The sequence below is a fragment of the Roseivivax halodurans JCM 10272 genome (assembly GCF_000521785.1).
In the GTDB taxonomy this organism is placed as follows: domain Bacteria; phylum Pseudomonadota; class Alphaproteobacteria; order Rhodobacterales; family Rhodobacteraceae; genus Roseivivax; species Roseivivax halodurans.
The window spans coordinates 1-53740 of sequence record NZ_JALZ01000011.1 but is presented as its reverse complement, the minus strand read 5'-3'; the positions used below and the strand labels follow the sequence as shown (position 1 = coordinate 53740).

Below are 53740 nucleotides of genomic sequence, written 5' to 3'. Positions count from 1 at the left end.
GCGCACGGCGCCTTCACCTGGGGCGTTCTCGACCGCATCCTCGAGGAGAAGGACATCGAGATCGCCGCGATCTCGGGCACCTCTGCGGGGGCGCTGAACGGAGCGGCGGTCAAGGCGGGCATGATCCGGAACGGCCGCGAGGGCGCGAAGGAGATGCTCGACTGGGTCTGGACCGAGGTCGGCAACCTCAACAGCCTCAGGCTGCCGGAATGGATGAATGCGTGGCTGCCGGATCCCGGGATCCTCAGCCTCGCGGTGGAATATTCCCCCGGATACGCGGCGGCCGACAGCTTTACCCGGCTGATGTCGCCCTATGCCTGGGGGCCGCTATACGACAACCCGATCGAGAGCATCGCGGCGCGGTTCGACTTCGACGAGGTCTGCGCGCAGGGGGGGCCGGACCTCTATGTCTGCGCGACGGCGGTGCGGGACGGCAAGATCCGGATCTTCACCGGCGACAACATCTCGACCGAGGCGATCATGGCGTCGGCCTGCCTGCCAACGGTGTTCCAGGCGGTCTACGCGACCGATCCGCTGACCGGAGAGCGCGAGGCGTTCTGGGACGGGGGATATACCGGCAACCCGGCGCTCTTTCCGCTCTACCGCGACAGCCTGCCGGACGACATCATCATCGTGAACATCAACCCGCTCGAACGGGCGCGGCTGCCGGTCACGCCGCAGGAGATCCAGAACCGGATCAACGAGATCAGCTTCAACTCCTCGCTCCTGCGGGAGCTGAGGGCGATCGAGTTCGTGCAGCGGCTCATCACCCAAGGGGCGATCCCGGGCGGCGCGATGAAGAAGGTGCTGGTGCACATGATCTCGGACGATGCGCTGATGAACCGGCTGTCGGTGGCGACGAAGATCGTGCCGATCGCGACGGTGATCCTGCAGCTGAAAGAAGCCGGACGCACGGCGGCGTCCGACTTCCTGCGCTATCACAAGGGCGACATCAACGAGCGGCAGTCCTGCGATCTCGTGCAGATGTTCAACTGAGCATCCAGAGATAGGCGCCGTAGAGCACGAAGAGCGCCGCGCCCTCGCGCCGGCCGATGCGGCGGCCGGTGGAGGCGAAGACCACGAGCAGCACGGTGGCGGCGAGCATCACCCAGATGTCGAAGCGCGCGATCTGCGGATCGACGGGCAGGGGCGAGATCAGGGCGGTGATGCCGAGGATGCCGGCGATGTTGAAGATGTTCGAGCCGATGACGTTGCCGAGCGCGACGTCGCTGTGACCGCGCCGCGCTGCGAGGACCGAGGTCACAAGCTCGGGCAGCGACGTGCCGACGGCGACGAGCGTGAGGCCGATGACCGCCTCGGAAACGCCGAAATCGCGCGCGACGCCGGTCGCGCCGTCGACGAGGAGGATCGCGCCGAGAAGCGTGAGCGCGAGACCGCTGCCAAAGCGCAGGGCCGAGGGCAGGGCGCCGGCATGGGTTTCGGGCGCGGGCTCGTTGAGCGCGGTGTCGCCCGAGCGGAGCGTCACGGCGAGGAAGGCGGCGAGGAGGACGACGAGGGCGAGGCCCGCGAAGCGGCCGACCTCCGGCAGGAGCGTCAGTCCGACGCCGGCGAGGGTGGCGGCCCCGAGCCAGATCGCGTCGCGGCGCAGGCGCGCCGGGTTGACGGCGATCGGCGCGATGAGGGCGGCGATGCCGACGATCAGCAGGATGTTGGCGATGTTCGAGCCGACAACGTTGCCGAGCGCGATGCCGGGACGGTCGGTCAGCGCGGCGTTGATGGAGGTGAAGAGTTCGGGCGCGGAGGTGCCGAAGCCGACGAGCGTGAGGCCGATGACCATCGGCGGGACGCGGAAGCGTGTGGCGAGCGCCACGGCGCCCGAAACGAGGAGTTCGCCGCCGCCGAGAAGCGCGCCGAGGCCGAGGGCCACGAAGAGCCAGTCCATATTGAGAAGTCCTTGAGTTTCTGTCCCTTGGCACGGCAAGATGCGTGCCTCCCGCCCAGAGATCGGATCTGGCCGCGGCTTTGCAAGCGCCGGTGGCTCCGGAACATCAATTCTTCACGCTCGCGTGATGTCTCTCGCTGCGGCACTGCCCGCGTCTAGGTCGCTGCGGACGGCGGACGGGCCGCCGCATGCAAGAACCGGAGATTCCATGAAAAAGACGCTTGGCCTCATGGCCGTCCTGACCGCGCTCGGGGGCTGCGACACGGCTGCCGTGTCCGGCTCGAACGCCGCCGCACCGGCGAACGTGACCCCAGACGATTGCGCGCTCGACGTGCCGAACCGTCCGGCGACCGCGACCTGCGAAAACAACGAGTGAGCCCGGGCCGTCGGCGCGCCCGTCAGGAGACCAGGCGGGCCGGCGGTTCCTTGGGGTCTTCGTGGGGATAGACGAGGCCCGCGGAGATCACGAGCTTGGCCGCTTCCTCGATGCTCATGTCGAGCTCGATGACGTCCTCGGTGGGGAAGAACAGCAGGAAGCCGGAGGTCGGGTTGGGGGTCGTCGGGACGAAGACCGAGGTCATGCCGCCGCCGACGATCGCCTTGTGCGCCACCTCGCCCTTGGTCTCGGTCGAGATGAAGCCGATCGCCCAGATGCCCTTGCGGGGATATTCGACGAGGCATGCCGTCTCGAAGCTGCGTTCGGATTGCACGAAGACCGTCTCGGCGATCTGCTTCACGCCGTTATAGACCGAGCGGACGATGGGCAGCTGCGCCACAAGGCTCTCGGCCCAGCGGATCAGCGAGCGGCCGATGATGCCCTTGGCGATCCAGCCCACCAGCACCGTGAAGAACAAGAAGAAGATCACCCCGATGCCGCGGAGGTTGATGCCGATGTACTGCTCGGGATCGAGCCGTCCCGGCACCAGCGGCAGCACCACCCCGTCGATCCAGCCGATCACCGTCCAGATGAGCCAGACGGTGAGGCCGACGGGGGCGATCACCACGATGCCGGTCAGAAAGCTCGCCCGGAGGCCGGCGAGAAGTCCGGGACGCCGCGGCTGGGGGTCGAAAGGGGTGGTCATCGTCTTGTGGCCGTCCGATCAGGTCCCGAGGAAATTAGGCGGCGCCCGCGAAATATACAATGGCGGCGCGGGGGAGGCGCCTCACTCCGTCGGAAGCTTGACCAATTCCGCGGCGATCCTGGCGCCGAGAGCGGCGTTGTGGAGAACGAGCGCGACATTGGCATCGAGCGAGCGTCCCTCGGTGAGCTCGTAGATCCGCTGGAGGAGGTAGGGCGTGAGGTCCTTGCCGAAGATGCCGTGCGCCTCGGCGTCCTGCATCGCGCGGGTGATCACCGGCGTCATCTCGGCGCGCGGGATTTCGGCCTCCTCGGGGATCGGGTTGGCGACGAGCTGGCCGCCCGGCAGGCCGAGGCGGCGGCGCATCCGGTGGGCGCGGGCGATGGCGGCGGGATCGTCCATGCGCAGCGGCGCGCGCAGACCCGAGGAGCGTGACCAGAAGGCCGGGAGCATGTCCTGGCCGAAGGCGACGACTGGGACGCCGCCGGTCTCGAGCACTTCGAGCGTCTTCGGCAGATCGAGGATGGCTTTCGGGCCCGCCGCGACGACGGTGACCGGGGAATAGCCAAGCTCCTGCAGGTCGGCGGAGACGTCGAAGCTCTTGTCGGCGCCGCGATGCACGCCGCCGATGCCGCCGGTGGCGAAGACCTCGATCCCCGCCATCGCGGCGGCGATCATGGTGGCGGCGACGGTCGTCGCGCCGGTGCGGCCCTCGGCCATGCAGACGGCGAGATCGGCGCGGGAGAGCTTGGCGACCCGCTCGGCCTTGGCGAGTGCCTCGATCTGGGCGTCCTCGAGGCCGACGTGGAGCGTGCCGTTTATGACCGCGATGGTGGCGGGCTCGGCGCCGTTCTCGCGCACCGTCGCCTCGATCCGGCGGGCGATGTCGAGGTTCTGCGGCCAGGGCATGCCGTGGGTGATGATCGTCGATTCGAGCGCGACGACGGGGCGGCCGTTCTCGATGGCGTCGGCGACGGCGGGCGAAAGCGTGATGAGGCTCATGTGGGGTGGTCTCCGGAGACGTAGGCGGCGGCGGCGGATTGGGCGCGGACGAGCGCGTCCTCGCGGGAGGCGCCCGCGCGTTCGGCGGCGATGTGGGCCGCCATGAAGGTGTCGCCCGCGCCGGTCACGCGGGTGACCATGACCTCGGGCGGGCGGCGGACGAGGTGCCCCTCGGCGCTCGCATCGCAGGTCTCGTTGCCGCCATGGGTGACGACGGCGCGGGCGGCGCCGCGGCCGAGAAGTGCTGTGGCGGCGGCCTCGGCGCTCTCGAAACGCGCAAGGCAGAGGATGCCGGCCTCTTCGAGATTGACGTAGAGCGTGCCGCGGCCCGCGCGCAGGAACGGCAGCAGGCGCTCGGCCTTGCCGGGCGAGGCGGGGGCGACGCGGAGGTCGGCGGCGCGGAAGAGCGGCCCGGTGGCGATCTCGTCGAGGAGCTGCTCGGTGAGGTTGCCGTCGAGGGCGACGGCGCCGTCGAAGGGGCTGTCCTCGGTGGCGAGCCGGCCGTCGCCGAGCGGGCGCAGGATCTTGGCCCCGGCCTCTTCCAGCGAATGGGCGTCGGCGATGGCGGCGATGAGGCCGTTCGCACCCTCGACGGCCATGTAGCGGTCGGTCTTGAGATCGTCGGAGCGGTAGAGATAGCTGGTGTCGAGCCCGAGCCCGTCGCATTCGGCGACGAGGTGGTCCCCTTCCGGATCGCGGCCGACCGCCGAGAGGAGCGCCGGCCTGAGACCGAAGCGGGCGAGGGTCATGGCGATGTTGAGCGCGACGCCGCCGGGGATCGTGACGATGCGGCCCGGGACGTCGGAGCCCTTGGCCATGTGGCTCGCCGAGCGGCCGATGACGTCCCAGAGGACGGAGCCGATGCAGAGAATGTCGGGGCGGATGTCGGCAGGGGCGGTCATGGCGTCCTTGTGGCCGAGCCGCGGGGAGGGCGCAAGCGGGTGACGGGGGCAGGAGCGAGGGCGCTGCCCTCGCGCTCCCGGGATATTTGGATCAAGAAGAAGGGCGGGCGCAGGGCTTTCGGCGGAAATCGGGTGCGGGGCTCTTGTGCGCGGGCGCGTTCCGGGGTAGACGCGCGCCACTTCGCAATCCCGCAGGTGGGGACGGGCGGATCGGGGGAGACATCCCCGGACGTCCACCGGTTGGTCCGACAAGGGCCATGACCCCGCCGAGGCGTAAACCGGAAAGGATACGACCGCATGGCTCTTCCCGAGTTCAACATGCGTCAGCTGCTCGAAGCTGGCGTTCACTTCGGCCACCAGACGCAGCGCTGGAACCCCCGCATGGGCGAGTTCATCTACGGCGCGCGCAACGGCATCCACATCGTCGACCTGACGCAGACCGTGCCGATGCTCGACGCGGCGCTGAACGCGATCCGCGAGACCGTCGCCAAGGGCGGCCGCGTGCTCTTCGTGGGCACCAAGCGCCAGGCGCAGCAGCCGGTGGCCGAGGCCGCCGAGAAATGCGCTCAATACTACATGAACCACCGCTGGCTGGGCGGCACGCTCACCAACTGGCAGACCGTCTCGAAGTCGATCCAGCGTCTCAAGTCGATCGACGAGCAGATGGAAACCGGCGCCGAGGGCCTGACCAAGAAGGAGCGGCTCGGCATGGAGCGCGAGCAGGCGAAACTGCAGGCCTCGCTCGGCGGCATCCGCGAGATGGGCGGCCTGCCCGACCTTCTCTTCGTCATCGACGTCAAGAAGGAGCAGCTGGCGATCGCGGAGGCCAAGAAGCTCGGCATTCCGGTCGCGGCGGTCGTGGACACCAACTGCTCGCCCGACGGCGTCGACTACATCATCCCCGGCAACGATGACGCGGCGCGCGCCATCGGCCTCTACACCGACCTCGCGAGCCGCGCGGCGCTCGACGGCATGACGGCGCAGCTCGAGGGCGCGGGCGTCGATCTCGGCGCGCTCGAGGATGCCGGCGAGGACGTCGAGGCAACCGAAGCCGCTCCGGCAGAGGCACCGGCCGAGCAGGCCTGATTTGAGGGCGGTCCCGCTGTCGCGTCAGCGTTACGGGACCGTGACAAGAGGGCAGGCATGACGGGCCCGCCCCGACACCCGACGAAGATGAGGAGAGCCGTGATGGCGATCACCGCTGCACAGGTGAAGGAACTGCGCGAGACGACCGGCGCAGGCATGATGGACGCCAAGAAGGCGCTAACCGAGACCGACGGCGACATGGACGCCGCGATCGACTGGCTGCGCACCAAGGGCCTCGCCAAGGCCGCCAAGAAGGCCGGCCGCACCGCGGCCGAGGGCCTTGTCGCGGTCAAGGTCAAGGGCGGCACCGGCGTCGCGGTCGAGGTGAATGCCGAGACCGACTTCGTCGCCAAGAACGCCGAGTTCCAGTCGATGGTCGGCGATATCGCCGAGAAGGCCACCGAGGTGGACGACGTCGAGGCGCTGAAGGCGGCCGACATGGGCGGCAAGACGGTGAACGACCGTCTGACCGACGCCATCGCCAAGATCGGCGAGAACATGTCGCTGCGCCGGATGGCGAAGCTCGAGGGCGAGACCGTCGCGACCTACGTGCACAACGCGGCCGCGAACGGCATGGGCCAGATTGGCGTGCTTGTGGCGCTCAAGGGCGGCGACGAGGCGTTCGGTCGCCAGGTCGCGATGCACATCGCGGCGACGCAGCCGGCGGCGCTGTCCGAGGCCGAGCTCGACCCCGCGACCGTCGAGAAGGAGCGCCAGCTCCAGATGGATATCGCGCGGGAATCGGGCAAGCCGGAGCAGGTCATCGAGAAGATGATCGAGGGCCGGATGAAGAAGTACCTCGCCGAGATCACGCTGCTCGGCCAGTCCTTCGTCGTCGATCCGGACAAGACCGTCGCTCAGGCCGCGGCCGATGCCGGTGCCGAGATCGTCGGCTACGTGCGTCTCGCCGTGGGCGAGGGCATCGAGAAGGAAAAGGAAGACTTCGCGGCAGAGGTCGCCAAGGCGGCCCAGGGCTGAGACATCGGCCCGACCGTGACGGAAGTGAAGCCGCCCGATATGGGCGGCTTCTTTCGTTATGGAAATCAACATACTGAAGACCCGGCCGCCGACCACGACATTGGGGTTGACGAACGGCCGGCGACCGAGCCCGCGACGGGCCCGACAGGAAATGCTGCCGGGCGAGCCGCAACTATCGAAGACCGCAGAGCCCCGAAATTACGGGGATGCGGCCCCCAGCGTCCCCGGCCTTGCGGCCGTCACTCACGGAACATGATCAGGGTGACAATTTGACGCCACAATTTAAAGTCGGGTTTTCCTGACCCACTGTAAAGAAATGTTGAATGGACTTAGGTTTACGCAATTTTCACGCGCAAGAGACGCTCAGAGGTCAACCTTGAACATCTGGTTCTGGAACGCCGCCTTGAGGACCGCCTGGGCCGTGGTGTCGACGTTCAGGGCCTCGCGGGCGAGGCGCAGATGCTTCTCGATGGTCGCCTGGGTGAGGCCCATGATCTGCGCGATGTCGGCCATGGTCTTGCCGTCCCCCACCCATTCCAGGGCTTCGCGCTGGCGCCGTGTCAGCGACTGGTTGGCCGGCACGTAGGGCAGGGTGAGGATCTTGAGATGCACGAGATTGTTCATCAGGACGATGTCGTCGCCATGCTCCTCCCAGAGCCGGTCGACCTCGTCCTGGCTGGTTCCCCCGGCCGCGGTCAGGGCGATGGCGCCCTTGGCGCGGCTCGACACGGAGCGGAAGCTGATCGAATAGCCGGCCTCGACCCCGTGGGAGAGGTTGAAGTCGATCACCCGCTGTTCCGCGGCCGTGAGGATGCCCGATTGCCGCATGTCGCTCAGGACCCGCCACGAGCAGACGCCTTCATGCTCGAGCGCCCAGCGGACCATCGGGGCGTGGTGGTAGAGGCGCTTGCCGACGAAGGTGTCGGTATAGGTCGCGTCGTGATTGGTCAGCATCAGGAAATCGGCCGGATCGCCGAGCGATGTGGGCGTGCGGAACCGGGTGAAGCCGTAGAGCAGCCGGTCGAAGCCGTATTCGGCCATGCGCGCGCAATGCATCGCCCACAACGTCTCGATCGTGTCGGCGTTTGTGAGGTCGATCAGGTAGGCGCGGTCCCGGGCCTCGAGCGGCCGGGGGAGATCGCGCGGGGCAATGGTTTCGGTTGCACACTCTGTCATCGAACTCTCCATTCCCGGTCTTGAATAGCGGCGGGCACACGTCGCTGTCCACCAAGGAGTGAGGTCCGGGGCAAGCTCGTCTTTGGGATGACGGCCCGATCACGAGACCGGCGCACCGGTTCCCGCGATCTCATTTATCAAGTGCGGGACCCGAGTGATGTCCTTTCGGTTGGGACGACGATGGCTGCGTGTCAACTGGGCGCGGCGGTACGGTCAACACGGGCATTTTCCCAGTTTCTGTCCGTGGCCAACGAAACGGCAGGCGAGGATCTGTCCCGTCCGCAGCCGGGCCACCGGGCACTTCGAGGTCTCCGGCAGCCCCTCCTTGGCGATCGTGTGAGCCGGGCCCCTGGGCGCCCGGCTCACATCTGCCTCAACTCGCGTTACAGATTCCGGTCTTGTGGCCCCCATGCCCTACGTCCCGCGAAGCTTGCGGCGCCTGCGACATTTTTCGTCGCTTTCCCTTTCGGCGCCGTAGCCTAGGCTGGCAGGGGACGACAGGGAGACGGACATGAATGCATCGAAACTGAGCCGCCGGACGCTTCTCGGAGCCGGAGCGGCGGGCACGGGCCTTCTGGCCCTCGGACTTCCGGCAGGCCGGGCGCTTGCCCAGACGCCGGTGGCGCTGCAGCTCTCGTGGCTGCATTCCGTGCAGTTCGCCGGCAGCTATCTCGCACAGGAGAACGGCTGGTGGCAGGAGAGCGGGCTCGACGTCTCGCTCCTGCAGGGGGGGCCGAACGCGCCGGTCGAGCCGCCGGTGATCTCGGGGACCGCGCTCGTCGGCATATCCGCGGCCGATTACACCGCGGCGGCCGTGGCGGAGGGCGCGCCGTTCAAGATCCTGATGGTGGCGATGCAGAAGAACCCCTTCGTGATCGCCTCGCTCCCGGGCAATCCGGTGGAAGAGCCTTCGGACCTCATCGGCAAGAAGATCGGCATGGCGCTCGCCAACACGCCGGTGCTCGAGGCGCTCTGCAAGCTCAACGACGTCAACATGGGCGCGATCGAGATCGTGCCGACGCAATATTCGCCCCAGCCGCTGGTGTCGGGCGAGGTCGATTGCCTGCTTTGCTGGGAGACCGACCTGCCGGTCGCGATGACCATCCAGGGGGTCGAGAACCGGACCATGCTGATGGCCGATCACGGCTACGCGGTGCATTCGCAGACCTATATCTCCACCGAGGACAGCCTCGCCAATCGCCGCCAGGAGATCGTCGATCTCATCGCCGGCGAGATCCGCGGATGGGAGGCCTACCGCGCCGATACGGACGCCGCGGCGCAATTGACCGTCGAGCGCTTCCCGGATGCGGGGCTCGACCTCGAGACGCAGAGGCTGCAGGCCGAGCGGCAGGTGCCGCTCATGTTCTCTGATCTCACCGACACAAACGGTTTCGGCTGGTGGACCGACGAGACGGTGGCAGCCAATATCGAGACGCTGGCGCTGCTCGGGCGCGACGTGACGCCGGATCTCTGGGACCGCTCGATCCTCGAGGAGGTTCATGGCGCCTGACGCATCACCACCCGAGATCGTGTGCCGCGGCCTCTCGAAATGCTTCGGCGCGACCGAGGTCGTGGCGCCGTGCGAGCTGACCTTCGCCGCGGGGCAGACCACGGCGCTGGTCGGACCCTCGGGCTGCGGGAAGTCGACGCTCCTGCGGCTGGTGGCAGGGCTCGAGGCGCCGAGCGCCGGGTCGGTGACGATCGGCGGGGCGCCGCCGGGCGACACGCTGCGCCGCGGTCAGCTCTCCATGGCGTTCCAGGACCCGTCGCTGCTGCCGTGGCGGACGGTGCGCGGGAACGTGACGCTCGCGCTGAAACTGGCGCGGCAGCGCAAGGACGAGGCGCGTATCGCCCGGCTGATCGATCTCGTGGGGCTCGACGGCTTTGCGGGCACGCGGCCGGGGGCGCTGTCGGGGGGCATGCGGCAGCGGGCGGCGATCGCCCGGGCGATGGTCACGGAGCCTGCGGTGCTGCTGCTCGACGAGCCCTTCGGCGCGGTGGATGAGCTCACGCGCCAGCAGCTGGCCGAGGACCTGCCGCCGCTCTGGGAGGCGCGGGAGACGACCACGCTGCTGGTGACCCATTCGGTGAGCGAGGCGGTGATGCTCTCGGACCGGGTGCTGGTCTTCTCGCCGCGGCCCGCGGCGGTCGTGGCGGATATCCCGGTGGCGTTGGAGCGGCCGCGCCGGGCCTCGCTCAGCTCGTCTAAACCGTTCCTCGACCTGACCGGAGAAGTGTCCGAGGCGCTGGCGCGCGGCATGGCGGCGGCAGCGCCGCGTCTTGCGGCGCAATGATTGTGGCGGCCGCGATGCGGCGCTCCGACCCGGTACTCCGCGCGGCGCTCGGGCTTTTGCTGATCGTCGCGCTCTGGGAGCTCTCCGCCCGGGCGCTGAGCGGCGCTTATATCCTCGCCGGACCGGTCGAGGTTGCGCGTTACCTTGCCCAGAATTCCGGGCTCATGGTCCGGGCCCTGAGGGAGACCCTCTGGAGCGCCGCGCAGGGGTTCTTCTGGGGCAACCTTGCGGCGGTGACGCTTGCGGTCACCGCCATCGTCATGCCGCGGAGCGAGCGCGTGGTGTCGGCCCTGGCGCTCCTGGTCTTCTGCCTGCCGCTCGTGGCGACGGGGCCGATCCTGCGGGTGCTCTACGGGCCGGGCGACGGGCCGCAGATCACTCTGGCGGCGCTGGCGGTCTATTACACGACCTACGTGCCCCTGCTGGTGGGCCTACGCGCGGCGCCGGCCACTTGGTTCGAGCTGGTTCAGAGCTATGGTCGGGGCAGGGCGGCCGAGCTCTGGCACGTCCGGGCGATGACGGCGCTGCCGTATCTTTTCGCGGGCCTGCAGATCGCCGCCCCGGCCGCGTTCCTCGGCGCGATGGTCGGCGAATTCACCGGCGCCGAACGCGGTATGGGCGTGTTGACCATCCGTGCGATGCGGGCGCTCGACGTGCCGGGGGCCTGGGCGCTCGCGAGCCTCGCCGCCGCCATCTCGGTCGCGGCCTATGCCGCGATCGGGGCGCTGGCGCGGGCGGTGTCGGTCGCGCCGCCGCCGGTGATCCTGTCTCCGCCCGGCGCTCCGGTGGGGCGGCGGCTCGGGGCGCTGGCGCCGCTCGGGCTGACAATCCTGGCCCTCGTCCTCTGGTGGGGCCTCCTCGAAGGCTTCGGCCTCAACGCCTTCTTCGCCAAACGCCCAGGCGACGTCTTCGAGGCGCTGATGCTGGCGCCCGATGCCGCGCAGACGCGCGCGACGCTGCTGGCGGCGCTGCGGGAGACGGCCATCGCCGTGGTGCCGGGATACCTCGCGGGTCTTGCGCTCGGGGCGGCGCTTGCGACGCTGATCGTCCTCGTGCCGGTCGCCTCGACGGTGGCGATGCCGCTGGCGGTGGCGCTGCGGTCGGTGCCCATCGTCACCAGCGCGCCGCTCGGCGTTCTGCTTCTCGGGCGCGGCGAGGCGGGAACGATCACGCTCGTGGCGCTCATGGTGTTCTTTCCGACCTTCGTCGCCTGCCTGCACGGGTTGCGGCAGGCCCCGGGCCAGATCCTCGACGTCTTCGACAGCTACGCCGCGGGTCCTGTCGCGCGGCTTGTCCATGTGCGGCTGCCGGCGATGCTGCCGGCGTTCTTCGCCGCGGCGCGCATGGCGGTCCCGGCCTCGGTGCTGGCGGTGACGGTGGTCGAGTGGCTGGCGACCGGGCAGGGCATCGGCAGCCTCATGGCGCTGTCGGCGTCGCTCTCCGATTACGACATGCTGTGGGCCTCGGTCGCGGTGGTGGCGCTTCTGTCGGCGGCAGGGTACGGGCTCGTGTCACGGGCCGAGGCACTCGTCCTCTCCCGCTATGCCGCAGAACAGGTCAGACGATGAGTCACCGCGCCGCCGCCTTCGCGATCCCCGGAGATATCACAACGCTCACGGGGGGTTACATCTACGAGCGAAAGTTGCTCGAGGGGCTGAGGGCGATCGGTCACGACGTGGCGCATCTGGAACTCGGAAGCTCCTTTCCCGATCCGACGCCGGAGCATATGGCGGATGCAATCGCGCAGCTTGAGGAGGTTGCGCCGGACCGGCCGGTGATCGTCGACGGGCTGGTCTTCGGGAGCATCGATACGGGCGGTCTCGCCCGGTGCCGGGCGCCGATCGTGGCGATGATCCACCATCCTCTGGCGCTCGAAAGCGGCCTTGGCGCGGAGGAGGCTGATCGCCTTTTCCGTTGCGAGCGCGACAACTTGGCGCTCACCTCTCATGTTCTGGTGCCGAGCCCGCACACGCGGGAGATCCTGGTTCAGAGCTACGGCGCGGATCCGTCGCGCATCACCATCGCGCGGCCGGGCGTAGCGCGTCCGCAGGGGCCGCCGGAGAGGGTCACGCCGCCGCTGATCCTGTCGGTCGGCATCCAGCATCCGCGCAAGGGTCACGACGTGCTGCTGCGCGCACTGGGTAAACTGCGCGATCTCGACTGGCAGGCGATCGTCGTGGGCAAGGTGCACGACGACGCATATGCCGTTGAACTTGAGGCGCTTCTTGGAGAGCTGAAGCTCGGGGACCGGGTGCGTTTCGCGGGGCGCGTGCCGCAGGAGGAGATCGGCGCGCTCTATCGGCAGGCGGCGCTCTTTGCACTTGCGACGCGCTACGAGGGCTACGGCATCGTCTTCGACGAGGCGCTGGTGCACGGTCTTCCCATCGTGAGCTGCGCGACCGGGGCGGTTCCGGACACCGTACCGCAGGGATCCGGGATTCTGGTACCAGTGGACGATCCGGACGCGTTCGCCGGGGCGTTGCGCAAGATGCTGGAGGATGAAGGCCTGCGGGCAGGATGTGCCGAAGAGGCCGCGGCTGCCGGGGCGCAGCGGCCGGACTGGACCGAGACCGCCCGGATCGCAAGCGAGGTTCTGGGTGTGCTTTGACGCCACGGAGTATCTTCGAGCGACTTTCGGTCACGCACAGACCGGTGGGGATCGGAGCTGCGTTCTATAGCAGCAGTCCGATAATCAGTATTATGGAAAATATAAGGTTAAGCCGGTGGTGCTGTGCATCACCGGCCTGGCACTGGAATGTCACGCTTTCCGGTCGTCGGAAACCTTGCCCGGACGGCTTGCGCGCGCGGCCTCGTAGAAGAGCTCGTCGGCGCCGAGGAACCTCGCGGTGTAGTCGGCCGGCAATGTGATGCCGCTCGGACCCGATGGCAGATCCTGTCCGAACCGGCTGCGGAACGCGCCGAGCGCTCGGGACTTGGCGGCCACGGCGTCTCCGACGGGCAGCCGGTGCAGCGTGCCGCCTGGCGATGCGCCTTCGAGCGCCGCTTCGGTCCATTCCGCCCAGACCTGATAATGGCAGAGGCTGAGATCGAACATCTCGGCGGCCATGGCGGCGACCTCGGCGGTGGCGCGGTGTTCGGCATTCTCGCTGGTGTCGGCAGTCGAGAAGATGCGCCGCGCACCCATGGCCTGCGCGATGGTGCCGACATGGCGCGCGAGCATTCGGAACGTGTCGGGTTGCTCGGCCCAGCCGGCCGGACGACGCAGCGCCGTGATGTCGCCGGGTTGTCCCCCGAGATACGCGACGGCCAGTTCGATCTCGCCGCGCCGTGCACAGGGTCCGCCAAAAGCGCCCGCATGCGGGCCTTCGCCCATGCAGATGATGTGCGCGCCCTTGTTGGCGAAGGCATGCGTCAGGAGCGCCCCGCAGCCGAAGGCGTTGTCGTCGGGATGCGGCGTCAGGACGACGATCGGCTCTTCGAGAAGCTGCGCGATGCAGAGCGGCGTCTCTGGTTTGGAAATGACCTTATCGGCCATGGGTTTTCCTCCTCCGGTCAATGACTTGCGGCGTACCGTTCAAGCGGTCTCGCCGTCGTGCTGAAGCGTGCGGCCCGTCTGCGCACGGCGGTAGTCGAGCGTCGGCGTGCAGGTCTTCAGGCAGGACACGAAGCTTTGCGCCCAGTCTGTGACGTTGGTCGCGTGGACGACGCCGAGGCTGTGCGCATGTCTCCGGCGCCGCTCCTCCAGCGGCATTGTTATTGCGGTTTCAATGGCTTCTGAGGTTTCGTCAATGTCGTAGGGATTGACGAGCAGCGCCTCGGTCATGTCCTCGGCGGCGCCCGCGAAGCGCGACAGGATGAGGACGCCCGGATCTTCGGGATCCTGCGCCGCGACGTATTCCTTGGCGACGAGGTTCATGCCGTCGGCGAGCGAGGTGACCAGGCAGGCACGGGCCCGGCGATGCAGGCGCGCCAGCGTATCGCGCTCGACGCCGCGGTGGATGTAGCGGATCGGCGTCCAGTCGAGCTCGGCGTGCTCGCCGTTGAGCCGCCCGGCGATCTCCTCGAGCTCGGTCCGGATCGCGCGGTAGGCCGCGACGCGTTCTCGGGTCGGCGGCGCGATCTGAAGGAGGCTCGCCCGGCGTCCGGTCCCTGCCCGGCTGTCGAGAAACTTGCCGAAGGCACGGAAGCGGTTCGGCAGCCCCTTGGAATAGTCGAGCCGGTCGACGCCGATGACGAGATCCTCGTGCATGTCGATGCCGAGCTCCGCGTCTGGTCCCTCGACGGCGGCCGCTTCGGCGAAGCTTTCCGCGTCGATGCCGATCGGGAACGAGCGCACGGATACCGAGCGGTCGCGGAATTTCACGCTGCCGTCGGTCATGAACTCCGCACGCGGATCGGCGCGGAACATCTCGAGGCAGGATGCGGTGTCGCGGCGCGTCTGCAGGCCCACGAGATCGTAGGCCGAGAGCCATTCCGCGAAATCGTCCGGCGACGGCAGCGTCGAGAGCGCGCCGAGCGGCGGGAACGGGATGTGCAGGAAGAACCCGATGCGGGCGGTGATGCCGAGCTTGCGCAATTCCGAGGCGAGCGGCAGGAAATGGTAATCGTGCACCCAGACTATGTCGCCTTCGCCGATCTGGTCCGCGAGGAGCCGGGCGACACGGGCGTTGACCGCAAGATAGGTCTCCTCGAAGCCGCGCTCGATATCGACCAGGTCCACCCGGCCGTGGCAGAGCGGCCAGAGCACGGAATTGGCGAAGCCGAGGTAATAGCTGTCGTATTCCTCGGGTGTCAGGTGGAAGGCGAGCCGGGTGTAGTCACCGGACGCGATCTCGGTCAGACCGTCCTGATCCGGCGTGCCCTCGTCGGGATGGGCGCCGACCCAAAGACCGCCGCTGCGCGTCAGCGCATCGTGCACCGCCACCACGAGCCCGCCCGACGGCGTGGCGCCGGTCGGGATGCGGTTCGAGACGACGACGAGTTTTCCGGTCATCGGTTTGGCCTTTCGTGTCAGCTGGCAATGGCAAGCGGTTCGGAAGGCGATCCACGGGCTTGCCATCTGCGGAAAAAACACTCCATTGAATTGGTGAGTTCCGGCCACATGTTCGCGGTTGCTGTACGGCAATCCGGGAACCGTCGTGCTTGCCAATGCGTTTCAAATCGGTGTGTAGCACACCGTGCTCGGGCCCTGCCCGACCGGCCCCATACTTTGGCAGCGAGACACATGAATACCCAGACTTCCGAACTTCTTTCCCTTGTTCTCGGGAGGCGCGACCAACTCGATGCAGAAGAACAGGCCGCCCTGTCGGCTCTGTCAGTGCGCACCCTGAGATTCGGTCATAACGAGACGATCATCCCGGCGGGCCCGACCCCGGACCAGAGCTGTCTCGTGGTGGCGGGCATGGCGCTCCGGGTTCAGCCGACCCATACCGAGCAGGGCGTGGTGTCCGCCGTGCACATTCCCGGCGATTTCGTCGATCTGCATGCGCTCGTGCTGGAATGTCTCGATCATTCCGTCGTGGCGCAGGGCGACTGCAAGGTTCAGCTCGTCGACATGACGCAACTGCGCCAGATCACAGAGGATTTCCCGCATCTGACGCGGCTTCTGTGGATGCTCACGCTCATCGACGCGAAGATCCACCGGGCCTGGCTCGCCGCCGGGGCGACGCTGCGCGCGACCGAGCGCATCGCGCATTTTCTCTGCGAGCTCTACACGCGATACGACACGATCGGTTTCGTGCAGGACGGCGGCTTCCACATGCCGCTCGAGCAAAAGGACCTCGAGCGGCTGTTCGGCCTGTCGCGGGCCCATGCCAACCGGGCGGTGCAGGAACTGCGGGCGCGCGGGCTGATCGACTGGACCCGCGGACGGGTGAACGTGCACGACCTGCAGGGCCTGAAGGAGCACGGGAAATTCGATCCGGGCTACCTCGAGATCGCAAGGGCCCGGCGCTGAGAGGTCAGGTTGTTCCGGCTCCGGGCCGGGACAGCTCCGACAGCCAGTCCGCCAGCGCGTCGACCGAGGCGAGACGGTAGCGGGCCCGGGTCTCGGCGCCGCCGATCTTGATGCCGAAGCCGCCGATCGCCTCCGCCGCCTCGAACCCGTCCTCGTCGGTCACATCGTCGCCGATCATCACGGGGCGCCGGCCGGCGAAGGGTTCGGCCTCGAGGAAGCTGCGGATCGCAGCCCCCTTCCCCGCCGCGGCCAGAACCACCTCGCTCACCATGTTGCCGTGCAGGGCCTTCAGGGTCCCGTCGCCATCGGCCTCCCGGTCGACGGCCTCGCGGACGATCTCCTCGAGATGCGGCATGCCGCGGTAATGAACGGTTATGGCGCCGGGCTTGCGCTCGAGCGTCAGGTTGTGGCGCGTCGCGACGCTGGTGAGACGTTCGTCCACCGGCGCCAGCACGGGCGCGACCTCGGCGCGCCGGACCGGCGGATCGCCGGGATGCCAGACCTCGTGACCGTGCGAGCCCGAGAGGATCAGGTCCATCCCGCGCAGATGCGGCACGAGATCGGCAAGCGCGCGGCCCGTGACGATGGCGAGCGCTCCCCCCGACCGCTCATGCAGCGCCTCGAGCGCGGCGCGAGTGCCGCCCGGCATGTGGACGCTCTCCGGATGGTCGACGATCGGCGCGAGCGTTCCGTCGAAGTCGAGGAAAAAGGCGTGGGTCGTGGGATCGGGAAATGGCGGTCTGTCTGTCATTGTCCAAGTTCATTGAGATGCGGCCGGACGCTCAGGCCGCGGTCGGCAGGATGGTGGTGTTTTCGTCGGTGCCGAGATATTTCCGCGCCTCTGCCTCGAGAGCGGCCTCCATGCGTTTCGCCAGATGCCGGCGTTCGCGCCAGCCGCGGATCTGGCGCGTCCGGGTCGATTGCGGGATGTAGACCCGCTGGCCCTGATCGTGGCGCACCCAGAAGCTCTGCTGTCCCGCCACGAGATAGGCATCGTGGGAGCTTTCTGCAGCGACGGTGACGGTGAGCGACGTGACGTTCTCGGCCACGAGCGGCGTGTCCTCGTCTTCGAGAGCGCGTTCGATCAGATCGCGGAACGAGCCCGCGTCGCGGTATTGCGCGGTTTCGAGCGGCCCCTGGCGGCTGACCTTGAGCCGATTCGGCGCCTCCTTCGCGCTTGCCGCCCCCTCCGGACCGCCATGGGCGTCCGAGCCGTCGCGGTCGGTGACGATCGCCGAATGGCTGGTATCGCCGCCATGGAGATCGGCGATGATCGCGGCGACATAGATGGGCTCGGCGCCCATGTTCCCGACGAGCAGATGCGCGCGGTCGCGGTTGCCGGCGACGCGGTTGACGAAGATGTTCGACCTCCGCTGCCTGCGGAAACTGGTCACGAACACCTGCAGATAGGCAAGCCAGACGATCGCGGAGATCGCCTGCACGCCAAGCGTCAGGAAGGCCTGATATTCTGTGATCCAGCTGAGCATAATCTTGGTCCCGTTTTTGCAGGACAGGAACACGGGCACCAGACATGCGGTCCGCCGATTGTGTATTATCACTTTGCGGTGCAGCGGAGCGGCGAGATGCCCATGTCCGTGCGCCGCAATGCCTCTGCGCATCGAGCGCGATGTGTTAGGGTCGCGCCGGACGGCTCCGGGTGTGATCCGGGCATTTCGGTGGAGGGACCGGATGGCGACGACGACGGCGCGGATGCGCGAGGGTTACGGGCGCGTGGCGCGCCTTTTTCACTGGGTCGTGGCGGTGATCGTGCTGATGATGGTCCCCGCGGGGCTCATCATGGTGCAGGAGGGACTGCCCCGTCCCTTGCAGAACACGCTTTTCCTCTTTCACAAGAATGTCGGCGTGATCCTGTTCATGCTCGTGGTCCTGCGGCTGATCTGGCGGTGGAGCCATCCGGCGCCGCCCTTGCCGGCGGACCTGCCGGGCTGGCAGGTGCGGGCTGCGGCGCTCAGCCACGGCGCGCTCTACGCCATCCTGCTTGCGATGCCGGTCCTCGGCTATGTCCGGGTGCGCGCCGGCGACTTTCCGATCGAATGGCTCGACGCGATGGGCGCGCCGATGCTCGTCCCGGTGTCGAAGCCGCTCGCCGAGGCCGCGTCGCGGCTGCACGAAATCGGCGGCTTCGTCGCCATCGGCCTCATCGCGCTGCATCTTGGAGCGGCGATCCATCACGCGGTCGTCCGGCGCGACGGCGTCCTGGGGCGGATCTGGCCGCCGGTCTGAGGATGAGAGCGGCAGCCCCGCATGGGTCTGCGCCATGGTCGTCGGCGGCGCGAACCCGCTCCATCCGCGGCCGGCCGCGCCCCTTGTCGATCCCGGCCGACCGGCGCGTTCTGCTTCTTCTTGACGAAAATATCCCGGGGAGCGCGAGGGGCTGGCCCCTCGCTGGCCCAAGCCTGGGTCAGTAGAACGCCTGCAGCCCGGTTTGCGCCCGGCCGAGGATCAGCGCGTGCACGTCGTGGGTGCCCTCGTAGGTGTTCACCGTCTCGAGGTTCACCATGTGCCGGATCACATTGAATTCGCCCGAGATCCCGTTGCCGCCATGCATGTCGCGGGACATCCGCGCGATGTCGAGCGCCTTGCCGCAATTGTTGCGCTTGAGGATCGAGATCATCTCGGGCGCGCCCTTGGCCTCGTCCATCAGGCGGCCGACGCGCAGGCAGCCCTGCAGGCCGAGCGCGATCTCGGTCTGCATGTCGGCGAGCTTCTTCTGGAAGAGCTGGGTCTGGGCGATGGGCCGCCCGAACTGCTTGCGATCGAGGCCGTAGGACCGGGCCGCCTGCCAGCAGAACTCGGCTGCGCCCATCACGCCCCAGGCGATGCCGTAGCGGGCGCGGTTGAGGCAGCCGAAGGGGCCCTTGAGGCCCTGGACATGCGGCAGGAGCGCGTCCTCGCCGACCTCGACACCCTCCATGACGATCTCGCCGGTGACGGAGGCGCGCAGGGAGAGCTTGTTGCCGATCTTGGGCGCGGAAAGGCCCTTCATGCCCTTTTCCAGCACGAAGCCGCGGATCTTGCCGTCATGGGCGTCGGATTTTGCCCAGACCACGAAGACATCGGCGATGGGCGAGTTCGAGATCCACATCTTGGAGCCGCTGATCCGGTAACCGCCGTCGATCTTCTCGGCGCGGGTCTTCATCGCCGCGGGGTCGGAGCCCGCATCGGGCTCGGTCAGGCCGAAGCAGCCGATCCATTCACCCGAGGAGAGCTTCGGCAGGTATTTCTGGCGCTGTTCTTCCGAGCCGTAGGCGTAGATCGGATACATCACGAGGCTCGACTGAACCGACATCATCGAGCGGTAGCCGGAATCGACGCGCTCGATCTCGCGGGCGACGAGGCCGTAGGACACGTACGAGCTGCCGAGCCCGCCATATTCCTCCGGCACGGTCACGCCGAGCAGGCCCATCTCTCCCATCTCGCGGAAGATCTCGGGCTCGACGGTCTCTTCCTCGAAGGCGCCGCCGACGCGGGTCTGCAGGTTCTCCTGCGCATAGGTGCGCGCGCTTTCGGCGATCATGCGCTCGTCTTCCTCGAGCTGATCCACGAGACGGAACGGATCCTCCCAGTCGAAGGGGCCGAGATTGGGCGCGTCCTTATCCTTGAGGGCGGGTTTCGGATTGCTCATGTCGTTCATGGTCTCTCTCCCATGCAGCTTTGAGCGCCACCATACCTTGCGCTGCCGTCATGGAAAAACGACAATAGCGCATAGACGCATGAGGAAAACGCAAGTGACGTCCGTCTCCCGCCGCATGATTCCGCCGCTCGGCGCGCTGCGCGCGCTCGAGGCGCTCGACCGTCTCGGGTCCGCGACGGCGGTGGCCTCCGAGCTCGACCTCAGCCAGAGCGCAGTCAGCCGGCAGATCCGGACGCTCGAGGACACGCTCGGCGTGCCGCTGGTACGGCGGGAGCGGCGTTCGCTCGAGCTGCTGCCTGCGGCGCGCGATTATGCGGCGACCGTGCGGGCGAGCCTTGAGCGGATCGCGCAGGCCTCGCTGGCGCTGCGCCTGCCGGGGCGCGCGGGCAGCCTCGATCTTGCCATGCTGCCGTCCTTCGGGATGCGCTGGCTGGTGCCGCGGCTCCCTGATTTCACGCGGCGGCACACGGACGTGACGGTGAACCTCGCGACCCGGATCCGGCCCTGCGACTTCGGCACGGATCCCTTCGATGCGTCGATCGAGTTCGGTGGTCCCGAGCCCCGTGCCGGGGTGGCGCGCCTGCGGCTCAGGCCGGAGCGGATGGAGCCGGTCTGCGCGCCGGATCTCGTGCCGAACGGAGCGCTGGCCCCTGCCCGGCTCGCCGGTCTGCCCCTCCTGCAGATGGAGACGCGTCCGCAGGCCTGGCGCGACTGGTTCGCGGCGCACGGGGTCACCCGCATGGCACGGGGCGGCACGACGTTCGACCAGTTCACGGCGATGCGGGAGGGGGCGCAGGCGGGGCTCGGGGTCGCTTTGCTGCCCGATTACCTCGTCGAGACCGAGCTGGCGACCGGCACGCTCCTGCGCGCCTCCGTGGCCCCGGCGATCACGCTCGGCGCCTATTACCTCGTCTGGCCGGACGACCGGCCGATGTCGCCGGCGCTGACGCAGTTCCGCGACTGGCTGACGACCCAGGCCGAGGAGGAGGACGATCCCCTGCCCCGCTGAGCCTAATCCGGGATCGAGAAGACCTGGCCGGGATAGATCAGGTCCGGGTCGCGAATCTGGTCGGAATTGGCTTCGAAAAGGCGGACATAGAGCGGCCCCGAGCCGTATCGCTCCCGCGCGATGGCCCAGAGCGTGTTGCCGGGCTGGACCGTGACCGCCTGGACTGGTGCGCCCTGGGTCTCGGGCGTCGCGGCTTCCAGCGCCTCGCGGCTTTCGCGCAGGAACGGGCTTTCGGCGCGTGCGGTCACGGCCCCGGAGGCGTCGAGGCTGTCGACGCGCAGGGTGTAGGTTCCCGGCCGAACATCCGCGAGCGCGACCTGCCACTGGCCGTTCGGCGCCACCTTGCCGTCGATCATGGCCCGGTTGTCGAGATAGACCCGCACCTCGCGCGCCTGCGGATCGGCGCGGCCGGACAGGGCCACCTCGCCCTCGGAGCGGTAGCTGATCGTGTCGATCAGGACGAAGTCGCGTTCCGGCGGCACCGGTGCGCCGGGCCGGGTGGCCGGGGGGAGCGCCTCCACGCCGTCCGGGCCGGAGAGGAGCATGGCGATGGCGGACCCGCCTTCCCTCTCGGACGGCACTCGGGCGGATTGCGGAGGGGCGGCGGACACATCGGTGACGTCGGTCTCGGGAGTGACGGCCGGTGCCGGAGCGGCGGGCGCGGCTTGCGTCCGGGGACCGGAAGCGGCCCGCTGGGGAAGGAGGACGACCTCCTCGGTCCCGGACCGCGTGCCTGCCGCGTCGGTTGCGGACAGCGTCAGGATTGTCGCGGTGTCGAGCCGCGGCATCTCGGGGAAGACCGCGAATTGTCCCGACCCGTCGGCGGTGGCGCGGCCGATTTCGGTGTCGCCGAGCCGGAGCGTCACCTCCGCGCCCGGCGCCGCGCGGCCCGCGACGATGGAAAGAGCATCCGGATCGACACGCACGAGATCGAAGCTGGGCGTCCCGGGCGGCGCCTCGGGGCCGGGATCCGTCGCGGCGCCGGGTGTGGTCGAGCCGGGATCCTGCGCGAGGTCGGCGCCATGCGGGTCCGCGGCGGGCAGCGCATCTTCGTCTCCGGTGCTCCCGGTCATCGCCGCCACTTCGCCACGGGGATCGTCCGTCGCAGTCGACGTCGCCGGCGCGGAGAGGCGCGCCTCGGCGACGGGGTCGGTCGGCGGGGTGCCCTGCCGGCCGGCGACGTAGAAGCGGATCGCCACCGGGACACAGGCGGCGAGCGCCCCGAGTGTCGGTCCGGCTGCTGCAATCCTCGGCATCGTCGTCGCTCCCCCCAATCGTGCAGTGACGCCCTTGCGGTTTTCGGCACGATTGAATGTGTATAGCAGTGCCGCCAGCGACCGTCAAAACCCCAAGATCAGGGACAGAATCGAGATGAGCGAGTTTTCAGTCTGCGTCTATTGCGGCGCGCGGCCCGGCAACGATCCCGCCTACATGCAATCCGCCGAGGAGACCGGTCGCGCCATCGGCGAGGCGGGCTGGCGGCTCGTCTACGGGGCGGGCGACGTGGGGCTGATGGGAGCGGTCGCGCGCTCGGCGCAGGAGGCCGGCGCCGACACCTTCGGCGTGATCCCCCAGCATCTCGTCGCATGGGAGGTCGGCAAGCGGGACCTCACGCGCTTCTTCGTCACCGAGACGATGCATGAGCGCAAGAAGGTCATGGTGATGAACGCCGATGCGATCTGCGTTCTGCCCGGGGGTGCCGGAACGCTCGACGAATTCTTCGAGGTGCTGACATGGCGGCAGCTCGGGCTCCATGACAAGCCGATCTTCCTGCTCAATGTCGGCGGCTTCTGGGAGCCGCTGCGGACGCTCCTGTCGCACGTCGTCGAGACCGGGTTCGCCGGCGGGACAATGCTCGAGGCGGTTCAGATCTGCGGATCGGTGACCGAGCTGACCGAGGCCCTGCGGCGCTTCCGCTCGGCGCCGAACCGCGCGGCGCTGTAGAGGCCGAGCGCGGTCCAAATCAGCGCGAAGGCCGCCGCCTGGGCCAGCCCGAAGGGTTCACGGAAGACCAGGGTCGCGCAGAGGAATTGCAGCGTCGGGTTGAGGTACTGGATCAGCCCGACGGTGCTGAGCGCCACGCGCTGCGAGGCGTAGCTGAAGAGGATGAGCGGCGCGGCGGTGATCGGCCCCGACAGCATCAGCAGGAAGGTGGCGCGGGCGTCGTGGCCCCAGATCCCTGTCCCCTGCCCCACATGCAGCCAGATCAGCCAGCCGAGCGCGAGCGGCGCCAGCAGAGTGACCTCGGTCGTGACCGAAACGACGGCGCCTGTGGCGATGCGCTTCTTGGCGAGGCCGTAGAAGCCGAAGGTGCCGGCAAGGAGGAGCGAGACGTAAGGCAGCTGGCCCTCGCGCCACGCGAGGAGCGCGACCGCGGTCGCGGCGAGCGCGACGGCCGCCGCTTCGAGCCGCTTCAGCCGTTCGCCGAAGGCGACGACGCCGAGGAGGACGGCGACGAGCGGGAAGATGTAGTAGCCGAGGCTGGCCTCGGTCGCCCGCTCGATCTGGATCGAGTAGATGAAGAGGAACCAGTTGCAGGAGATCATCACGGCCGAGAAGGCCAGCGTGAGCGCCGTGCGCCTGTCTCCGAGCGCGCGGGCGACACCGGAGAGGCGACGCTGGACGATCAGCACCCCGGCGAAGAACACCAGCGACCAGAGCGTGCGGTGGGCCAGCACCTCGTCCGGGGGCACGTCGGCGAGGAGTTTGTAGTAAAGCGGCGACGATCCCCAGATGGTGCAGGCGCCCACCATCGACAGGATCCCTGCCCGTTCGCTGGTCATGAAAGTCCGGTCCTCTGTTCGCCCCATTGCTAGCGGGCGGCGCAGGCGAGGACCAGAGGCCAGGCGTCAGACCGCGCGCATGACCTCGCCGGCGAGGCAGCGGTCGAGGGTGCGCGGCGGCAGGCGGCCGATCGTCTCGAAAAGCGCGAGAAAATTGACGAAGGCGACGATCTCCACGATCCGGCCGCCTTCGATCCGCATGGTGATCTGGAACCTGTCTCTTGCGGCGATGCCGCTCCGACCCTCGCGAAGCGACAGATCGCAGAGATAGCTGATCCAGGGGGGATCCCGGAGCACGACCACGGGCTCCGCCTTGAGCAGGTCCACCTGGCACCAGACCATGTTGTGAAACCTCAGCAATTCGACCCTGCCGCGGATGTCGAGGCCTTCGACGCCGGTGACGCGCACGTTCCGGGAGACGACGCTCTCGATCGTTCCGCGTCCGTCGATGTCGAAAAAGCCGGACAGGAAGGTCTGCGCGATGAGGCTTATGTCGGTCATGGGAAATGCGTCGTCCTGACACCTGCCGCAGCGCCGGCACGTTAGAAATGTGACAGAAAAACGAATTCGATCAAAAGAAAAATACCGGCCAATTTGGCCGGTATCTTAATTGAGGCGTCGCTTATTCGACGTTTTCGCTGAGCACCTTTTCCATCTCGTGCGGCGGATGGTTGGTCAGGTCCTTGGCCACCTCGGCCACGACGCGGGACTTAACCTCCTTGTGCATCTTGTTGCGCAGCTCGCCCAGAACCTTGGGGGCTGCGGCGATCACGAGGCGGTCGAACTTGTGCTTGTGCGCCTGCTTGAAGAGGATGTCCGCCAGATCGTCGGCGAAGCGCTCCTTGGCCAGCTCGTGCCAGTCGGTGTCGTCCATCGCCGACGTCTGCTGGCGGCCGCTGTCCTGAGCGCGGCCCGGCTTGTTGGCGGATTGCTCGGAATCCTTCGGGTTGTCCCGCTCTTCCTCGCGCACGACCTCGAGGCTGGGGAACTCAGCATCGCCCTTGTTGCGCAGGAACAGGGCCTTCTCGCCGTCGGCGACGAGTACGAAAGTGCCTTCCGTGAGGACGCTCATTACATGTTCTCCTTGTCGCCGCTGCCGTCCTTGTCGCCGCCGAGCGGACGGGTCTTGCCGTCGCTGTCGTCGTCGTAATTCTTCATCTCGTCGCGCGTGCCGACCTTGCGGTTCAGCTCGCCACCGGCGCGGCCCTCGTGGTCGGGGCTCTCGGGAAGATCCTCCGGCTTCTGGCCGAGAACGTCTTCCGTCTCGCGGTGTCCGTCTTCGGATCTCTTGCGTTCGGGCATCTTGGCCTCCTGTGTCATCATCTTGTGATCGAAATGCGTGCGGGGGCCATGTGTTCCGCAGAAATCATATGCGACTTCACGGAAGTGTCGCCGTATCGCGCGCGGGGAAAGCGGTCTTCGGAGGTCCTGAACCCGGGCCGGTATGCCTTGCGCAAAGGCGTCACGGCTTTGAAATGGCCCCGACAATTGCTGGCATCGTTCGGAAGCCCGCTTGTGTTCGGACCATGCTGCGGCCATCAACGCCGCGACACGATGGACCGCGCCCTCGGGAGAACATGATGAAGGATTGGCAGGCATCCGCGACGGAGCTCTACGACGGGACGTTCCGGCACATGTTCGTGGACGGCGCATGGTGTGCGGCGCAATCCGGGCGCGAGATGAAGGCGACGAATCCGGCTGACGGAACGCTCCTCGCCACTGTCCCGCGGGGCGATGCCGCCGATATCGACGCCGCCGTGCAGGCGGCGCGGCGCGCGTTCGAGGGGCCCTGGTCGACCTTCACGCCTTACGAGCGGCAGAACCTGCTGCTCCGGATCGCCGAGCGGTTCGAGGCCGAATGGGACAGGCTCTGTCTTTCGGACACGCTCGACATGGGGATGCCGATTGCGCGCACGCTCGCCAACCAGCGGCGGGTGCTGGGGATGCTGCGGTTCTACGCGGGCCAGGCCGTCAGCGTACACGGCCAGACCATTCCGAATTCCTTCCCGGGCGAGATCTATTCCTCGACCGTACGCGAGCCTGTGGGCGTCGTGGGTGCGATCATCCCGTGGAACGCGCCGATCGCCGGGTCCGTCTGGAAGATTGCACCGGCGCTCGCCACCGGCTGCACGATCGTCCTGAAACCCTCCGAGGAGGCCTCGCTGACCGTGCTCATGATCGCCCGGATCATGCAGGAGGCGGGGCTCCCGGACGGCGTGCTCAACATCGTCACGGGAACGGGCGCCGAGGCCGGCGCCGCGTTGGCCGAACATCCGGGCGTCGACAAGATCGTCTTCACGGGCTCGACCGCGACCGGTCAGGCCATCGCCCGGGCGGCGACCGGCAACCTCAAGCGCGTGTCGCTCGAGCTTGGCGGCAAGTCCCCGGTCATCGTCTGTCGCGACGCGGATATCGACAAGGCGGTGCCGGTGGCCGCGATGGCGGTCTTCGCCAATTCGGGTCAGATCTGCATCGCGGGCTCGCGGCTCTTCGTTGCGCGCGAGATCCACGACGAGTTCGTGCGGCGTGTGGCCGACTACGCGTCGAAGCTGAAGATCGGGCACGGCATCGCGCCCGACACGGAGGTCGGCCCGATCATCTCGGGCCGTCAGGCGGAACGGATCGAGGGTTACCTGTCGGCCGGTCCCGTTGAGGGCGCAGAAGTCGTGACAGGCGGAGGACGCGCGACGGGGACCGGCCTCGGCGGCGGGCATTTCTTCCAGCCCACCGTCTTCGGCGGCGTGACGGACGAGATGAGCATCGCGCGCGAGGAGATCTTCGGCCCGGTGATCTCGGCCATGCCGTTCGACACGCTCGACGAGGTGGTGGCCCGTGCCAATGCCACGCCTTACGGGCTCGCGGCGGGCGTGTTCTCGACCCATCTCGGCACCGCGCACAAGCTGGCCAACCGGCTGAAGGCGGGCTCGGTCTGGGTGAACATGTATCACGCAATCGACCCGGCGGTGCCCTTCGGCGGCATGAAGATGTCGGGCTACGGGCGCGAGGGCGGATCCGAGCATGTCGAGGAATATCTCGACACCAAGGCGATCTGGATCAACGCGGACTGACACTGCCCGCGGCACTGCAGGGGGACACCATCATGAATGTCGGACTGATCGGCGTGGGCCTCATGGGCCACGGGATCGCGCGCAACGTTCTGGCGCGGGGCGGCCATGCGCTGACCTTTCTCGACCATCCGGGCAACCAGCCCACCGAGGAGATCGTCGCACTCGGCGGCATCGCGGTCGGGGAACCGGCAGAGATTGCTGAGAGCTGTGACGTGATCCTGCTCTGCGTGACCGGTGCGCCGCAGGTCGCGGCGGTGATGGAGGGCCTGCTGCCCGCACTCCGCCCCGGGACGGTGATAGTGGACTGCTCGACCTCGCTGCCGGAGACGACGCTGACCATGGGCGCGCGCACGGCCGAGGCCGGCGGCGCCTATCTCGACGCGCCGATGACGCGCACGGCCGCGCATGCGCATGCCGGCACGCTCAACCTTCTGGTGGGCGGCGAGGCCGAGACCCTAGAGAGAGTGCGCCCGGTGCTGGAGAGCTTCACCGAGAGCGTTGCCCATGTCGGGCCGCTCGGTCACGGGCACCGGCTGAAGCTTCTGCACAATTACGTCTCTGTGGGCTTCATGACGCTCCTCGCCGAGGCGGCGGCGCAATCGGCCGATGCGGGTGTCGATCCGGCCGTGCTGGTGGAAGTGCTGGCGAATGGCGGCGGCGCGAGCGCGGCGCTCGACCGGCTCTCGCCCTACATCCTGAACGGGGATCGCAGCGCCCTGCCCTTCGCGATCGCGAACGCGGGCAAGGACATCGACTATTACCGCGAGATGGCCGGGGCCGCGGGCGCGCAGCGCACCGTCGCGGACGGCGTCTCGGCCGCGATCCGGTCGGTCTCCGACGGAGAGACCGGGCAGGCCTACGTGCCCGAGATGGTCCGGCTTTTCCGCAGGACGGCCGAAGCCTGAGCGCCCGTTCGAGAGCGCTCGCCGGGCGGGGTTGTCACCGCAAAACGCCGCGTATAGCAACATCGGGAAATTCAGGGAGGAAGACATGACGTATCGTTTCAGCGGGCTCGTCGCAGCCGGTGCGATTGTTGCGGCGGGCACTCCGGCGCTGGCACAGACCGAGGTCAAGATCGGCTACGCGCTGGCGCCCGACAGCCATTACGGCGTCGCGGCCCAGACCTTCGAGGAGGTCGTGACCGAAGAGACCGGTGACGCCTTCGAGTTCAAGCACTTCCCCTCCTCGGGCCTCGGCGGCGAGCGCGAAGTGATCGAGGGCCTGCAGATCGGCACGATCGAGGCGACGATCGTGTCCTCGGGCACGCTGGCCAATTTCGTGCCGGATACCGGCGTCTTCGACATCCCGTTCCTCTTCCGCGATCTCGAGCATGCGCGCGCGGTGCTCGACGGCGAGATCGGTCAGGAGATCCTTGCCAAGTTCGACGATGTCGGCCTGCACGGCCTCGCCTGGGGCGAGCAGGGCTTCCGCCACATCACCAACAACCGCAACGCGATCGAGACGCCGGCCGATGTCGAGGGCCTCAAGATCCGCACCATGGAGAACCCGGTCCACCAGGCCGCGTTCAACGCGATGGGCGCGGCGCCGACGCCGATGGCCTGGCCCGAGGTGATCTCCTCGCTGCAGCAGGGCGTGATCGACGGGCAGGAGAACCCGCTCTCGGTCATCGTGTCGGTGAAGCTCGACGAGGTGCAGGAATACCTGACGCTCTCGGGTCACGTCTATTCACCGGCGATGCTGCTGGTCTCGAAGCCCTTCTGGGAGGGGCTCACGGACGAGCAGAAAGAGGCGTTCGAGAAAGCCGCCGCCGAGGCCGCGACAGCGATGCGCGGGTTCGTCGACGATGTCGAGACCACCGGCGTCGAGACGCTCAAGGAGCGCGGCATGAAGGTGAACGAGCTTTCCGCCGAGCAGAAGGCGCAGTTCCAGGAAGAGATCTCGTCGGCCTACGAGGGCTATTACGAGACCTACGGCCAGGAGCTGGTCGACTCGATCGTCAACTTCGAATGACCAAGTGCCGGCGCCCCACGCGGGCGCCGGCGCAGGCAAGGAGCTTCGCGTGAGGCGGCTCGAGCATATTTTCGTCCGTGCCAACGGCTGGGCGCTGATCCTGATCCTGGGCGCGATGCCCCTGATCGTGGGGGCGAACATCGCCCTGCGGTACCTTACGGGACATTCGCTGTCCTGGGCCGACGAGGCCGCGCGCTACCTGATGATCTGGATGACGTTCGTCGGCGCTGGGCTCGCGCTCCGGATGGGTGCGCATGTCGCGATCACCAACCTCCAGGACGCGCTGCCGGGCCCGGGGCAGAAGATGCTGCGCGGCGCGATCGTCCTCGGCCTTCTGATCTTCTTCGGCTTTATGGTCTCGGTCGGCATCGAATACGCCGAGCGGATGCAGTACCAGATGACGCCGGCGCTGCGCCTGCCGTTCGTCTACGTCTATGCGGCGATGCCCGTGGGCTTTGCGCTGCTGATACTGCACCTCATGCTGGTCGCACCGCAATTCATCACGGCGGGCACGTTCAAGGGGGCGGCGGCGCCCGAGAGCGATCCGGCCGTCCGCGAGGGCGCCAATGGCTGAGATCCTCTTCCCCGCGCTTTTCGTGCTGCTCGCGCTCGGCTTGCCCGTGGCCTTCGCAATGGCGATCTCGGTCTTCGTGGCGCTGAGCTTCGGGTCGAGCTATCCCAATATCGTCGTGGTCAAGGAGATGTTCTCGGGCCTCGACAGCTTCCCGCTTCTGGCGGTGCCGTTCTTCATCCTCGCAGCCGAAATCATGACGGCGGGCGCCGTCACGCTGGCGCTCCTGAGACTGGCGCAATCGCTTGTCGGGCATCTGCGCGGCGGGCTCGGCCACGCCAACGTGGTCAGCTCGGCCATGTTCGCGGGCATCTCGGGCAGCGCGCTCGCAGATGCGGCGGGGCCCGGCGCGATGATGATCCGGATGATGGAGCGGGGCGGCTATGACCGTGCCTATGCCGGCGCGCTGACCATCGCGAGCGCGGTCGTGGGGCCGATCATCCCGCCCTCGATCACCATGATCATCTATGCCATGCAGGATCAGGAAGTATCGGTCGGATCGCTCTTCATGGCGGGCGTGCTGCCCGGCATCCTGATCACGGTGATGGTGCTGCTGGCGAATGCCCATGTCAGCCGCCGGCGCGGCTACGCCTCGGGCGAGGCGATGCCGCCCCTGTCCGAGATCGGCCGCATCGCGCTTCACGCCTTTCCCGCACTCCTGCTGATCGTCCTGATCGTCGGCGGCATCCGTTTCGGGATCTTCACCCCCACCGAAGCGTCGGTCATCGCGGTGTTCTACGCGCTCTTCGTGGCGATCTTCGTCTACCGCTCGTTCCGACTGCGGGATCTGCCGGACACCATCCTGCGCGCGGCGATCGTATCGGGTGCGGTGCTGCTGATCCTCGGGGCGGCGCGAGCCTTTGCCTGGGTGCTGATCATCGAGGGGATCCCCCAGATGCTGGCCGAGACCATCATCGCTTGGGATCTCTCGCCCATCGTCTTCCTGCTGGCGGTGAACGCGCTACTGCTGATCTTCGGCCTTTTCATGGATCCCCTGCCCGGGGTAATGATCCTCGTGCCGATCCTCGCGCCGATCAGCTTCGCGCTCGGGATCGATCCCGACCATTTCGCGATCATCGTCATCGTGAACCTCACGCTCGGGCTGACGACGCCGCCGGTGGGCAGCCTGATCTTCGTCGTCTCGTCCGCGGTGTCGCTGAAACCCACGACCCTCGTCCGCGAGATGCCGCCGTTCTTCCTGGCGCTTGCAGTGGCGCTTCTGGCGATCACCTTCGTGCCCGGACTTTCGACGTGGCTGCCGCGGGTCAGCGGGTTCTGAGACCGGCGTCACGGCCGCTTTTCTGTCGGGCGCCCGGAACGAGAAAAGCCCCGCGCCTGGGGCGCGGGGCTCGGTCCCGAACGATCGGGCAGTCGGATCAGCTTTCGGAAAGACGCTTGGCGACGTTTTCCCAGTCAACGAGGTTGTTGAGGAAGTTCTGCAGGTAGGCGGGACGCTTGTTGCGGAAGTCGATGTAGTAGGAGTGTTCCCACACGTCGACGCCGAGAAGCGCGGTCTGGTCGAAGCAGAGCGGGTTCACGCCGTTCTCGGTCTTGGTGACCTTGAGGCTGCCGTCCTTGTCCTTGACGAGCCAGGCCCAGCCCGAGCCGAACTGGCCGGCGCCGGCGGCGGCGAACTCGTCCTTGAAGGTGTCGACCGAACCGAAGGCCTCGGTGAGCGCGCTCTCGAGCTCGCCCGGCATGCCCTTCTGCTCGGGGGTCATCATCTCCCAGAACTGGTTGTGGTTCCAGTATTGCGAGGCGTTGTTGAAGATGCCGGACTGGGCGACCGCGTTCGGATCGTAGGTGCCCTTGATGATCTCCTCGGCGGACTTCCCTTCCCATTCGGTACCCGAGATCGCCTTGTTGCCGTTGTCGACATAGGCCTTGTGGTGGATGTCGTGGTGAAACTCGAGGGTCTCGGCGGACATGCCCTTGGAAGAGAGCGCGTCGTGGGAATAGGGAAGATCGGGAAGTTCAAAAGCCATGTCAGACCTCTACCTTTCATGTGATATATTCAAACGGCTGTGCGATAGGTGATCCGGTGAGCGCCGGGCGTCAAGGCTGGCATTCACGTCTCCCTCTCGCTGTCTTGAGGTCAACGTGCGTCGCGCTGGCATGTTCCTCCCCCCTGGAAGCGGGCGTCGTAGCCGGCGGCGGTGGCCGAGATCTGCATCCGTCCGCTCTGTTTGAGGTAGGTCGCGCGGTAGATGAAGGTCGGAACGTAGGTGCCGGCGCGATCCTCCACCGCGAGATCCCAGACGAAGGTGATGCGCTTGTCGTTGTCCGCGGCGATCCGCGCCAGGAGCGGCGCGCCGTTGAAATGCAGGATGACCGGGTCCGAGACCGTCGCGGTCCGGGTTCCGTCGTCCCAGCCGATGAACACGATCTCGGGGATCCAGTTGCCCGGTCCGTATTGATCGAGCGTGCAGAGAAGCGTCTCGGCCGCGTGCGACCCGGCCGCCGCAAACGCGAGCGGCAGGGCAAGAAGTAGAGATTTCATGCAGGCTCCCCGGGGGCCTCAAGGGTGGACCCCGACTATCATGTCCCGGGAGGCCCGCTGCAAGGCGCGTGTCGCCGCAGGCCCGGATCAGTCCCGGAAGTGGCCGACCCAAGAGGCGGGATGCGCCGCGTGGCAGAGGAGCCCGCGGACGTAATCCGCGACGGACCGGAAGCACATCACGCGCAGCGATCCGTCATCGGCCCACCAGATCGCTCCCGAGACCTGTGCCAGGCGCGTGCGGCGGATCATGCCGCGCGGGAAGGCCTGCGTGCGCATGTCGGCGGGCGTGAGCTTGGCGAGAACCTCGCGGAGGCTCGCTTCTGCGCCCGTCAGGGTGAAGAGCGTGCGCGCGTCGGACATGTCGAGGATTAGCGCATGGGCCCTCGCCGTGGCTTCGGCGAGGCGTGCGGCGAGGTCCGCGGCCTCCTCGTGACCGCAGAAGAGCATGAGCTCGTCGGGGGACATCCATGCGAGGCTGCGACGGCCGTCCGTGGTCACGCGCAGGGTCTCGGGGACCGGCAGGCCGACCGTGTCCGACATGGCACCGCCGATCTCGGAGCGAGCGCCGCGGATGGTGATCATGCCGGCGAGGCCGGTATCCTCGACCGTGACCAGCCCCTCGAAGCGGGTCGTCTCTTTCGTCGTCGCTGCGTCAAACATTCTGCTTCTCCCCCTCGGCGTCGAAGAAGACGGTCGAGGTGATGCGGGTGCGGATGGTGCCGCCGTCCACCTTGTTGAACTCGATCTCCTCGCCCATGCGGGTTGGCCCGTTATGGACGAGACCGACGGCGATGCCGCGTTCCAGCGTCGGCGAGTAGTAGGTCGAGGTGACCCGCCCTTGCGTGTTGCGCTGGCCGTTGGCGTTCTTTCCGTCAGCGATGGCGTATGAGCCCTCGGGCAGGACGGAGCCGTCGAGGGTCTCGAGACCGACGAGCTGCCAGCGGTCGGGATTGTCCATGTGGCTGCGGGCCTGGGCGCGCTTGCCGATGTAATCCTCCTTCTTCTTCGAGATCGCCCAGTGCAGGCCGAGATCCTGCGGGATCACCGTTCCGTCGGTCTCGTCCCCGATCATGATGAAGCCCTTCTCGGCGCGCATGACGTGCAGCGCTTCGGTGCCGTAAGGCGTGACGCCGAACTCCTCGCCGGCCTCGAACAGCTTGTCCCAGAGCGCGCGGCCCTTGTTCGCGGGCACGGCGACCTCGAAGCTGAGCTCGCCGGAGAAGGAGATGCGGAAGACGCGCGCCGGGATGCCGGCAAGCTCGCCTTCGGTCCAGCGCATGAACGGCAGGGCGTCCTTCGAGAGGTCCATGCCGCCGAGCTTTTCAAGCACCTTGCGGCTGTTCGGCCCGACGACGCCGATCTGCGCGTATTGCTCGGTGGCGTTCACGACCCAGACCTTCCAGTCCCACCATTCGGTCTGGAGGAAATCCTCCATGTGGGCATGGATGCGCTCCGCGCCGCCGGTGGTGGTGTGGCAGAGGAACGTGTCCTCATCCAGCCGCGCCACGACGCCGTCGTCCATCAGGAAGCCGTTCTCGGAGCACATCAGACCATAGCGGCAGGCGCCGACCTTCAGCGACGACATCATGTTGGTGTAGAGCATGTCCATGAAGCGCGCGGCATCCGGGCCCTTCACGATGATCTTGCCGAGGGTGGAGGCATCGAGCAGACCGAGCGAGGTCCGGGTCTGGTTGATCTCGCGGATCACGGCGTCCTTCTTGGTCTCGCCGCCCCTCAGGTAGCAATAGGGCCGACGCCAGTGACCGACCGGCTCCCATGCCGCGCCGTTCGCCTCGTGCCACTCGTGCAGCGGGGTCTTGCGGATCGGCTGGAAGAGATCGCCGCGCGCCTCGCCCGCGATCGCCGACAGGGAGATCGGGGTGTAGGGCGGACGGAAGGTGGTGGTGCCGACGGCGGGGATGGCCTCGCCCAAGGCCTGAGCGAGCGTCGCGAGACCGTTGATGTTGCTGAGCTTTCCCTGGTCGGTGGCCATGCCGAGCGTGGTGTAGCGCTTGGTGTGCTCGACGCTTTCGTAGCCCTCCTGCGCGGCGAGCATGACGTCCGACACCTTCACGTCGTTCTGGAAGTCGAGCCAGGCCTTGCGGCGGAGCGCTGGGTTCGCATTGGCGGGCATCATCCAGACCGGCGCGATGGGCGCCTCGTCGCGCGCTGCGCCCTGCGGTGCGGAGGACGTCCCCTGCCCGGCCGCTTCTGCGCCGGCGTTTGCGGCATCGGTGAGAATCTCGCCCTGCCCGAGATGGCCGTTGGCCGAGCCCGCGGCGATGACGAAGGCCTGTCCGTCCGCGCCGGTCGGCGCGCGGGAGGGATCGGGGCGGAAGAAGATCTCCTTCTCGTCCCAGGTCAGCTTGCCGCCCGCGTGGGACCAGAGATGCACGACCGGCGACCAGCCACCCGACATGGCGACGCAGTCGCAGGGAATGACGTCGAGAACGCCGCCCTCGCCCTGCTGGTTGCAGATGGCGACGGCCTTCACCTTCTTGCCGCCCTTGACCTTGGCGATGCCGCGGTTGGTCAGGATGCGGATGCCGCGTGCGCGGGCCTCGGCCATCAGCGCGCCGCCGCCTTCGGGGCGCGCGTCGACGATCGCAGGAACGTCGAGGCCGGCGTCGCGCAGGGTCAGAGCGGTCCGGTAGGCGTCGTCGTTGTTGGTCACGATCACGGTGCGCTTGCCGGGCGCGACGCCGTAGTTCACGACGTAGTCGCGGACGGCGGAGGCGAGCATCACGCCCGGCACGTCGTTGCCCGCGAAGGCGAGCGGACGCTCGAGCGCGCCGGTGGCGGTCACGATGCGGCTCGCGCGGATCCGCCAGAGACGGTGACGCGGCGCTTCGGATCCGGGCTCGTGATCGGCGATCCGCTCGTAGGCGAGCGCGTAGCCGTGATCGTAGACGCCCGACCCCATGGTGCGGGTGCGCAGGCGCACGTTCGGCATCGCCTCGAGTTCGGAGACGGTGCGTTGGATCCAGGCTTCGGGGTCGAGCCCGTCGATCTCGCCGCCATCGACCGGGGCGCGGCCGCCCCAATGCGGGGTCTGCTCGATCAGCAGGACTTCGGCGCCCGCCTCCCCGGCGGCCTTCGCCGCGGCGAGGCCCGCGATACCGCCGCCGACGATCAGCACGTCGGTGTGCAGGTAGAAATGCTCGTAGCGGTCGGGGTCGCGGGACTCCGGAGCCGGTGCCTTGCCGAGCCCGGCGGAGCGGCGGATGAACGGCTCGTAGACATGCTTCCAGAGCGGCCGCGGATGGATGAACATCTTGTAGTAGAAGCCCGCGGGCAGGAAGCGCGAGAGGGCCGTGTTCGCCGCACCGATGTCGAAGTCGAGCGTGGGCCAGTGGTTCTGCGAGGTGGTGCTCGCATTCTCGAAGAGCTCGGAGGTCGTGGCGCGCTGGTTCGGCTCGAACCGGTCGCCGGTGCCGAGGCCGAGAAGCGCGTTGGGCTCTTCCGCGCCGCTGGCGACTAGGCCACGGGGGCGGTGATACTTGAAGCTGCGGCCGAGCAGCGAGCGGCCGCTGGCGAGCAGCGCCGAAGCTAGTGTGTCGCCGGGATGGCCGCGCAGATAGGTGCCGTTGAACGTGAAGCGGACTGAGGTCGCGCGGTCGATCAGGCGACCGCCGGAGGAGAGGCGATGGCTCATGCTGAACCCTTGCACTGGCGGAGGCGGAGCGTGCCTCCGGCGGGGATATTTCGATCAAGAAGAAGAGCGGTGCGCTCCTGCCGGGCGACGAGGCTCATGACCCGCGGGGCCTTGAGAGTTCGGCGGGCGGTTCCGTCACTTGCGCGGGATAGGTCCCGACGACTCCCATCGTGACGGTGTCGCGGGCCGCGTGGAACCACTTGCCGCAGCCATGGGCATGGCGCCAGCGCTCGTAGTGGAGGCCCCGCGGGTTGGCGCGCAGGAAGAGATAGGCTTCGAACGCCTCGTCCGAGGCGCCGGGGCCGTGGCGGGCCACATGGGCCTCACCGCCGGGGGCGAGCTCGGTTTCGTCGGCGCGAACGCCGCAATAGGGGCATGTCAGGATCAGCATGCGCGGGCTCCTCGGGTCGATAGATCGCCCGGGCCCGCGAGGGATGCGCGCCCGGCCCAGAGGCCGGACGCGCGGGAGGGATCATTCCTCTCCGGTCGCGCCTTCGGCCGCGGATTCTGCAGCATCGCCGGCGCTTTCGGCGGCGTTGCCGGCGGATTCGGCTGCGGTTTCGGCGGAACTTGCCGCGCTTTCGGCAGCGGATTCGGCTGCGTTGCCGCCCGAGCCTTCCGGTGAGCCGCCGCTCCAGAAGACGAAACCGAGTACGCCGACGGCGACGACGAGGCCGCCGACGATGAAGGCGAGAACGCCGGTTCCGCCGCTGCCGTGGCGCTCGACATGGGTTTCGCGGGTATGCGTGTGCAGGTCGTTATGGTCGGACATCTTGCGGTCTCCGGATACATTCGATTTGCCGAAGGAACGGCTTTGCCCCATCGAAAAGTTCCGGCGAATTCCGTGACGTGGCGTACTTCCGCCTGAGAGGACACGCGATTTTCCATCAGTGAGCGACCCCCGCGGCGACCGATTCGTCGATGAAGCGGCCCTCACGGAACCGGTTGAGACCGAACTCCGCGGCGAGCGGTCCCGGCGTGCCCTTTGCGATCATCTCGGCGGTCGCCCAGCCCGATCCCGGGATCGCCTTGAAGCCCCCCGTGCCCCAGCCGCAATTGATGAAGCAGCCAGTCAGGGGCGTGGTCGAGATGATCGGCGAGCGGTCACCGGTCATGTCGACGATCCCGCCCCATTGGCGCAGCATCTTGAGGCGGCTGATCATCGGGAAGGTCTCGATGAGGGCCCGCACGGTCTCCTCGATATGGTGGAAGGAGCCGCGCTGGGTGTAGTTGTTGTAGCCGTCCGCGCCGCCGCCGATGACCATCTCGCCCTTGTCGGACTGGCTCATGTAGCCGTGCACGGTGTTGGCCATGACGACGACGTCCATGCAGGGCTTGATCGGTTCGGAAACGAGCGCCTGCAGCGCCACGCTCTCGATCGGCAGCCGGAAGCCCGCCATCTCGGCGAGGTGGCCCGAGTGCCCCGCGACGACCATGCAGAGCTTGTCGCAGCCGATCTCGCCCTTCGAGGTCGAGACGCCCGTGACGCGGCCGTTCTCGGAGCGCACGCCGGTGACCTCGCATTTCTGGATGATGTCCATGCCCATCGCCGAGCAGGCGCGCGCATAGCCCCAGGCGACCGCGTCGTGGCGGGCCGTGCCGGCCCGCGGCTGCCAGAGCGCGCCGAGGACCGGATAGCGCGGGCCCTTGAGTTCGATGATCGGGCAGAGCTCCTTGACGCGTTCGGGCGTGATGAACTGCGTCTCGACGCCCTGGAGCGCGTTGGCATGGGCGGTGCGGCGGTAGCCGCGGACCTCGTGCTCGGTCTGGGCCAGCATCATGACGCCGCGGGGGGAGTACATGACGTTGTAGTTGAGGTCCTGGCTCATCGTCTCGTAGAGCGAGCGCGACTTTTCGTAGATCGCCGCGGAGGGATCCTGTAGGTAGTTCGAGCGGATGATCGTGGTGTTGCGGCCGGTATTGCCGCCGCCGAGCCAGCCCTTCTCGATCACCGCGACGTTGGTGATGCCGAAGTTCTTGCCGAGGTAGTACGCGGTGGCGAGGCCGTGTCCGCCCGCTCCGACGATGATCACGTCGTAATGCTTCTTGGGGGACGCGGCACGCCAGGCGCGTTCCCAGCCCGTATGGCCGCGCAGGGCCTCGCGGGCGATGGCAAAAGCGGAGTAGTGCTTCATGGGCGCGGCCCTCCCGTCGGGGGTGTCGATTTCCCCCTCATTGCCCCGCCTCGCATCGTCCGCCGCTGCTGGTTCCGTCGTTATGCGACGGGTTTGCGACATGGGCGGGCCGGGCGCGACACCACGCCCCCGCGGTCACGGGGTTTTGCCCTTTCGGCACGATGGACGGCGGGATATGACCCCGTGAGACTGTACGGAGGATGCATGACCGACTTCCTGTTCCTCGCGGGCGCGCTTGCGGCGCTGGTGGGCCTCCTGCTGGCGTTCTCGCTGCTGCGGGGGCGGCGCGACACGCGTGCCGGCGAGGCCTTCGACCTGCATGTCTACCGCGATCAGCTGAAGGAAGTGGAGCGCGACCGCGCCCGCGGCGTCATCGCCGAGGAGGAGGCCGAGCGCCTGCGCACCGAAGTGTCGCGGCGCCTGCTGGCCGCCGATGCACGAGTGAGCGCGGATTCCGCAGGCAGCGATCAGCCGAAGACCTTCGGGCGTGCGGTCGCGGCTCTCATCGTGGCGGCGGTCGTCGGAGGCGGCTTCGGGCTTTACGCGTGGCTCGGCGCTCCGGGATATGGCGATCTCTCGCTCAAGACCCGGATCGCCCGCGCGGAAGAGGCGCGCGCCAGCCGGCCCGCACAGGCGGATGCCGAAGCGCAGGTGCCGGACCAGACCAACGCCGAGGCGAGCGCGGAGTACCGCGATCTCGTCCAGCGCCTGCGCGGCGCCGTGGCGGAGCGGCCCGACGATCTGCAGGGCTTCCAGCTGCTCGCGCGCTCCGAGGCGGCCTTGGGCAATTACTCGGCGGCCTGGAAGGCGCAGCGGCGGATCGTGGAGATCCGCGGGGCCGAGGCGAATGCGAAGGACTACGCCGATCTCGGCGACATGATGGTGCTCGCGGCCGGCGGATACGTCTCGCCCGAGGCCGAGAGCGCATTTCGGCAGGCGCTCGAGCGCGACCCGCAGAATGGACCGGCGCGCTACTACCTGGGCCTCTCCTATGCGCAGACGGGGCGGCCGGACCGGGCCTTCCGGATCTGGGACGAGCTTCTGCGCGGCAGTGCCGCGGGCGATCCGTGGGTCGCGCCGGTGCGCGGCCAGATCGAGGCGATGGCGCAGCGGGCGGGCGTCACCGATTACCGTCTGCCCGAGATGGCGGCGCCCGGGCCCGGGCCGAGCCGGGAGCAGATGCGCGCGGCCGAGGAGATGGATCCCGGCGCCCGCGACGAGATGATCCGCGGGATGGTCTCGGGCCTGTCGGAACGGCTCATGTCGGATGGCGGCAGCGTCGACGAGTGGGTGCGGCTCATCTCCTCGCTCGGCGTGCTCGGAGAGCGGGAGCGCGCGGCGGAGGCGCTGGAGGCGGCCGAGGCGGCCTACGAGGGCGAGGCGCAGGCGCTGGAGCGCCTCCGCGGTGCGGCGAGAGACGCGGGGGCGCTGGAATGATCCACGAGGATATCCAGGACTTCGCGGCCGCCCTGCCCGCCCGCGCCGCCCTGTCGGGGCTCGATCTCGGAGACAAGACGGTGGGCGTCGCGGTTTCGGACCGGCTCCTCTCGGTGGCAACGCCGCTCGAGACCGTGAAGCGCAAGAAGTTCACGGCGGATGCGGAGCGGCTGCTGGCGATCTTCGCCGCGCGCGAGATCGGTGGCGTGATCCTCGGCCTGCCGCGCAACATGGACGGAAGCGAGGGGCCGCGCTGCCAGTCGACGCGGGCCTTCGCGCGCAACTTATCGCGGCTCTGGGACGGGCCGATCGGGTTCTGGGACGAGCGGCTCTCGACCGTCGCCGCCGAGCGGGCCCTCCTCGAGGCGGACACCTCGCGCGCCAAGCGCGCCGAGGTGATCGATCACGTGGCGGCCTCGGTCATCCTGCAGGGCGCGCTCGACCGGCTCCGGCATCTGCGCAGCGAGGCGACATGAGCGGCGAGATCGAGAGCCCCTGCACAAAGATCTGCCAGATCCATCCCGAGGCACGGCTCTGCGTCGGCTGCCTGCGCACGATCGACGAGATCACCGGCTGGGCGCGGATGACCCCCGAAGACCGTCGCCGGATCATGGACGAGCTGCCGGAGCGTGCGCCGCAACTGGCACGGCGCCGGGGCGGCGCGTCGGGACGCCGGCGGGTCTAGGCCGCCCGGGCCTCGCCTTCGACGGCATCGAGGGCCTCGTCGAGGATCTCGACCCCGGCGCCCGGACGGCTCGCGGCTTCGGACAGCGTCCGGCGCCAGGCGCGCGCCCCGGGGCGACCGGCAAAGAGCCCGAGCATGTGCCGGGTCACCTGATGCGGCCTGCCGCCCGCCGCCACGTGATCGGCGATGTAGGGGCGCATGATGCGCGCCACGTCACCGGGCTCCGGCGCGGTGCTATCCTTGCCGAAGATCTCCGCATCCGCCCCGGCCAGGATGTCCCAGGGGCGCTGGTAGGCCGCGCGGCCGATCATCACGCCGTCGAACCCGGCGCGAAGATGGGCCGCGGCCTCCTCGAGGCTCTGCACTCCGCCGTTGAGCGAGATGTGCAGGTCGGGAAAGCTCTGCTTCATCCGTGCCACGAGATCGTAATCGAGGGGCGGAATGTCGCGGTTCTCCTTGGGCGAGAGGCCCTGGAGCCACGCCTTGCGGGCATGCACCGCGACGCGCGCACAGCCCGCGTCGAGGATGCGGCTGAGGAAGTCCGGCAACACGGCTTCGGGATCCTGGTCGTCGACGCCGATGCGGCACTTTACCGTGACCTCGACGTCCACGGCCTCGCGCATGGCGCGCACGCAATCGGCCACCCGCTGGGGCTCGGTCATCATGACGGCGCCGAACGTGCCCGATTGCACGCGGTCCGACGGGCAGCCGCAATTGAGGTTGATCTCGGCATAGCCCTGCGCCTCGCCCATCCGCGCCGCTTCGGCGAGCTCTGCCGGATCGGACCCGCCGAGCTGCAGCGCCACCGGAAGCTCTTCGGGCGAGAAGTCGAGCAGATGCAGCGCACCGCCCCGCACGAGGGCCGGCGCTGTGACCATCTCGGTATAGAGCAGCGCCTCCGTCGACAACGTCCGGTGGAACATCCGGCAATGCCGGTCGGTCCAGTCGATCATCGGCGCGACGGAGAGACGTGCGGCACGCCGAACGGCGGATATCTCTTCTTTTCCGTGGTCTGTGCTCATGTTCGCCTGGTGTCTTCTCGATCTGCGGGGCCGAACGGCTCGGCAAGGCCTGCTCGCCGATTGACGGCGCCTTTTCGTCCGGGCAGCGGCCCGCACTTATCACCTTGCACCAACGGACGAAAGACGCGGGAGCGTGACGTTTCGAGCTGCCAGGTGCCTCCCGAGACCGTCCGGGCGGGATCTTTTGTCGCACCGTCCGTCATCGCAGTGTTAAACTTCGAGTCTAGCCGTCTTCCGGTGGACGATCGCTCGTCCGGGGCAGAACAATTTGCATCTCAGGGATGGATGGCATGAAAGACGACACGCACCACGGTCTCACGTTCGATGAGTGGGACGAGGCACGTTTCCCGCGCGCCAAGACGCAGGAGTTCGATCGCGTGGTCGAGCGCGCGATCTCCCGCCGCGGTTTCCTCGGGGGCGTTCTGGCCTTCGGCTCCGGCGCGGCGGTCATGGGCACCGCGGCCCTCCGCGGCTCGACGGCGCTGGCGCAGGGCGCCGGGCGCTTCCCGTTCGAGCAGATTGCCGCACAGACCGACGGGACGGTTCACGTGCCCGGCGGATACGATTGGCAGGTGCTTGTGCGGTGGGGCGATCCGCTCTTCTCCGACGCGCCCGAGTTCAGCCAGGAGACGGGTATCCCGACCGAGGGTTCCGACCGCGTCTTCGGCGAGAACACCGACGGGATGGAGCTCTTCTCGATCGACGGCCGCGAGATCCTCGTGGCGAACAGTGAATACACCAACAACGACATCAACCTCGTCGGATCGACCACCGCCGAGGCCAACAGCCTCGAGGAGGAGCGCGCACCGAGCTCGGCCGACGACGTCCTGCGCCTGCAGAACTTCCAGGGCGTGACGGTGATGGAAGTGGCGGAAGGCGAGACCGGCTGGTCCGTGGTGGTCGACAGCCCCTACAACCGCCGCATCACACACAACACGCCCATGTCGATCGACGGCCCCGCCGCCGGTCACGCGCTGCTGCAGACCGAGGACGATCCGACCGGCACGCAATCGCTCGGTACGTTCAACAATTGCGGCTCGGGCCGGACGCCCTGGGGGACCTATCTAACCTGCGAGGAGAACTTCAACGGCTATTTCGGCGCGACCGGAGAGATGCCGACGGACGAGAAGATCGCCGCGGGCTACGCCCGCTACGGCATCGCGGCCGAGGGCTGGGGGTACAATTACCACCTCTACGATCCGCGGTTCGACGTCTCCACGACACCGAACGAGCCTCACCGCGCCGGCTGGATCGTGGAGATCGACCCGAGCGACGCAAGCTCGACGCCCGTGAAGCACACAGCGCTCGGCCGCTTCAAGCACGAGAACGCGGCCTATGCGCTCGCCGAGGACAACCGGCTGGTTGTCTACATGGGCGACGACGAACGTGGCGAGTTCATGTACAAATGGGTGAGCCGCGCCCCCTACGAGGAGGGCGGCGACACCTCGACGCTTCTGGTCGAGGGTCAGCTCTTTGCCGCGACCTTCTCGGACGATCAGAGCGGACGCTGGGTGGCGCTGACGCCCGAGGCCACCGGAATGGAGGCCGCCGAGATCGCGATCTTCACCCGCACGGCCGCCTCCGAGGTCGGTGCGACCACCATGGACCGTCCCGAATGGATCGCCGTCAATCCGACCGCGCCCGAGGGCTATTGCTGCCTGACCAACAATTCGCGGCGCGGCGCGACCGATGACGACGGCAACATCGTCACCAACGAGGGTGGCGATCCGATGGAGGTCAACGCGCCGAACCCGCGCGAGACCAACGAATACGGTCAGATCGTGCGCTGGCGCCCCGAAGGCGGCGATCACGGCAGCGAGGCGTTCGAGTGGGACCTCTACGTTATGGCCGGCAACCCGGAGGTTCACAAGGACGGCCCCTATGCCGGGTCCGACAACATCAACGCCGGCAACCTCTTCAACTCGCCGGATGGAATGCAGATCGACACCACGGGTCTGATCTGGATCCAGACCGATGGCGACGACAGCAACGAGGGTGAATTCGAGGGCATGGGCAACAACCAGATGCTCGCGGGCGATCCCGAGACCGGCGAGATCCGCCGCTTCCTGACCGGCCCGAACGGCAGCGAAGTGACGGGTCTGACCTGGTCGTCGGATCGGCGGACGATGTTCGTCGGCATCCAGCACCCGGGCGCCCCGTTCCCAGATGGCGAGGGCATGCTGCCCCGCTCGGCCATCGTGACGGTCAAGCGCGCCGACGGTGAAGCTGTCGGATAAGTTGCAGTGAGTATGGAGCTCTCGGTCTTGCAGGCCGGGGGCTCCATCACAGAGCGGCCGACGGGACGAGCCACGCAGGGTCCCGACGCAACTTGCGCGCCGGACGTGCCGACCGGCATATCCCCGCAGATATCGCAGCCGATAGCCGCCTCTCCGCGGCGCGAGGCCGGGAGATGTCAGGAATAGGACGACGATCATCCCGGATGTTTGGAATCGTCGTACGGCTCTGATGTAAATAAGGAAAGTTTTCCAGCCAAGAGAGCGACCTTCGTCGCTTCCGGAGCAAGGTGCCGACCGGACCCTGGGGGTCTCGGCGGCGCCGCTCTCAGGCCAAAGATGGTGCGGTCGAGAAGACTCGAACTTCCACGGGTGTTATCCCACAGCGACCTCAACGCTGCGCGTCTACCAATTCCGCCACGACCGCACTGTCTTGGCTTGGATGGCGGGCGTATAGACGAGCAATTCGGGGGTGCCAAGGGGGTCGAACCGAAAATTTGGGCCTTTCCGCACGCCGAGGGGCATCACGTTGCGGAAGGCGCTCAGCGCAGGGTGCGCCAGCGCCCGTCGACCTTTTCGAAGCGCGTGCGCGAGAGCGTCGAGAAGCGAAGATCTTCCCCTGCCCCGCGGCGCTCGACCGTGACCTTGCGGCCCTCGATCCTCAGGATGTTGAGGTCGTTCGGCTCGCCCCGCACCCGGGTCGAGAGGCCGGTGCCCGCCTGCACCAGCAGCAGGCCCGCGGTGGCGCGGAACGGCATGGCGCGCCAGACATGGAGGTGCCCGCAGAGCACGATGTCCGCGCCTTGGGCACTCAGGGCGCTCAGCGCGGGATCCGCGCCGCGCATCCGCGACTTCTCGTCTTCGGGCATGTGTTCCGGGGGATGGTGCATCGCGAGGACGCCGAGGCGGCCCGAGGCATGCGCGGCCTTCATCCGGTCGCCGGCCCGCACGAGCGACCTCCAGCGCAGGCGTCCCCGCTGCCAGGCCTGCGGATCGGCTGTGTTCATGCCCGCGACGAGATATCCCTCGCCCTCGTGCGAGGGTTCGAGGTCGCGGCTGATATGCTTGCGGAAGCGGCCCCAGGGGCGCAGGAGGCGCACCGCCAGATTGTCGAGAGGCGTGTCGTGGTTTCCGGGGATGGCGAGCACGGGAGCGGTGAGCCGGTCGAGGAACGCGCGTGCGGAGCGGAATTGCTCGTGGCGGGCGCGTTGCGTCAGGTCGCCCGACACGACGACGAGATCGGCCCCAGCGCCGTTCACCTCGTCGATCAGAGGCTGCAGCAGTTCCGGCCGGTCGCGGCCGAAATGCAGATCGGACAGATGAACCAGTGTCGCGGTCATGCCGCTCCGTCGGACGTCTCCGAACCCGGGCCGCTCTGGGGCGGAGCGACCACATGCAGCGCCTGATCGTGCATGCGGAAGTGGAACGGCGTCTCCATCTTGAACCGCTCGCCGTCCATCGCGAGGGTCTGGGTGCGGCGCGAGGTTTCGATCACGATGTCGGTGCCGGTGATCAGCTCGAAGTCGCGATCGACCTCCATGCCCTTGGACGCAAGGCGTATGGCGCGCATGAGAAGCTCCCAGCGGGTGCTGTCGGGCGCAAGATAGAGCGCGAACTCTCCCCGCTGCACCGCATCAACGCCCTCGAGGCCGTAATGCTCGAGCTGGAACGCGCTGCGGCCGACGAAGGCGAGCGGCGTCTTCCGGCGGATCGTCTTTCCGCCGACGCTGACCTGCATCTTCACCGGCCGGCGGAAGGTCAGGAAGGTCTTGATCACCGACCAATGCGCCGCGATGCGCGACCGGCCCCAGCGCTTGTAGGTCCCCTCGCGCTCACGCAGGACCGACGGATAGACGCCGAGGCTCGCGTTGTTGAGAAAGACCTGACCGTTGACCTCGCCGACCGGCAGATGCCGCGCCTCGCCGGTGGCGAGGAGCTCTACGGCGCCCTCGACCGTTTCGGGGATCTTGAGCCCGCGGGCGACGAAGTTGAACGTGCCCATCGGGATGATCCCGAGGCGGCGGCCGCTGCCGGCAAGCTGTCCCGCGACGCCGGCGATGGTGCCGTCGCCACCCGCCGCTGCGATGGTGCCGAAGCCGTCCTTCATGGCGCGCTGGCAGGCATGGGCGATGCCCACGCCGGGCGAGACCCGGCGCAGCTCGAAGCGGGTCGGGTAGCGGTCGAAGGCTTCTTCGAGTTCGCGGGCCCGGTCGTCCGCGTCGCCGTCGCCGGAGCCGGTGTTCAGCAACACGCAGACACGTGTGTCGCGCGACATCACTACCTTGCTCGGGTCCGTGTGCGGGTTGGTGAGAAAGCTCATGGGGGTGATGTCCAAGGGGCCAGGTGTCAGCCGGAGAACGTCGCCAGAATGAGGCGGTTCCGTGCAATCGCGAGCGCGCATCGAAACCCCGCTTTTCGTGAACGGCATGTGTCGGACGGCGTTGACCGCACCCCGGGCGAGCGCTACGCGGCGCGCATGGTAGAGTGGATCATCGAGCCCGGGCTGACGGATTACGACCGCGCGGTGAGCGTCATGGAGGCGCGCGCCGCCGCCATAGCGGAGGGCGATGCCGAGGAACTGGTCTGGCTCGTCGAGCATCCGCCGCTCTACACCGCGGGCACGAGCGCAAGGCGCGAGGATCTGAAGGACCCCGATCGGTTCCCGGTCCACGAGAGCAAGCGCGGCGGACAATACACCTATCACGGGCCGGGGCAGCGCGTGGTCTACGTTATGCTCGACGTCAGCCGCCGCGGCCGCGACGTCCGCCGCTTCGTGCACGATCTGGAGACCTGGGTGATCGCGGCGCTCGCGGAGTTCGGGCTGACCGGGCGCATTCGCGAGGGCCGCGTCGGGGTCTGGATCGAGCGGCCGGAGAAGCCGCGGACCCTGTCCGGCGCGCCGGCCGAGGACAAGGTCGCCGCCATCGGCATCCGCCTGCGGCGCTGGGTGAGCTTTCACGGCATTTCGATCAACGTCGAGCCGGACCTGTCGCATTTCGGCGGCATCGTGCCCTGCGGCATCACCGAGCACGGGGTGACGAGCCTCGTCGATCTCGGCCTGCCGGTGACGATGGACGACGTCGATGTCGCCCTGAGAAAGACCTTCGATACGGTCTTCGGAGCGGAAGACGCGGCCGGGTGACCCGGCCGCGAGTGCCTCACTCGCTGACCGAGAAGACCGGCAGAGCGCTGGCCTGAACGGGTGCCGCGGCCGGCGCAGCCCCGCCGAGCTGGAGCGAGGCCTTCTTCAGGAGCGCGCGGCGTTCGGGCTGACCGGGTGCGACGAGCGCCGGGGCGCCGGTGTCGAGAGCGGTCAGCGCAGGTCCGTACCACGCGGCGGCGAAGTCTCCCCGCGCGGCGGTTCCCCGTCCGAGCGCGAGGTGATGGCCCACGAACTCGCCATACGGCTCGCGGCCGAGCGCCACGAGGAGAAGGGCGGAGCCGACCGCCACGTCGAGATCGTCCTCGAGATACCCCGAGGCAAGGCAGATCCGCGCGGTGGTCTCGAGCTGCGCCGGCGCCATGCCGGAGCCGAGGACGAAGGCCTTCATGTCGGCGACGACCTCCTGCCGCGGCTTGACCGAGAGCGCTGCGACATGGGGCGCGAGAAGCGGCGCGAACCCGGCGCATTGTTCGGAGATCTGCGCCTTGCTGACCCCGGCGACCTTGTCCATGAGGCCTTCGCCGGCGGTGATCGCGTAGGTGCGCGCGAGGCAGAGCTGTTCGCCGAGCGCGGCGGAGGCGTCGGTCATCGTCTCGGCCGTGGTGTAGCCGGCCTCGGTCGTCGCGAGGAGGTTGATCCGGTTGCATTCCGAGGACAGGGACTCGCCGCCCGCGGCGGTGCCGAAGGTCGGGATCGCGGGCGCGGCAGCGGCGAAGCTGGGCAGCGCCGCCTGCACTGGGGCCGCGGCTGCCGGAGCCGGTGCAAGGGGCGCAGGCGTCGTCGCGGCGAGCTGGGTCTGCGGCAAGCCGGGCTGGCCCGGCCCGACGAGAGGACCTGCAAGCTGCGGTGCGGAATCCCCGGTCTTGGAGCACGTGCCCCTTGTGCAGGAGAACATCGCCGGCGTCACGTTGAAGGCCTGGAAGTCGTTGCGCTCGTAGCCATCCGGGGTCGAGGCGAAGACCCGGACCGCGCAGTCGCGCGCGTTGCACCAGAAAGCCGACCCCGTCACGGACGTGTCGATGATGTAGTCGGTGCGGCCGTCGCCGTTGATATCCGCAAGCTGCATGAAGCCCGAGCGGTTCACCAGTTGCTCGGCGGTCGGATCGGAGCTCTTCGCGATCTCGTGCACGGCGTCCGCGATCACCGTCGGCAGGCCGAAATGGCCGCCGATGGCCGCGGTGGCGGTTCCCCCCGTCCCGTTGGTCTGCTCGTCCCGGTAGGCCTTGAGCAGGCCGCGCACGCCCTCGGCGTTCGAGGCGACGAGCTGAGCCGTGCTCGCCCCGCCGGCCTGCGCGCGGTGGTAGGACGACACGAGGAAGTCGCGTTCATAGGTGGTCAGCTGACCGGTGGGCGAATAGCCGAGATAGGATTGGTAGGACGAGATCGCCGAGCGCGAGCGACTGCCGAGAATGCCGTCCGGCGTGCCCGCATTGAAGCCGAAATGGTTCAGGGCCTCCTGCGTCTCCCGGTTCTGGGTGCGCTCGAAGCTCGACACCGCAGGTTTCGCCGCAGGCGCGGCCTTCCGCACCACCTGCCGGGGCGCGGCTTGCCGCACCACCGTGCGCGTCTTGGGCTGGGCGGCATTGTTGATGGCGCTGCCGATGAATCCTCCGACGAGGCCGCCGACGAATGCGTCATTCGCTGCGGCGGGCAAAGGCGCGATGAAAAGGGCGAGAACAGCCGCCACAGCGGGCAGATGATGTGGGCGCATATGACTTTCTCCGATGACTTGCGATAATGCGGATCGGCAGAGCCGAAATAGTCAGCGCCACGGCGCGGGAATTAATTGCGCGGAAGACGCAACCACAGTGTTGCGCAAATGGCGATCAAGTCAAGCTCGGAGAGAGAGCGGAAACCGGCCTCAGCGCCTAACGGTCATCAGGACATGTCGAACGATCTCGGCGCGGGTGATGCCGCAGGCCGAGAGCTCCTCGTCGGACAGCGCGCGCAATTCGGCAATCCGGGATCTGATGCGGCGAGATCGGAGATCGAACGGCGTATCGAAAAGACGCTGGAAAGGTCCCGACCAGTGGCGGGCCGAGGGGGTGGAGAATGACTGATCGAAAAAGGCCATGCCTAGAGCCTCGCAATGTAAAAAGCCGGACGCGCAATACGCGTCTTCCTTGCGAAGATAGGACGTCGGCGCGATTCTGCCTAGTGGGGAATGCCTCACCCCAACATACTTGACGTTTATGTGACGTATTGGCAGCGGCGTAAGCCGCTCGCGTGATTCGGCCCAGGATTGCGTCCCTGCGACAAATTTCCTTGTCCTGTGTCAAAACACGCCATTGCCGTGCAACCTGCTCTTTCCTAAAACGCGGACGCAGCAGGGGTGCGGGTGAAGTCTGCCCGTCGCCCTCCGGGAATACATTCAGGAGGCTTACATGGCAGACGCCGCCATCCACGGCCATGAACACGAAGACGAGCGCAGCTTCTTCACGCGCTGGTTCATGTCCACCAACCACAAGGACATCGGGATCCTTTACCTGTTCGGCGGTGCCCTGATGGGCTTCGTGTCCGTCCTCTTCACCGTCTACATGCGGATGGAGCTGATGGAGCCCGGCGTCCAGTTCATGTGCCAGGAAGGCGCGCGCCTCTGGCCGGCCGCGGCCGGCGAGTGCACGCCGAACGGCCATCTGTGGAACGTGATGATCACCGGCCACGGCATCCTGATGATGTTCTTCGTGGTGATCCCGGCGCTCTTCGGCGGCTTCGGCAACTACTTCATGCCGCTCCAGATCGGCGCGCCGGACATGGCGTTCCCGCGCCTCAACAACCTGTCCTTCTGGCTCTTCGCCGCGGGCTCGCTGATGGTCGTGGTGTCGGTCTTCTCGCCCGGCGGCAACGGTCAGCTCGGCTCGGGCATCGGCTGGGTGCTCTACCCGCCGCTGTCGGTCCGCGAAGGCGGCTACTCCACCGACCTTGCGCTCTTCGCCGTGCACATCTCGGGCGCGTCGTCGATCCTCGGCGCGATCAACATCATCACCACGTTCCTCAACATGCGCGCACCGGGCATGAGCCTCTTCAAGGTGCCGCTGTTCTCGTGGTCGATCTTCGTGACCGCATGGCTCATCCTGCTGGCCCTGCCGGTCCTCGCCGGCGCGATCACCATGCTGATCACCGACCGCAACTTCGGCACGACCTTCTTCGATCCGTCGGGCGGCGGCGATCCGGTGCTCTACCAGCACATCCTGTGGTTCTTCGGCCATCCCGAGGTCTACATCGTGATCCTGCCGGGCTTCGGCATCATCAGCCACGTCATCGCCACGTTCAGCCGCAAGCCGATCTTCGGCTATCTGCCGATGGTCTGGGCGATCATCGCGATCGGCGCGCTCGGCTTCGTCGTGTGGGCGCACCACATGTACACCGTCGGCATGTCGCTGACCCAGCAGAGCTACTTCATGCTGGCGACGATGGTCATCGCGGTGCCGACCGGCGTTAAGATCTTCAGCTGGATCGCGACGATGTGGGGCGGCTCGATCGAGTTCAAGACTCCCATGCTCTGGGCCTTCGGCTTCCTGTTCCTCTTCACCGTGGGCGGCGTGACCGGCATCGTGCTGAGCCAGGCCGGCATCGACCGCGCCTATCACGACACCTACTACGTCGTGGCGCACTTCCACTACGTGATGAGCCTCGGCGCCGTCTTCGCCATCTTCGCGGGGATCTACTTCTACTTCCCCAAGATGACCGGCAAGATGTACCCCGAATGGGCCGGCAAGCTGCACTTCTGGACGTTCTTCATCGGGGCCAACCTGACGTTCTTCCCGCAGCACTTCCTCGGCCGCCAGGGCATGCCGCGCCGCTACATCGACTATCCGGACGCCTTCGCGCTCTGGAACCACGTGTCGAGCTGGGGCGCCTTCATCTCCTTCGCGTCGTTCCTGTTCTTCATCGGCGTGATGGTCTGGTCGCTCCGCAAGGGTGAGGCGCAGACCGCGGCCAACCCGTGGAACGAATATGCCGACACGCTGGAATGGACCCTGCCCTCGCCGCCGCCGGAGCACACCTTCGAGCAGCTTCCGAAGCGCGAGGACTGGGACAAGGGCCACGCCCACTGATCCCGGCACCTGACCACGAAGGCCCCGCTCCGGCGGGGCCTTTTTCCGTTCCGGTCCCGCCCGACGCAGATTGCGCGTCGACACGGCCGGCCCCGATGCTAGAACCGCTTGGCAGATGCCCTACCGCTGGACCCAAGACCTTGCCCGCGACGCGCGGAAGCTGACCCTCTGGCCGCACAACTCGCTGCCGCCGGCGGGATTTGCGGCCTTCGTGGGCGCCACCTTCCTCATGGCGACGCTGCCGCTCTACGGGCTTCTCGGCACCGCGCTTCTCTGGGGGCTGCTGCCGTTTCTGCTCGTCGCCATCGCCGCGCTCTACTGGGCGCTTCGGCGCAACGAAACCGACCGACGCATCCTCGAGGTCCTGACGCTGGCGCGGGACGATCTGCATCTCGTGCGTCACGATCCGCGCGGCCGGGCCCGGGAATGGCACTGCAACCCCTATTGGGTCCGCGTCACCCTGCATCCGAAGGGCGGACCGGTCCCGAACTACGTGACGCTCTCGGGAGCGGGCCGCGAGGTCGAGATCGGTGCGTTCCTCTCCGAGGACGAACGCAAGGCGCTCTATTCCGAACTTTCGGCCTGCGTCTCGCGGCTCTCGGCGCTCTGATGGCCCAGGTTCCCGCGACACCGAAAGCGCGCCGCGCGCCGCTCCGTGCCCTCGCCCGGCTCTCGCCGTCCCGTGCCATGTCCGCGACCGAAGTGCCGAGCGAACGCGCGGCTCTGGCCCTGCGCGCGGCGCGCCGAAGCCTGCCCGTGGCCGAAGAGGTGGTCTTCCTGATCCCGCTCGTCGGGCCGGCGCACGTGACCGATTGGGGCGCGGTCGGGCGGCGGCTGACTGCGACCCTGGAAAGCTTCATCCGGCAGGACGATCCGCGCTGGCGCGCCGTGATCTGCTGCCAGGAGCGTCCGGCGTTGCCCGATGATGCCCGCGTCACCCACCTGCCCTTCGAGGATCCCGCGCCCGGGAACGACAAGTGGCGCAAGCTCGCGATGCTCGCCGATCACCTCGGCGCCCGGGGCGGACCGCCCGCCTATGCGATGAGCTTCGATGCCGACGATCTCCTCCGGCAGGGCAGCGTGGGTGAGATGCTGGGACGGCAGGGTCCGGGCTTTCTCGCAGAGACCGGCTTCGTGCGCGACGTCGCGACCGGCAACGTCGCCCTCGCCGCACCGCGCGGGCCCTCGGCCCCGCTGCGCAAGCCGTTCTGGAAGCTCTGCGGCTCCTGCGCCGCGCTGCTGCACGATCCCGCCCTGCCGCAGAGCGCCGCCTTCCTGCGCGAGATGTGGCAGCACGAGCACCGGATGTTCCCGCATCTCGCGGCGCTCGCCGGCCTGCCGCTGGCGCCGCTCTCGCGCCCCTCGGTGCTCTACGAGCTGAACCACGGCGAGAATTTCGGCGCCCGGCGGGGTCGCGTCAGCTACAAGAGCCGGTTCGTCGCCAAGTACCGCGTGACCGACGCCGAGATGCTGCGCGAGGTGATCCGCGACTTCCCCTGAGCCCTGCTCTTCTTCTTGAACAAAATATCCCGGGAGCGCGAGGGCAGAGCCCTCGCCGCCGCAGGCGATCCTGCGATCTCAGCCCGCGAGGCGCGCCTTGACCTTCGGGCTGGCCGCGCCGAAATCCATGCGGCCCGCATATTTCGTCTTCAGAACGCCCATGACGCGGCCCATGTCGCGGATCGAGCTCGCGCCGATCTCGGCCACCGCCTCGTCGACCGCGGCGTCGACCTCGGCCTCGCTCATGCGTTTCGGCAGGAATTCCTCGATCACCTCGATCTCGGCCTCTTCCTGCTCGGCGAGGTCGAGCCGGCCGCCCTCCTCGTAGGTGCGTACGCTTTCCTGACGCTGCTTCACCATCTTCTGGAGGATCGACAGGATTTCGCCATCCCCGACGCCGGTCTCGGCGCCCTCGCCGCGGGCGGCGATGTCCCGGTCCTTGATCGCCGCAGAGATGAGCCGCAGCGTCGAGAGCCGCGTCGCATCCTTGTTCTTCATCGCCTGCTTGGTCGCGGCGGTGATGCGCGTGCGCAGATCCATGGTCAATGCTTCCCCCAAGTGACAGCAAGAGCGCACATTATCCAATGCGCAGAGGCGGCGCAACAGCCCCCTCGGGATGGCAAATCATTACATTTCAAGTACTTGGCCAATGACCCGCCCCCTTGACCGCGTTCCCGGCGCCGCTTAGGTATGCCTCGATTTGCCCCACGGGCGCCAGACGACGAGGACAGCCATGGCCGAGACCCAACAGCCCCGCCCCACAGCCTGCCTCGCGCTCGCCGACGGCACGGTGTTCTACGGCATGGGCTTCGGCGCGACCGGAGAGACGCAGGCCGAGCTCTGCTTCAACACCGCGATGTCGGGCTACCAGGAGATCATGACCGATCCGTCCTATGCGGGGCAGATCGTGACCTTCACCTTCCCGCATGTGGGCAATGTCGGCGTCAATCCCGAGGACGACGAGACCCAGGATCCGGTCGCGGACGGCATGGTCGTCAAGTGGATGCCGACCGAGCCGTCGAACTGGCGCGCGGCCGAGCGGCTGTCCGACTGGCTCGCCAAGCGCGGACGCATCGCGATCGGAGGCGTCGACACCCGCCGCCTGACGCGCGCGATCCGGACGCTCGGCGCGCCTCACGTGGCCTTGGCGCACGATCCCGAGGGCAATTTCGACATCGCCGGTCTGGTAGAGCGGGCCCGCGGCTTCCCCGGCCTGACCGGCCGCGACCTCGCCCGCGGCGTCACCTGCGCGCAGAGCTACCGCTGGGACGAGATGCGGTGGGCCTGGCCCGAGGGGCATGTGCGCCAGACCGAGGCGCGTCACCGGGTCGTCGCGATCGATTATGGCGCCAAGCGCAACATTCTGCGCAGCCTCGCCTCCGCAGGCTGCGAGGTGACGGTGCTGCCCGCCACTGCGACCGCCGAGGACGTGCTGGCGCAATCTCCGGACGGCGTGTTCCTGTCGAACGGGCCGGGCGATCCGGCCGCGACGGGCGAATATGCGGTGCCGATGATCCGCGGCGTGCTCGAGAAGGACGTCCCGATGTTCGGGATCTGCCTCGGCCACCAGATGCTCGCGCTCGCGCTCGGCGCGCAGACGCAGAAGATGAACCACGGCCACCATGGGGCCAACCACCCGGTCAAGGAGCTCGAGACCGGCAAGGTCGAGATCACCTCGATGAACCACGGCTTCGCGGTGGACAGCCAGACTCTGCCGACGGGCGTGCTCGAGACGCATGTCTCGCTCTTCGACGGGTCTAACTGCGGCATCCGGATGACCGACAAGCCGGTCTTCTCGGTGCAGCATCACCCCGAGGCGAGCCCCGGCCCGCAGGACAGCTACTACCTCTTCGAGCGCTTCGCCGCCTCCATGGACAAGGCGTCTGCCTGAGGTCCACTGCATGCGGGACACGTGGTAACGTGTTGATTACAGTTAAAGCCCTTCGACATTAACCTG

Annotated in this window: 54 protein-coding genes and 1 tRNA gene (1 of these 55 cut by a window edge); 26 read left to right on the top strand and 29 right to left on the bottom strand. The window is 67.9% G+C overall.

What is annotated here, in order from left to right:
- On the top strand, positions 1–996 hold the 3' portion of the coding sequence (locus tag OCH239_RS11820; RefSeq protein ID WP_037262802.1) for a patatin-like phospholipase family protein. Its footprint begins 36 nt before the window's first position; only the last 996 of its 1032 coding nucleotides appear in the window; the start codon falls outside the window, past its left edge; it ends in the stop codon at positions 994–996.
- Here the strand turns inward: OCH239_RS11820 and OCH239_RS11815 are convergent.
- Positions 989–1903: a calcium/sodium antiporter gene (locus tag OCH239_RS11815; RefSeq protein ID WP_037262798.1), complete on the bottom strand. Its 915-nt coding sequence runs from the start codon at positions 1901–1903 to the stop codon at positions 989–991. The two genes, OCH239_RS11820 and OCH239_RS11815, sit on opposite strands and share 8 nt — an antisense overlap.
- Before the next feature lie 208 nt (positions 1904–2111).
- Between OCH239_RS11815 and OCH239_RS22655 the strand changes: the two genes are divergently transcribed.
- A complete protein-coding gene (locus tag OCH239_RS22655; protein ID WP_157577856.1) occupies positions 2112–2279 on the top strand; it encodes a hypothetical protein in 168 nt (55 codons plus the stop codon).
- A gap of 22 nt (positions 2280–2301) precedes the next feature.
- On the opposite strand, the gene OCH239_RS11810 is transcribed toward OCH239_RS22655, so the two are convergent.
- From OCH239_RS11810 to OCH239_RS11800, 3 genes are all read right to left on the bottom strand, one after another.
- Complete coding sequence (locus OCH239_RS11810; protein WP_037262796.1) at positions 2302–2985, bottom strand: DUF502 domain-containing protein; 684 nt, start codon at positions 2983–2985, stop codon at positions 2302–2304.
- An 81-nt stretch (positions 2986–3066) separates the two neighbouring features.
- A complete protein-coding gene (locus OCH239_RS11805) occupies positions 3067–3984 on the bottom strand; it encodes a pseudouridine-5'-phosphate glycosidase (protein ID WP_037262793.1) in 918 nt (305 codons plus the stop codon).
- Positions 3981–4886 (bottom strand): PfkB family carbohydrate kinase, encoded by a 906-nt coding sequence (locus OCH239_RS11800; RefSeq protein WP_037262790.1) that lies wholly within the window; start codon positions 4884–4886, stop codon positions 3981–3983. The genes OCH239_RS11805 and OCH239_RS11800 overlap by 4 nt, the downstream gene beginning before the upstream one ends.
- 297 nt (positions 4887–5183) lie before the next feature.
- On the opposite strand from OCH239_RS11800, the gene rpsB reads away from it, so the two are divergent.
- Together rpsB and tsf are read left to right on the top strand one after the other, a co-directional pair.
- Positions 5184–5972, top strand: coding sequence for a 30S ribosomal protein S2 (gene rpsB, locus OCH239_RS11795; RefSeq protein ID WP_037262787.1), 789 nt, complete (start codon positions 5184–5186; stop codon positions 5970–5972).
- Between the two features lie 102 nt (positions 5973–6074).
- The gene (gene tsf, locus OCH239_RS11790; RefSeq protein WP_037262784.1) at positions 6075–6950 is read left to right on the top strand and encodes a translation elongation factor Ts; all 876 of its coding nucleotides are present in this window, start codon (positions 6075–6077) and stop codon (positions 6948–6950) included.
- 363 nt (positions 6951–7313) lie between these two features.
- Here the strand turns inward: tsf and OCH239_RS11785 are convergent, their stop codons facing one another.
- Complete coding sequence (locus OCH239_RS11785) at positions 7314–8126, bottom strand: helix-turn-helix transcriptional regulator (protein WP_084782390.1); 813 nt, start codon at positions 8124–8126, stop codon at positions 7314–7316.
- 511 nt (positions 8127–8637) lie between these two features.
- On the opposite strand from OCH239_RS11785, the gene OCH239_RS11780 reads away from it, so the two are divergent.
- Genes OCH239_RS11780 through OCH239_RS11765 form a run of 4 tightly spaced genes read left to right on the top strand, consistent with a single transcriptional unit; the run spans position 8638 to position 13028 of the window.
- A complete protein-coding gene (locus OCH239_RS11780) occupies positions 8638–9636 on the top strand; it encodes an ABC transporter substrate-binding protein (protein ID WP_157577855.1) in 999 nt (332 codons plus the stop codon).
- Positions 9626–10420, top strand: coding sequence for an ABC transporter ATP-binding protein (locus tag OCH239_RS11775; RefSeq protein WP_037262781.1), 795 nt, complete (start codon positions 9626–9628; stop codon positions 10418–10420). The genes OCH239_RS11780 and OCH239_RS11775 overlap by 11 nt, the downstream gene beginning before the upstream one ends.
- Before the next feature lie 14 nt (positions 10421–10434).
- Complete coding sequence (locus OCH239_RS11770; RefSeq protein WP_051489441.1) at positions 10435–11988, top strand: ABC transporter permease; 1554 nt, start codon at positions 10435–10437, stop codon at positions 11986–11988.
- Positions 11985–13028 carry a glycosyltransferase family 4 protein gene (locus tag OCH239_RS11765; RefSeq protein ID WP_037262778.1) on the top strand — a complete coding sequence of 348 codons (1044 nt, stop codon included), beginning with the start codon at positions 11985–11987 and terminating at the stop codon, positions 13026–13028. Before OCH239_RS11770 ends, OCH239_RS11765 begins: the two co-directional genes overlap by 4 nt.
- Positions 13029–13178: 150 nt before the next feature.
- Here OCH239_RS11765 and OCH239_RS11760 read toward each other — a convergent pair whose 3' ends face one another.
- Both OCH239_RS11760 and OCH239_RS11755 read right to left on the bottom strand, forming a co-directional pair.
- Positions 13179–13916, bottom strand: coding sequence for a PIG-L family deacetylase (locus tag OCH239_RS11760; protein ID WP_051489432.1), 738 nt, complete (start codon positions 13914–13916; stop codon positions 13179–13181).
- 39 nt (positions 13917–13955) lie between these two features.
- Positions 13956–15374 carry an alpha,alpha-trehalose-phosphate synthase (UDP-forming) gene (locus tag OCH239_RS11755; RefSeq protein WP_084782387.1) on the bottom strand — a complete coding sequence of 473 codons (1419 nt, stop codon included), beginning with the start codon at positions 15372–15374 and terminating at the stop codon, positions 13956–13958.
- Positions 15375–15605: 231 nt separating this feature from the next.
- On the opposite strand from OCH239_RS11755, the gene OCH239_RS11750 reads away from it, so the two are divergent.
- Positions 15606–16337 (top strand): Crp/Fnr family transcriptional regulator, encoded by a 732-nt coding sequence (locus OCH239_RS11750; protein ID WP_051489431.1) that lies wholly within the window; start codon positions 15606–15608, stop codon positions 16335–16337.
- 4 nt (positions 16338–16341) lie between these two features.
- Here the strand turns inward: OCH239_RS11750 and otsB are convergent, their stop codons facing one another.
- The gene (gene otsB / locus OCH239_RS11745) at positions 16342–17088 is read right to left on the bottom strand and encodes a trehalose-phosphatase (protein WP_037262775.1); all 747 of its coding nucleotides are present in this window, start codon (positions 17086–17088) and stop codon (positions 16342–16344) included.
- 31 nt (positions 17089–17119) lie between these two features.
- Complete coding sequence (locus OCH239_RS11740; protein ID WP_037262772.1) at positions 17120–17824, bottom strand: hypothetical protein; 705 nt, start codon at positions 17822–17824, stop codon at positions 17120–17122.
- Between the two features lie 202 nt (positions 17825–18026).
- Between OCH239_RS11740 and OCH239_RS11735 the strand changes: the two genes are divergently transcribed.
- Complete coding sequence (locus OCH239_RS11735; RefSeq protein WP_244430346.1) at positions 18027–18581, top strand: cytochrome b; 555 nt, start codon at positions 18027–18029, stop codon at positions 18579–18581.
- Between the two features lie 178 nt (positions 18582–18759).
- Here the strand turns inward: OCH239_RS11735 and OCH239_RS11730 are convergent, their stop codons facing one another.
- Positions 18760–19983: an acyl-CoA dehydrogenase gene (locus OCH239_RS11730; protein ID WP_037262931.1), complete on the bottom strand. Its 1224-nt coding sequence runs from the start codon at positions 19981–19983 to the stop codon at positions 18760–18762.
- Between the two features lie 88 nt (positions 19984–20071).
- Here OCH239_RS11730 and OCH239_RS11725 point away from each other — a divergent pair, with 88 nt between their 5' ends.
- Positions 20072–21001, top strand: coding sequence for a LysR substrate-binding domain-containing protein (locus OCH239_RS11725; protein WP_037262769.1), 930 nt, complete (start codon positions 20072–20074; stop codon positions 20999–21001).
- Between the two features lie 2 nt (positions 21002–21003).
- Here OCH239_RS11725 and OCH239_RS11720 read toward each other — a convergent pair whose 3' ends face one another.
- Positions 21004–22257: an Ig-like domain-containing protein gene (locus OCH239_RS11720; RefSeq protein WP_051489430.1), complete on the bottom strand. Its 1254-nt coding sequence runs from the start codon at positions 22255–22257 to the stop codon at positions 21004–21006.
- A 115-nt stretch (positions 22258–22372) separates the two neighbouring features.
- Here OCH239_RS11720 and OCH239_RS11715 point away from each other — a divergent pair, with 115 nt between their 5' ends.
- Positions 22373–22945, top strand: a complete 573-nt coding sequence (locus OCH239_RS11715; protein ID WP_037262766.1) for an LOG family protein — start codon at positions 22373–22375, stop codon at positions 22943–22945.
- Here OCH239_RS11715 and rarD read toward each other — a convergent pair.
- The 4 genes from rarD to OCH239_RS11695 form a co-directional block, all read right to left on the bottom strand.
- Positions 22867–23784 (bottom strand): EamA family transporter RarD, encoded by a 918-nt coding sequence (gene rarD, locus OCH239_RS11710; protein ID WP_037262764.1) that lies wholly within the window; start codon positions 23782–23784, stop codon positions 22867–22869. The genes OCH239_RS11715 and rarD overlap by 79 nt on opposite strands.
- A gap of 66 nt (positions 23785–23850) precedes the next feature.
- Positions 23851–24285: a nuclear transport factor 2-like protein gene (locus tag OCH239_RS11705; RefSeq protein ID WP_037262761.1), complete on the bottom strand. Its 435-nt coding sequence runs from the start codon at positions 24283–24285 to the stop codon at positions 23851–23853.
- A gap of 121 nt (positions 24286–24406) precedes the next feature.
- Positions 24407–24856, bottom strand: coding sequence for a host attachment family protein (locus tag OCH239_RS11700; RefSeq protein ID WP_037262758.1), 450 nt, complete (start codon positions 24854–24856; stop codon positions 24407–24409).
- Positions 24856–25086, bottom strand: a complete 231-nt coding sequence (locus tag OCH239_RS11695; protein WP_037262927.1) for a hypothetical protein — start codon at positions 25084–25086, stop codon at positions 24856–24858. The genes OCH239_RS11700 and OCH239_RS11695 overlap by 1 nt, the downstream gene beginning before the upstream one ends.
- A 278-nt stretch (positions 25087–25364) precedes the next feature.
- Between OCH239_RS11695 and OCH239_RS11690 the strand changes: the two genes are divergently transcribed.
- The 5 genes from OCH239_RS11690 to OCH239_RS11670 all read left to right on the top strand — a co-directional run bounded on the left by OCH239_RS11690 (position 25365) and on the right by OCH239_RS11670 (position 30673).
- Positions 25365–26852, top strand: a complete 1488-nt coding sequence (locus tag OCH239_RS11690; protein WP_037262755.1) for an aldehyde dehydrogenase family protein — start codon at positions 25365–25367, stop codon at positions 26850–26852.
- A gap of 32 nt (positions 26853–26884) precedes the next feature.
- Positions 26885–27757 (top strand): NAD(P)-dependent oxidoreductase, encoded by an 873-nt coding sequence (locus OCH239_RS11685; protein WP_037262752.1) that lies wholly within the window; start codon positions 26885–26887, stop codon positions 27755–27757.
- An 85-nt stretch (positions 27758–27842) separates the two neighbouring features.
- Positions 27843–28823: a TRAP transporter substrate-binding protein gene (locus OCH239_RS11680; protein WP_037262749.1), complete on the top strand. Its 981-nt coding sequence runs from the start codon at positions 27843–27845 to the stop codon at positions 28821–28823.
- Between the two features lie 49 nt (positions 28824–28872).
- Entirely contained in the window at positions 28873–29397 is a 525-nt protein-coding gene (locus tag OCH239_RS11675) for a TRAP transporter small permease (protein ID WP_037262924.1), read from the top strand.
- Positions 29390–30673, top strand: coding sequence for a TRAP transporter large permease (locus OCH239_RS11670; RefSeq protein ID WP_037262746.1), 1284 nt, complete (start codon positions 29390–29392; stop codon positions 30671–30673). The genes OCH239_RS11675 and OCH239_RS11670 overlap by 8 nt, the downstream gene beginning before the upstream one ends.
- Before the next feature lie 97 nt (positions 30674–30770).
- Here OCH239_RS11670 and OCH239_RS11665 read toward each other — a convergent pair whose 3' ends face one another.
- From OCH239_RS11665 to OCH239_RS11635, 7 genes are all read right to left on the bottom strand, one after another.
- On the bottom strand, positions 30771–31379 hold the full coding sequence (locus OCH239_RS11665; protein ID WP_037262743.1) for a superoxide dismutase: 609 nt from the start codon (positions 31377–31379) through the stop codon (positions 30771–30773).
- A gap of 110 nt (positions 31380–31489) precedes the next feature.
- On the bottom strand, positions 31490–31894 hold the full coding sequence (locus tag OCH239_RS11660; RefSeq protein ID WP_037262740.1) for a hypothetical protein: 405 nt from the start codon (positions 31892–31894) through the stop codon (positions 31490–31492).
- Positions 31895–31981: 87 nt separating this feature from the next.
- Complete coding sequence (locus OCH239_RS11655; protein WP_037262737.1) at positions 31982–32554, bottom strand: sarcosine oxidase subunit gamma; 573 nt, start codon at positions 32552–32554, stop codon at positions 31982–31984.
- Positions 32547–35549, bottom strand: a complete 3003-nt coding sequence (locus tag OCH239_RS11650) for a sarcosine oxidase subunit alpha family protein (RefSeq protein WP_037262734.1) — start codon at positions 35547–35549, stop codon at positions 32547–32549. Before OCH239_RS11650 ends, OCH239_RS11655 begins: the two co-directional genes overlap by 8 nt.
- A 94-nt stretch (positions 35550–35643) precedes the next feature.
- Positions 35644–35940, bottom strand: coding sequence for a sarcosine oxidase subunit delta (locus OCH239_RS11645; protein ID WP_037262732.1), 297 nt, complete (start codon positions 35938–35940; stop codon positions 35644–35646).
- 81 nt (positions 35941–36021) lie between these two features.
- On the bottom strand, positions 36022–36321 hold the full coding sequence (locus tag OCH239_RS11640) for a hypothetical protein (protein WP_037262729.1): 300 nt from the start codon (positions 36319–36321) through the stop codon (positions 36022–36024).
- Positions 36322–36436: 115 nt separating this feature from the next.
- Positions 36437–37684, bottom strand: a complete 1248-nt coding sequence (locus tag OCH239_RS11635; protein WP_037262727.1) for a sarcosine oxidase subunit beta family protein — start codon at positions 37682–37684, stop codon at positions 36437–36439.
- A 204-nt stretch (positions 37685–37888) separates the two neighbouring features.
- Between OCH239_RS11635 and ccmI the strand changes: the two genes are divergently transcribed.
- From ccmI to OCH239_RS11620, 3 genes are read left to right on the top strand one after another with little or no spacing between them, the layout of a single operon-like run.
- Positions 37889–39121 (top strand): c-type cytochrome biogenesis protein CcmI, encoded by a 1233-nt coding sequence (gene ccmI, locus OCH239_RS11630; RefSeq protein WP_037262725.1) that lies wholly within the window; start codon positions 37889–37891, stop codon positions 39119–39121.
- A complete protein-coding gene (gene ruvX / locus OCH239_RS11625; RefSeq protein ID WP_037262723.1) occupies positions 39118–39597 on the top strand; it encodes a Holliday junction resolvase RuvX in 480 nt (159 codons plus the stop codon). Before ccmI ends, ruvX begins: the two co-directional genes overlap by 4 nt.
- Positions 39594–39806: a DUF1289 domain-containing protein gene (locus tag OCH239_RS11620; RefSeq protein WP_037262721.1), complete on the top strand. Its 213-nt coding sequence runs from the start codon at positions 39594–39596 to the stop codon at positions 39804–39806. Before ruvX ends, OCH239_RS11620 begins: the two co-directional genes overlap by 4 nt.
- Here the strand turns inward: OCH239_RS11620 and dusA are convergent.
- Positions 39803–40828, bottom strand: a complete 1026-nt coding sequence (gene dusA / locus OCH239_RS11615) for a tRNA dihydrouridine(20/20a) synthase DusA (protein WP_037262718.1) — start codon at positions 40826–40828, stop codon at positions 39803–39805. The two genes, OCH239_RS11620 and dusA, sit on opposite strands and share 4 nt — an antisense overlap.
- A gap of 290 nt (positions 40829–41118) precedes the next feature.
- Here dusA and OCH239_RS11610 point away from each other — a divergent pair, with 290 nt between their 5' ends.
- The gene (locus OCH239_RS11610; RefSeq protein WP_037262922.1) at positions 41119–43065 is read left to right on the top strand and encodes a PhoX family protein; all 1947 of its coding nucleotides are present in this window, start codon (positions 41119–41121) and stop codon (positions 43063–43065) included.
- Between the two features lie 337 nt (positions 43066–43402).
- Here OCH239_RS11610 and OCH239_RS11605 read toward each other — a convergent pair.
- From OCH239_RS11605 to OCH239_RS11595, 3 genes are all read right to left on the bottom strand, one after another.
- Positions 43403–43489, bottom strand: a tRNA-Leu gene (locus tag OCH239_RS11605).
- A 115-nt stretch (positions 43490–43604) separates the two neighbouring features.
- Entirely contained in the window at positions 43605–44402 is a 798-nt protein-coding gene (locus OCH239_RS11600; protein ID WP_037262715.1) for a metallophosphoesterase family protein, read from the bottom strand.
- Positions 44399–45382 (bottom strand): diacylglycerol/lipid kinase family protein, encoded by a 984-nt coding sequence (locus OCH239_RS11595; protein ID WP_051489429.1) that lies wholly within the window; start codon positions 45380–45382, stop codon positions 44399–44401. Before OCH239_RS11595 ends, OCH239_RS11600 begins: the two co-directional genes overlap by 4 nt.
- A gap of 156 nt (positions 45383–45538) precedes the next feature.
- Here OCH239_RS11595 and lipB point away from each other — a divergent pair, with 156 nt between their 5' ends.
- Positions 45539–46204 (top strand): lipoyl(octanoyl) transferase LipB, encoded by a 666-nt coding sequence (gene lipB, locus OCH239_RS11590; RefSeq protein WP_037262918.1) that lies wholly within the window; start codon positions 45539–45541, stop codon positions 46202–46204.
- Positions 46205–46220: 16 nt separating this feature from the next.
- Here the strand turns inward: lipB and OCH239_RS11585 are convergent, their stop codons facing one another.
- Together OCH239_RS11585 and OCH239_RS11580 are read right to left on the bottom strand one after the other, a co-directional pair.
- Positions 46221–47936 carry a peptidoglycan-binding domain-containing protein gene (locus tag OCH239_RS11585; RefSeq protein WP_037262712.1) on the bottom strand — a complete coding sequence of 572 codons (1716 nt, stop codon included), beginning with the start codon at positions 47934–47936 and terminating at the stop codon, positions 46221–46223.
- Positions 47937–48086: 150 nt separating this feature from the next.
- Positions 48087–48299, bottom strand: coding sequence for a hypothetical protein (locus tag OCH239_RS11580; protein WP_037262710.1), 213 nt, complete (start codon positions 48297–48299; stop codon positions 48087–48089).
- A 310-nt stretch (positions 48300–48609) separates the two neighbouring features.
- On the opposite strand from OCH239_RS11580, the gene ctaD reads away from it, so the two are divergent.
- From ctaD to OCH239_RS11565, 3 genes are all read left to right on the top strand, one after another.
- The gene (gene ctaD, locus OCH239_RS11575) at positions 48610–50283 is read left to right on the top strand and encodes a cytochrome c oxidase subunit I (protein WP_037262707.1); all 1674 of its coding nucleotides are present in this window, start codon (positions 48610–48612) and stop codon (positions 50281–50283) included.
- Between the two features lie 115 nt (positions 50284–50398).
- Positions 50399–50893, top strand: coding sequence for a DUF2244 domain-containing protein (locus tag OCH239_RS11570; RefSeq protein WP_037262704.1), 495 nt, complete (start codon positions 50399–50401; stop codon positions 50891–50893).
- A complete protein-coding gene (locus OCH239_RS11565; protein WP_037262701.1) occupies positions 50893–51783 on the top strand; it encodes a hypothetical protein in 891 nt (296 codons plus the stop codon). The genes OCH239_RS11570 and OCH239_RS11565 overlap by 1 nt, the downstream gene beginning before the upstream one ends.
- Positions 51784–51861: 78 nt before the next feature.
- On the opposite strand, the gene OCH239_RS11560 is transcribed toward OCH239_RS11565, so the two are convergent.
- Positions 51862–52323: a GatB/YqeY domain-containing protein gene (locus OCH239_RS11560; protein ID WP_037262698.1), complete on the bottom strand. Its 462-nt coding sequence runs from the start codon at positions 52321–52323 to the stop codon at positions 51862–51864.
- 193 nt (positions 52324–52516) lie between these two features.
- Here OCH239_RS11560 and carA point away from each other — a divergent pair, with 193 nt between their 5' ends.
- Complete coding sequence (gene carA, locus OCH239_RS11555) at positions 52517–53674, top strand: glutamine-hydrolyzing carbamoyl-phosphate synthase small subunit (protein ID WP_037262695.1); 1158 nt, start codon at positions 52517–52519, stop codon at positions 53672–53674.
- Positions 53675–53740: the final 66 nt, after the last annotated feature.

Excerpts from the sequence above, each read along its gene's own strand:
- OCH239_RS22655 (WP_157577856.1), top strand. The coding sequence starts at position 2,112 with ATGAAAAAGACGCTTGGCCTCATGGCCGTCCTGACCGCGCTCGGGGGC.
- OCH239_RS11585 (WP_037262712.1), bottom strand. The coding sequence starts at position 47,936 with ATGCGCCCACATCATCTGCCCGCTGTGGCGGCTGTTCTCGCCCTTTTC.
- OCH239_RS11570 (WP_037262704.1), top strand. The coding sequence starts at position 50,399 with ATGCCCTACCGCTGGACCCAAGACCTTGCCCGCGACGCGCGGAAGCTG.
- OCH239_RS11715 (WP_037262766.1), top strand. The coding sequence starts at position 22,373 with ATGAGCGAGTTTTCAGTCTGCGTCTATTGCGGCGCGCGGCCCGGCAAC.
- OCH239_RS11600 (WP_037262715.1), bottom strand. The coding sequence starts at position 44,402 with ATGACCGCGACACTGGTTCATCTGTCCGATCTGCATTTCGGCCGCGAC.
- OCH239_RS11610 (WP_037262922.1), top strand. The coding sequence starts at position 41,119 with ATGAAAGACGACACGCACCACGGTCTCACGTTCGATGAGTGGGACGAG.
- OCH239_RS11765 (WP_037262778.1), top strand. The coding sequence starts at position 11,985 with ATGAGTCACCGCGCCGCCGCCTTCGCGATCCCCGGAGATATCACAACG.
- OCH239_RS11760 (WP_051489432.1), bottom strand. The coding sequence starts at position 13,916 with ATGGCCGATAAGGTCATTTCCAAACCAGAGACGCCGCTCTGCATCGCG.
- OCH239_RS11680 (WP_037262749.1), top strand. The coding sequence starts at position 27,843 with ATGACGTATCGTTTCAGCGGGCTCGTCGCAGCCGGTGCGATTGTTGCG.
- OCH239_RS11785 (WP_084782390.1), bottom strand. The coding sequence starts at position 8,126 with ATGACAGAGTGTGCAACCGAAACCATTGCCCCGCGCGATCTCCCCCGG.
- dusA (WP_037262718.1), bottom strand. The coding sequence starts at position 40,828 with ATGAGCACAGACCACGGAAAAGAAGAGATATCCGCCGTTCGGCGTGCC.
- lipB (WP_037262918.1), top strand. The coding sequence starts at position 45,539 with ATGGTAGAGTGGATCATCGAGCCCGGGCTGACGGATTACGACCGCGCG.
- OCH239_RS11735 (WP_244430346.1), top strand. The coding sequence starts at position 18,027 with ATGGCGACGACGACGGCGCGGATGCGCGAGGGTTACGGGCGCGTGGCG.
- OCH239_RS11640 (WP_037262729.1), bottom strand. The coding sequence starts at position 36,321 with ATGTCCGACCATAACGACCTGCACACGCATACCCGCGAAACCCATGTC.
- OCH239_RS11670 (WP_037262746.1), top strand. The coding sequence starts at position 29,390 with ATGGCTGAGATCCTCTTCCCCGCGCTTTTCGTGCTGCTCGCGCTCGGC.
- OCH239_RS11620 (WP_037262721.1), top strand. The coding sequence starts at position 39,594 with ATGAGCGGCGAGATCGAGAGCCCCTGCACAAAGATCTGCCAGATCCAT.
- OCH239_RS11700 (WP_037262758.1), bottom strand. The coding sequence starts at position 24,856 with ATGAGCGTCCTCACGGAAGGCACTTTCGTACTCGTCGCCGACGGCGAG.
- otsB (WP_037262775.1), bottom strand. The coding sequence starts at position 17,088 with ATGACAGACAGACCGCCATTTCCCGATCCCACGACCCACGCCTTTTTC.
- OCH239_RS11685 (WP_037262752.1), top strand. The coding sequence starts at position 26,885 with ATGAATGTCGGACTGATCGGCGTGGGCCTCATGGGCCACGGGATCGCG.
- OCH239_RS11775 (WP_037262781.1), top strand. The coding sequence starts at position 9,626 with ATGGCGCCTGACGCATCACCACCCGAGATCGTGTGCCGCGGCCTCTCG.
- rpsB (WP_037262787.1), top strand. The coding sequence starts at position 5,184 with ATGGCTCTTCCCGAGTTCAACATGCGTCAGCTGCTCGAAGCTGGCGTT.
- OCH239_RS11755 (WP_084782387.1), bottom strand. The coding sequence starts at position 15,374 with ATGACCGGAAAACTCGTCGTCGTCTCGAACCGCATCCCGACCGGCGCC.
- OCH239_RS11645 (WP_037262732.1), bottom strand. The coding sequence starts at position 35,940 with ATGCTGATCCTGACATGCCCCTATTGCGGCGTTCGCGCCGACGAAACC.
- rarD (WP_037262764.1), bottom strand. The coding sequence starts at position 23,784 with ATGACCAGCGAACGGGCAGGGATCCTGTCGATGGTGGGCGCCTGCACC.
- OCH239_RS11800 (WP_037262790.1), bottom strand. The coding sequence starts at position 4,886 with ATGACCGCCCCTGCCGACATCCGCCCCGACATTCTCTGCATCGGCTCC.
- OCH239_RS11580 (WP_037262710.1), bottom strand. The coding sequence starts at position 48,299 with ATGGCCTTTTTCGATCAGTCATTCTCCACCCCCTCGGCCCGCCACTGG.
- OCH239_RS11740 (WP_037262772.1), bottom strand. The coding sequence starts at position 17,824 with ATGCTCAGCTGGATCACAGAATATCAGGCCTTCCTGACGCTTGGCGTG.
- OCH239_RS11595 (WP_051489429.1), bottom strand. The coding sequence starts at position 45,382 with ATGAGCTTTCTCACCAACCCGCACACGGACCCGAGCAAGGTAGTGATG.
- OCH239_RS11690 (WP_037262755.1), top strand. The coding sequence starts at position 25,365 with ATGAAGGATTGGCAGGCATCCGCGACGGAGCTCTACGACGGGACGTTC.
- OCH239_RS11695 (WP_037262927.1), bottom strand. The coding sequence starts at position 25,086 with ATGCCCGAACGCAAGAGATCCGAAGACGGACACCGCGAGACGGAAGAC.
- carA (WP_037262695.1), top strand. The coding sequence starts at position 52,517 with ATGGCCGAGACCCAACAGCCCCGCCCCACAGCCTGCCTCGCGCTCGCC.
- OCH239_RS11725 (WP_037262769.1), top strand. The coding sequence starts at position 20,072 with ATGAGGAAAACGCAAGTGACGTCCGTCTCCCGCCGCATGATTCCGCCG.
- OCH239_RS11730 (WP_037262931.1), bottom strand. The coding sequence starts at position 19,983 with ATGAGCAATCCGAAACCCGCCCTCAAGGATAAGGACGCGCCCAATCTC.
- OCH239_RS11705 (WP_037262761.1), bottom strand. The coding sequence starts at position 24,285 with ATGACCGACATAAGCCTCATCGCGCAGACCTTCCTGTCCGGCTTTTTC.
- tsf (WP_037262784.1), top strand. The coding sequence starts at position 6,075 with ATGGCGATCACCGCTGCACAGGTGAAGGAACTGCGCGAGACGACCGGC.
- OCH239_RS11665 (WP_037262743.1), bottom strand. The coding sequence starts at position 31,379 with ATGGCTTTTGAACTTCCCGATCTTCCCTATTCCCACGACGCGCTCTCT.
- OCH239_RS11655 (WP_037262737.1), bottom strand. The coding sequence starts at position 32,554 with ATGTTTGACGCAGCGACGACGAAAGAGACGACCCGCTTCGAGGGGCTG.
- OCH239_RS11750 (WP_051489431.1), top strand. The coding sequence starts at position 15,606 with ATGAATACCCAGACTTCCGAACTTCTTTCCCTTGTTCTCGGGAGGCGC.
- OCH239_RS11650 (WP_037262734.1), bottom strand. The coding sequence starts at position 35,549 with ATGAGCCATCGCCTCTCCTCCGGCGGTCGCCTGATCGACCGCGCGACC.
- ccmI (WP_037262725.1), top strand. The coding sequence starts at position 37,889 with ATGACCGACTTCCTGTTCCTCGCGGGCGCGCTTGCGGCGCTGGTGGGC.
- ctaD (WP_037262707.1), top strand. The coding sequence starts at position 48,610 with ATGGCAGACGCCGCCATCCACGGCCATGAACACGAAGACGAGCGCAGC.
- OCH239_RS11560 (WP_037262698.1), bottom strand. The coding sequence starts at position 52,323 with ATGGATCTGCGCACGCGCATCACCGCCGCGACCAAGCAGGCGATGAAG.
- OCH239_RS11810 (WP_037262796.1), bottom strand. The coding sequence starts at position 2,985 with ATGACCACCCCTTTCGACCCCCAGCCGCGGCGTCCCGGACTTCTCGCC.
- OCH239_RS11635 (WP_037262727.1), bottom strand. The coding sequence starts at position 37,684 with ATGAAGCACTACTCCGCTTTTGCCATCGCCCGCGAGGCCCTGCGCGGC.
- OCH239_RS11815 (WP_037262798.1), bottom strand. The coding sequence starts at position 1,903 with ATGGACTGGCTCTTCGTGGCCCTCGGCCTCGGCGCGCTTCTCGGCGGC.
- OCH239_RS11805 (WP_037262793.1), bottom strand. The coding sequence starts at position 3,984 with ATGAGCCTCATCACGCTTTCGCCCGCCGTCGCCGACGCCATCGAGAAC.
- ruvX (WP_037262723.1), top strand. The coding sequence starts at position 39,118 with ATGATCCACGAGGATATCCAGGACTTCGCGGCCGCCCTGCCCGCCCGC.
- OCH239_RS11780 (WP_157577855.1), top strand. The coding sequence starts at position 8,638 with ATGAATGCATCGAAACTGAGCCGCCGGACGCTTCTCGGAGCCGGAGCG.
- OCH239_RS11770 (WP_051489441.1), top strand. The coding sequence starts at position 10,435 with ATGCGGCGCTCCGACCCGGTACTCCGCGCGGCGCTCGGGCTTTTGCTG.
- OCH239_RS11565 (WP_037262701.1), top strand. The coding sequence starts at position 50,893 with ATGGCCCAGGTTCCCGCGACACCGAAAGCGCGCCGCGCGCCGCTCCGT.
- OCH239_RS11660 (WP_037262740.1), bottom strand. The coding sequence starts at position 31,894 with ATGAAATCTCTACTTCTTGCCCTGCCGCTCGCGTTTGCGGCGGCCGGG.
- OCH239_RS11720 (WP_051489430.1), bottom strand. The coding sequence starts at position 22,257 with ATGCCGAGGATTGCAGCAGCCGGACCGACACTCGGGGCGCTCGCCGCC.